Origin of the sequence: Pseudomonas sp. W2-17, assembly GCF_041060445.1 — a bacterium.
Taxonomy (GTDB): domain Bacteria; phylum Pseudomonadota; class Gammaproteobacteria; order Pseudomonadales; family Pseudomonadaceae; genus Aquipseudomonas.
In genome coordinates this window covers 173,015-230,685 of sequence record NZ_JAUFNS010000006.1, presented here as the reverse complement: position 1 = coordinate 230,685, position 57,671 = coordinate 173,015, and the positions used below count along the sequence as shown (strand labels likewise).

The following is a 57,671-nucleotide window of genomic DNA, read 5'->3' as shown; positions in this document are numbered from 1 at the left end:
ATTCACCGCCGTTCAAAACACCCTTTGAGATCCTCAATCAGCCCAGGGCCGGTCGGCACCCAGCCCAATCGCGCCCGGGTTTTGCTGCTGTTGCTCGACATATCCCGTCCCACAAAGCTCGACAGCCAGCCGAACCTCGCCATCGCCTCGTCGGCTGGCACTGAAACAACGGGCAGTCCCAACCCTTCACCCAAGGCTTCGGCGATGAGGTGGAAGGGAATGTGGCTTTCGGCGGTTGCATGATAGCGAGCGCCGGTTTGGTGTTTTTCCAGCGCGAGGCGATACAGCTGAGCAGTGTCTGAAATGTGCGCGGCGGACCAGTGATTCATGCCCGCGTCGACATACGCCGAGACGCCGGTCCCCCGCGCGTGCTTGATGAGTTCGGTGACCAGGCCCTGTTTGACCGTGTCGTGGATTTGCGACAGGCGCATCACCACAACGTTGAGGCCGCGTTGCAACAGCGCCTCTGCTGCCCGTTCCGAGGCGGCGCGGGGATTTGGATGCTCGGCATTGAAATGATCCTCATCGGCAGGCTCGCCCGGTGCCGGCGAACCCATCGGCGTGGCGGAGGTGATCAACAGCGGGCGCTGCGAGCCGTTCAGCGCTTCGCCCAGTGCGGCGATGGCCCGCGCATCTTTCTGGCAGTTGTCGACGAGGTGAGCGAAGTCGTGAGCGAACGCGGTGTGAATGACCGCGTCGCACTGCTCGGCACCGAGTCTGAGGCTGGCGAGGTCTTCGAGGATGCCGTGGTGAGGCTCGGCACCGATGGCGCGCAATGCTTCTGCTCCCGCTTGAGAACGGGTCATGCCCAGTACCTGATGACCTGCGGTGAGGAGTTCTTGAGTGACATGGGAACCGATAAAGCCCGTAGAGCCGGTCAGAAATACGCGCATGCTAAAAACTCCTTTTGCTGAAGCCGGCAGGATGCGCGTAACGTTTATCCGCTTAAAAGACGTGACGTTATCAGGGTATAAAAACCAACAGGATCACCATGGCCAACCCCTCTGTTCATTTGCTGGGCACGTATCTGAAGGATTGCCGGGCGCGCCTGGATCCGGCCAGTTTCGGCTTTTCCGGCCGACGACGGACACCGGGTCTGCGCCGGGAAGAAGTCGCGCAGCGCGCCAATATCAGCGCGACCTGGTACACGTGGCTGGAGCAGGGGCGGGGCGGGGCACCCTCGGCGCAGGTGCTGAATCGGATTGCGGAAAGTCTGCTGATGACCGAACCCGAGCGCGAGCACCTGTTCATGCTCGCTTTCGGCCATCCGCCGGAAGTGGTCTACAGCGCGCCCGACGGGGTGACGCCGCGGCTGCAACGGGTCCTCGACACCCTCGCGTACAGCCCCGCTTTTATCAAAACGGCGACGTGGGACGTGCTGGCCTGGAACACCGCAGCGGCGGCGGTCTTTACCGATTACAGCCTGCTGCCGGTGGGACAACGCAACATCTTGCGCCTGATGTTCTGCAACCCGCGCGCCCAGGCCCGGCAGGCTGACTGGAACGCGGTGGCGCGTTTCATCGTCGCGGCGTTTCGGGTGGATGCGACCCGCGCCGGTGCGGCGTCCGAGGTGAGCCAGCTGGCCGAAGAACTGTGCTCCCTGAGCCCGGAATTCGCGGTGCTGTGGGGAGACAACGACGTGCGGCTTCAGGGCGAAGGCACCAAACGCCTGCGCCACGATCCCCACGGCATCATCGAGCTGGAATACTCGAACTTTGCGGTGGACGGGCGACTGGACCTGTCGATGATCGTCTATAACCCGGTCACCGCCGCCGATGCCGATCGTGTGCGGGCGGTGATCGAAGACCATTCCCGGCTGAAACCGGAGCTCTTTGTGGGGCCGGTATCAGCCGGGAAGGCGTCGGTAATCACGCTGCAAAATTGATGGCGTACGCGCTGGCCTCTTCCCGGCTGAAGCCGGTCCTACTGACACTGTGCGGTGGATTCGGTCGTGGCTTCAGCATTGGCCTCAGCCGCCAGCTTCAACCGGTCGGCCTTGCTGACGTAGGTGTCTTTGTTCTTCGGCGCCAGTTTGGCACTCGCCTTTTTTGCGTTGGCTCTGAGTATCTGGTTAAGTTTCTTGCGACGGTTCATGCCTGGTTACCCGGTGTGCAGAGGCTGGACGGTGAAAAGGCAGGCAGTGAATCAGATCGCCGCTCAATCTGCCACACGCGTCTGCCACTATTGCCCCTGACGGGGATAAGGCGTCAGCGCATACCGAACCGTTCCATTCCAGAAGAAACCGCAGAGAACCACGATGGATCTTGAAGACAGCTCATACCTGACAACCAGTAGAGGCACTGGAAGCGGTGTATGGCCCGATCGCGCCGCCGTCTCTGGTCAAAGAAGTTGACCACATTCACCCGGTTTACCGGCCGTTCATCGAAGCGGCGTCCTTCGTGATCCTCGCCTCGTCGGGCGCAGGCGGCCTGGATGCGTCGCCGCGGGGCGATCAGCCAGGCTTCGTGCACATCGAAGACAGCCAGACGCTGTATCTGCCAGACCGACGGGGCAACAACCGCATCGACACCCTGCGCAACATCATCGAAGACCCGCGAGTGGCGCTGCTGTTTCTCGTCCCGGGCGTCGGCGAAACCCTGCGCGTTAACGGCACGGCGCAGATCTCCATCGCCCCCGACCTGCTAGCGCGTTTTGCCGTGGACGGGAAGCCGCCGAAATCGGTGCTGAAAATCACCGTCACCAGCGTCTATTTCCAGTGCAGCCGGGCGGTGATCAGGGCAGGGCTGTGGGATGCCTCAAAGCAGATACCGCGTAGCGCGTTGCCGACAGCGGGTCAGATTCTCAAGGAGGTTTCGAAGGCAGCCATCGACGGTGATGCGTACGACAAAGCGCTACCGGGTCGGATCGCCGATACGTTGTACTGACGACCGCGAGAACCTTTCAGCAGATCGGCAGCCACATGGCGTGACTGCCGAGGTAACCCATCAAGGGTTCTGCGGGCCTTTAAGCATCAGTTCCTGAACATCCGGCTGAACCTGATTCACCGCGCCCAGGTATTCAATCAGCTCGGCCGCCCGACTGCCGCGCAATCCTGCGGTGGTCAGGGACTTGTCGCGCACGTAGGTGTAGAGCCCGGAGACAGCGAACGTCTTGAGCTGGGCGATGTGCTTCGACTGTTCAGGCAAGGTGTTCTGGAACACGTCACTCTGGAAAAACCGCCGACGCGCCAGTGGCGACTTGAACGCGATTTCCAGCACGGCCAATTCCGCGCGGGCCGAGTTGGCGAAGTGCGCGACGTTCGGCGCGGGCGGGTGCTGGCCATCGTTCTCGAAAGGTTCGCACAGGTGCAGAACGACCTTGACCACGTCATCGGACGCTGCCAGCACTGGGCCCAGATTCGATTTCAAATACCCGTGCAGCTGCGCCAGGGTTTCCCGCGGGCTGAAGTGGATGTGAATGCGGTCGAAGGTGTCGGTGCCGTTGAACCGCTCATCCGCCAGCGAGTTGGTCAGGGTCAGCGAACCTTGGGGCAGGGCGTAGGCCAGGGTTTCGTCGAACATGTTCTGCTCGTCCGAAAACAGAATCGGGCTGGCCTCCTGAAACTGCTTCTGGTCCGCAGCGGACTCGAAGCCGATCTCCACCCCACCGTCCAGTTCGTAATCCTGAATCTCGCTGATGCCATCGGCGAGGGGCCAGAGGTGTGCATCCTGCTGCCGGGAAAAGTGGTGCTGGATGTACAAACCAAGGCCCGGAAGCCGGGAGCACAGCGGGCCGTGGACGTCGCGCCAGTAATGAGCGAATACTTCATGGGGCACGCGCTCCCGTCGTTTGACGGTCGTGTAGCTGTTGATCTCGATCATGCGGCACCTGTCAGTCGGGAAATGTTCAGTCGTAGTGATCGGATGCAGGTGCCGCTGCAGGGTTCAACGTTTTTACCGGACGGCGTCGGCAGGCTTACTCGGAAGCGACCTGTGTGACGTGAATGTCCGTCAGCCCGAGCTGGCCGGCCTGTTCGATGATTTCATCCGGTTCGGCATCGGCGTTGGGCATGATCAGGCTGTTTTCGCTGTCGCCGAAATGCAGCTCAAGCAGGTGCATCGCGGCCTCGGACGCCGGCAGCTCAGGTTGATTCAGCTCGAAGCGGTGGCTGCGGGGTTGGTCTTTGAAGCGATAGTCGACGGAGAAAACGGGCATGGAAGGCTCCAGAAATGAAAACGAGGATCGCGTTATTTACCGTTTTGTTTGTGCCTGACGTACATCACCGCCGTGCCACTGGACGCGGGTCTGGCCTGCAGCTCGAACGCCTGCGGGTAGCCCTTGATCAGGTCGCTGAGCTTTTTGTAGCCGTGGGTGCGCGGGTCGAATTCCGGTCGCAGCTTGGTGATGTTGGTGCCCAGCGCGCCGAGCTGCACCCAGCCATCTTCGTCGGCGATGTCGTCGAGGATTTTCGCGATGAAGCTGATGGGCGCTTTGGGCCGTTTTGCCGTCTCGGTCGCTGCGGGTTTGGCCAGTTCTGACTGCGCGGGAGCATCGAGCGTCTGCTCTGCGCTGGCGGCGGCAATCACTTCCTCGCGGAGCAATTCGATGTAGATGAATTTATCGCAGGCCGCCACGAATGGCCGGGGCGTTTTTTCTTCACCGAAGCCAATCACGGTCAGGCCCTCCTCGCGCAATCGCGAGGCCAGGCGAGTGAAATCGCTGTCGCTGGAGACCAGGCAAAAGCCGTCGAAGCGGCGCGTGTACAGCAGGTCCATGGCGTCGATGATCAGAGAGCTGTCGGTGGCGTTCTTGCCTTTGGTGTAGGCGAATTGCTGGATGGGCTGGATCGAGTGGTCGAGCAGGACTTTCTTCCAGCCGCCGAGCTGCGGCCCGGTCCAGTCGCCATAGATGCGCTTGACGCTGGCGACGCCATATTTGGCGATTTCTTCGAACAGGCCTTCGACGATGGCGGCGGGGGCGTTGTCCGCATCGATCAGAACGGCGAGGTGTTTTTGAGCGTGACTGGAGGGGTTCGTGGCCATGGATCTTCCTTGGCAGGGGAAAGCCACACCATACCTGCAAATCCTCATCGCAAACAGGCAACCCATTCTGTCTTCTGCGGCTCGGTTGTTCATTCATCGAGCCGCTGGCGACGTCGGATTAGTCCGGCACGGGCGTGGGCAAGTTTGTGCCGCTGTGCCAGGCGTGGAGGTTGGCCATGACCAGATCGGACATCGCCTGCCGGGTGTCCCATGTGGCGCTGGCCATGTGCGGGGTAAGCAGGACGTTGTCCAGATCGAGCAGCGCAGCGGCGGGGTGCGGCTCGTTTTCGTAGACGTCCAGCGCCGCGCCCGCCAGACGACCCTCGGCCAAGGCCTGGGCGAGGGCAGTTTCATCGACCACGCTGCCCCGGCCGACGTTGATCAGATAGCCCTTGGGGCCCAGCGCCTCCAGCACCTTGGCGTCCACCAGATGATGGGTGCCAGCGCCTCCGCCGACCGCAACCACGAGAAAATCCACCGCTGCGGCCAGTTCAAGCGCCGACGCGTAATAGGTGAACTCGACGTCCTGAGGCTGGCGCCCGGTATAAGCGATCGACATGTCAAAACCCTGAGCGCGACGGGCGATGGCAGCACCGATGCGGCCCAGACCAATGATGCCCAGCTTTGCCCGGCTGACCTTGCGGCTGAAGGCGATGGGGCCATCTGCCCAGGCGCCCGAGCGGGTGAAACGGTCGGCGACCCGCAAGTTGCGCGCGATACCCAGCATCAAGGCCATGGTGAAATCCGCCACGTCTTCAGTGAGCACATCGGGGGTGTGGGTGACGCGGATGCCACGTTCCCGCGCCGCCGCCACATCGACGCCGTCGTAGCCCACGCCGAACACGGCAATGACTTCCAGCGCAGGGAGGCTGTCGATCAACTGGCGGCTGACGGTGGATTCGCCATTGGCGACCATGGCGCGGATGTCGGTGGTCGATTCGTCGACGCCGGAGCCATTTTGATCGGCTTCCAACACTTCGTAGGTCGCGTTCAGCGCGTCATCGAGCATGGCCGGCAAACGGGCGATTTTAAGGAGCCTTGGCTTCATCTAAACCTCTTGGGACAGGCGCAGCAGCGGGAGCAGTGGCGCGGGCGGTGACAGGTGTGGCACGGGGCGCGCGGGCCAGGAACAGTCCCAACACACCGCCTGCCAGCAAGGCTGCGGAGACCAGCAGCAGCGCGTAGTCGTAGCTTTGCGTGGCGTCCTTGATCCAGCCCATGACAGGCGGCAGGCCAAGGCCGGCGACGTTGGCGATGGAGTTGATCAGCGCGATGGACGCCGCAGCGGCAGCACCCGACAGGTATTCGGTGGTGGTCGCCCAGAATACCGGGGTGGCGGCCCAGTTCAGACCGACCGCCACCACCAGCAAGCCGTACGCCAGCCACGGGTTGCTGGTCCACACCGCCAGCGCCAGCAGCACACCGGCGGCCATGAGTGGCAGCGCCAGGTGCCAGCCGCGTTCGCCCTTGCGGTCGGAATGGGTGCCGTTGAAATACATGAACACGCAGGCAAACAGGAAGGGCAGCGCCGACATGACGCTGACAGTAAACGACTCCTGGCCGGACACCGACTTGACGATCAGCGGCAGGAACAGCGTGATGCCGATGGTGCCGAACGCCTGCAACAGCCAGAACAGGCTCAACAGCCAGACCTGACGGCTGCGAAACGCGGTCTGCCAAGCGGCATGGTGGGAAATCGGGGAGTTCGCTTGTTCAGCCGCAATGGTCCGGCTGAGCCAGTCTTTCTGATCGGCGTGCAGCCATTGGGTGGTCTGCGGCGAATCCGGCAGGTAGCGCAACACAATGATCCCGAGGATCACCGCCGGCAGGCCTTCCAGCAGAAACAGCCAGCGCCAGCCGCTGACGCCGAAATACCCGTCCAGGTGCAGAAACGCGCCGGACAGCGGCAGGCCGATTACCGACGCCAGCGCGGCGCCGATGTAGAAGAACGACATGGCCCTGGCCCGATCAGTCTTCGGGTACCACTGCGACAGGTAGTAAATGATCCCCGGCGTAAAACCGGCTTCGGCGGCGCCCAGCAGCAGGCGCATGCCGTACAGCTGATTGGCGCTCTGCACGAAGGCCATGCCCGCCGCGACGATGCCCCAGGTGATCATGATCCGCGCAATCCAGCGCCGCGCGCCGACCCGCGTGAGGATGACGCTGCTCGGGACTTCGAGAAGGATATACGTCAGAAAGAACAGCCCCACGCCGATGCCATACATGCGAGCGGTCAGGCCCAGCTCGGCATTCATCTGCAACGCGGCGACGGAGATGTTCGACTTGTCGATGTACGCGACCATGTACAGCAGCATCAGGAAGGGGATCAACTTGAGGTTGAGGCGCTTCATGGTGCTGGCGTGCAGGCCCGAATCCATAAATGGCTGGGGCATGGGATTTCCTGTTGTTTTTATATAAGAAGCTGTAGGAAGCGAAGACGTCCCACCATAGACGACATACCCTGATACCTCAATATGTGATTGGCCGTCCCATATAGTGGGATTTTTCGGGGCGAGGCTAATCCGAGATCTCGAGCCACGCTCTATACGTGTGGGAGTGAGCTTGCTCACGAAGGGGCCGGGACATTTGGCCACTTTCTCTGCGGACTGAAGACAGCCTTCGCGAGCAAGCTCGCTCCCACGGGATAGGGGGACGACTTGAGATTTCGAGCCATGCTCCAGAGGTGTGGGGGGTGCTCCCACGGGATCGCGGAACGGCTTGAAATCTCGAGCCATGCGCAGGACGTGTGGGAGTGAGTTTGCTCACGAAGACGTCATTTCAGCCGCTGAAGATTTAGCGGTGGTTGAGGGCGTTCTTGCTCAGGAAGCGGCCCGGATGATCCGCAGGGGGCAAGCGACATGCATCGTAGCGGCCAAACAGCTGGTAGCGGTTCAGCGCGATTTTGTCGTACAGCCAGTCGCGCAACACCCTCGGGAAAATCCGCGCCATGAGCAGCCAGTGCCATCGGGCGGGCAGGTGGGCGAGGATCTTGAACATCGCGTCCGAGCGCACATAAAAGCGGTCATTCTCCACCAGCACGATGGTGTTGAACTGATCCTGGGGCAGTCCCGCCCATTTCAGCAGCGCCTGACCCTCGGGCGACTGCACGGCCGCCAGCGTCAGCCGGTGCTCGCGGTCCTGGCTGATGATGAAGGTCGCCCAGCCATTGCACAGCTTGCAGGTGCCGTCGAACAACACGACGGCCCGGCCCGTGGCAAGCCCGGAGTTACCGTTGGGCTTCACGCGAAGCCCGTGACAGCATGGGGAACGTAAGGCGCCTCAAGACGTTTCACTTCGTCGTCGCTGAGCACCAGTTCCAGCGCCGCGATCGCATCGTCCAGATGGTGCGGCTTGGAGGCACCGACAATCGGTGCCGACACGCCACGCTGGGCCAACACCCAGGCCAGCGCGACCTGCGCCATGGGCACGCCGCGCTCGCCAGCAATCTTTTCCACCACATCAATGACGCGACCGTCTTCAGCTTCTGTGGCCTCATAGAACGACTGGCCGGAGATGTCGGTCCTGGTGCGTTCGGTCTGCTGACCGTGGGGCCGGGTGAGCCTGCCACGGGCCATCGGGCTCCAGGGCATCAGGCCGACGCCCTGATCCAGGCACAGCGGAATCATCTCGCGCTGTTCTTCCCGGTACACCAGATTGAGGTAGTTCTGCATGGACACAAAGCGGCTCCAGCCATGGGCCGTCGCGACCTGTTGAGCCTTGGCGAACTGCCAGGCGAACATCGACGACGCGCCGATGTAGCGCGCCTTGCCGGCCCGCACCACGTCGTTCAACGCTTCCATGGTTTCTTCAATGGGGGTGTGATAATCCCAGCGATGAATCTGATACAGGTCGACGTAATCGGTGCCCAGCCGGGTCAGGCTGGCGTCGATGTTGGCCATGATGGCTTTGCGCGACAGGCCCTGTTCGTTGGGCCGCTTCGAGCCTTCCCACATATTGGCCGGAAAAAACACCTTGGTCGCGATGACGGTTTCTTCGCGACGGGTGAACTCCTTCAGCAGCTTGCCGACGATGATTTCCGAGGTGCCCGCCGAATAGCTGTTGGCCGTGTCGAAGAAGTTGATGCCTTGTTCGACCGCGTGCTTGATGATCGGTCGGCTGGCGTTTTCATCCAGCGTCCACGGGTGCGTGCCGGCATCCGGGTCGCCAAACGTCATGCACCCCAGGCACAGCCTCGACACGTCCAGCCCCGTGGAACCCAGCTTCACGAACTTCATGCTTTTACCTCCGAAATCGTCTGATGCCGCCAACAGGCGGCTCAGTGTTGCGATCCCGCGGGTGCCGTTAAGTTCTGAATTGCATGACCAGACCGTTCAGGCCCACCGCCAGTTGCGACAGTTCGTTGCTCGCCGCCGAAGTCTGATGGGCGCCGGCAGACGTCTGCAGCGACAGGTCGCGGATGCTGGTCAGGTTGCGATCGACTTCCCGCGCGACCTGGGCCTGTTCTTCCGTGGCCGTGGCGATGCTGACGTTACGCTCGTTGATCAACACGATGGCGGTTTTGATTTCGGCAAGTGCGCGACCGGCGGCACCGGCAACGTCCAGACTGACCCGGGCGCGTTCGCTGCTCTGGCCCATGGCCGTGACGGCCTTGTGGGTGCCGCCCTGAATTGACGCGATCATCTTTTCGATCTCGGCGGTGGACTGCTGGGTGCGGTGCGCCAGGGCGCGGACTTCGTCTGCCACCACCGCGAAGCCACGTCCGGCTTCGCCTGCTCGGGCGGCTTCGATGGCCGCGTTGAGGGCGAGCAGGTTGGTCTGGTCGGCGATGCCGCGAATCACGTCCAGCACGCCGCTGATGTTCTGCACTTGGCCGGCCAGGCCATTGATCTCATCCGCTGTGCTGCCGACCGAGTCGTGCAGCTCGTTGATCGCCGAAATCGTTTCGTTGACCCGCAGGCGGCCCTGTTCCGCCGAGTCGCTGGAATCCCGCGCCGCCGTTGAGGCCAGGGAGGCGTTGTGGGCGACTTCTTCGACGGCTGCGCTCATCTGATTGATGGCCGTGGCGGCCTGATTGATTTCGTCGTTCTGACGCTGAACCCCACGCAGGGATTCTTCGGTCACGGCGGTCATTTCTTCGGAGGTCGAGGCCAGCTGATTGGACGAGTGGCCCAGCTCCGAAAGAGTGTGGCGCAGGTTCTGCTGCATCACCGACAGCGCTTGCAGCAGGCGGCCCGGCTCATCGGAACCGTCCACTTGAATCGGCTTGCTCAGGTCGTTGGCAGCGATGTTTTCCGCGACGGCCAGGGCTTTTGCGATCGGCGCCACCAGGCTGCGGGTGAACAGCGCGGCCAGGGCGAGGGTGGCGGCCAGCGCGACCACGATGGCGGCAATGATGACCTCGCGGGCTTGAGCGTAACTTTCATTTGCCGCGACATTTGAGTCCTGCATTTTCTGGTTGCCGAGGTCGGCGATGGTCGCGATGTCCTTGGCGAGTGCGTCTGCCGCGCGGGTCTGTTCCCCGGACGGCTCGGTCAGCGAGGCGACGACGTCATCACGCTTCTGCGCCACGGCATCGAGAAAGCGCGCGTGCACGGCAAGGTAGGCCTGCATGTCGCGCTCCATCTCGCGGTAGGCGTTCAGGCCGCGCTCGGTGATCAGCAAGGACCTCAGGCGCTGCACGTCTTTCTCCAACTCGGCGCGGCCCTGACTGACGCGCTTCATGGCGGCGTCGGCGCTGGCGGGGCTTTGTGCGGCGCGCAGGCTGGTGTTGCCGAGGCGGATGGTCAGCAGGTCATTTTTGATGTCGGCGATGGCGAGGAGGGTGGGGAGCACGTTGTCCTGCAGCGCGTCCCGGGCGTCTTTGAGCTTGGACGACTGCATCAGCGAGAACAGTCCGACGGCGGCGATCAATACGGCAAAAAAGCCGAAGCAGATCAGGGAGCGGGGAGCGATGTTGAGGCGTCTGAGGTTCATGTCGGGGCGGTCCATAAAAAAGCGGGGTCACCGGGATATCGACCTGAATCGGTTCAGCTTGATGACGGATTCCCCTCTTTTTTGGCGGAAATGCACTGCTCAGCCTTTCTGACGTCATGTGTTGCGGTTGGCACCCCTGAACCGGGATGCCAGGTTCAAGGTTTCAGCCCTGTGGCGCGCCCGCTGCAACCATGGCCCGCCAAGTCTGGATACTCGGGCGTTCATTCATCCGGGCGTGCCAGGCCGACAGCGCCTGGTATTCCGCTGGCACTGCGAGATCCACCAGCGAGGCGAAGATCATTCCACCGAAGACCGCGATATCGGCCATCGAAAACGATTCTCCGGCCACGAAGGGCTGCGTCTTCAGCACGCTGTCGAAGTAGCCCATCCCGCGCACTGCCTTGTCGCGCATGCGGTTGCCCCATTCGGCGTTCTGGTACAGCTCGACTTCAGGCCCCAGGCCAGGTGTACCGTGATGGAAATACACGCTGACCGCGTCGAGAAACTCGATCTCCGCGCGCTTGGTCATCATGTGAATGCGGCCTTTCTCCACCGGCGTTGTGCCGGTGAGGTCGGGGCTGCCGACGAGAGCGTCCAGGTACTGGGTGATGGCGGTGCATTCGGCGATCAGCGTGCCATCTTGCAGTTCGAGCACGGGGAGGGTGCCGGAGTAATTGATGGCGAGGAACTCGGGTTTCTTGTGCTCGCCTTTCCACAGGTTCACCGACACGAATTCGATTCGCGGCAGCAGGTTTTTCTCTGCCAGAGCGATGCGGACCCGAGCCGGGTAAGGGCCATTGAACCAGTCGTGGATTGTCATCTTGGGAGTTGCGGAGGTATCGGACTGCGGTATGGAGGAGGTCATAATGTGTCTGCCTGTCAGTTGGTAGGCAAACTTTGGCCCTGTTCAAAGGTGCTGTCAATCCCTACCTGTCAATTGGCAGGTTGATGTGTTTGGGAGTAGCATGCAGCCCATCAATCGACCCTTTGAGGAATTCAGCGTGAGCGAAAATGCGCGCGAGGCCATTCTGGCCGCTGCGAAAACCGCAGCGCAGTTGCACGGGTACAGCGGCATCAATTTCCGCAGCATTGGCGAAACGGTGGGCATCAAGAACGCCAGCATCTACTACCACTTCCCGAGCAAAGCGGAGCTGGGCGCTGCCGTGGCGCAGCGGTACTGGCAGGACACTGCCAAGGCGCTTGAAGCGATCCGTGAGGCCAACCCTGATCCGCTGCACTGCCTGACGCTGTATCCGTCGATCTTTCGCACCTCGCTGGAAAACGGCAATCGGCTGTGTCTGTCCAGCTTCATGGCGGCCGAGCACGAAGACCTGCCGGAACAAATCCGCCGCGAGGTGAAAGCCTATGCGGACGCCAGCGTGGCCTGGCTGACCGACAGGCTCATGGAGGCGGGAATGGGCAGCGCCGAGCTGTGCGAACGACGCGCGCTGGCGATTTACACCGCCGTGGCCGGGGCGCAGTTGATTGCCCGGACACGATCCGACATCGAGCTGTTCGACGCGCTGATTGAGGACTACCGCGACGCCGGGCTGATCCCGACGGCCCTATGCCGATAGGGTACCCTGACACGCCCGGATCCCTGGTAGGACCGGCTTCAGCCGGGAAGGCGTCGGGCGTCGCGCCGCAAATTGATGGTGCCTGCGCTGGCCTCTTCCCGGCTGAAGCCAGTCCTACTGACACCGCTTGCAGTCAGTAGGTCTCGCACTGATGCCACTGACACAGCTCATGCCATTAGTAGGACTGGCTTTAGCCGGGAAGGCGTCGGGCGTCGCGCCGCAAATTGATGGTGCCTGCGCTGGCCTCTTCCCGGCTGAAGCCGGTCCCACTAAACACCGCGTGCAGTCAGTGGGCTTCGCAGTGATCCCACAAATACCGCATGCAGTCAGTGAGTTCAGCAGTGAGTCCACTGACACAACACATCCCTTCAGTGGGACTGGCTTTAGCCGGGAAGGCGTCACTGCAAAATTAATGGTGCCTGCGCTGGCCTCTTCCCGGCTGAAGCCAGTCCTACTAGCACCGCGGCCAGTCAGTCGGTTTTGCGGTGATCCCACTGACACCAAGCGTGATTTCAGCGTGGCGGGGGTTCGAAGGGTTTCCGTTGCGGAAAGGGTAGTGGAAATCATTGAAATTCTCACGACGGCGATTTAAGAGGATGATCCCGACATCCTCCAACAATAAGGAATCCCCCATGAGCCTGCCGCTGGATGGCATCAAGGTCATCGAAATGGGCCAACTGATCGCCGGGCCTTTTGCCGCGAAGATCCTCGCCGACTTTGGCGCCGAGGTGATCAAGATCGAGCCGCCGACCACCGGTGACCCCTTGCGCAAATGGCGGCTGCTGCACAACGGCACGTCGGTCTGGTGGGCCGCACAATCGCGCAACAAGCAGTCCGTGACCCTCGATCTGCGTCAGGCTGAAGCCCATGACGTGGTCAAGCAGCTAGTGAAAGACGCCGACATCCTCATCGAAAACTTCCGCCCCGGCACCCTGGAAAAATGGGGTCTGGGTTGGGAGACCCTGAGCGCCATCAACCCAGGGCTGATCATGTTGCGGGTCTCGGGATACGGCCAGTCCGGGCCTTACCGGGACCTGCCGGGCTTCGGCGTGATCGGCGAAGCCATGGGCGGCTTGCGGCATCTGTCCGGTGAACCCGGCCGCACGCCGGTGCGCGTGGGCGTGTCCATCGGCGATTCACTGTCGGCTCTGCACGGAGTGATCGGCGTGCTGCTGGCGCTGCGTCACCGCGAACAGCATCACGGCGCCGGTCAGCAGGTGGACGTCGCGCTGTACGAATCGGTGTTCAACATGATGGAGAGCCTGATCCCCGAGCATTCGGTGTTCGGCGCTGTGCGCGAACCCGCTGGCAGCAGCCTGCCGGGCATCGCGCCGAGCAATGCCTACCGTTGCCAGGACGGAAAGTACGCATTGATCGCCGGCAATGGCGACAGCATCTACAAGCGCCTTATGGAGAAAATCGACCGCCCGGACCTGGCCAATGACCCCGAGCTTGAGCACAACGACGGCCGCGTGCGGCATGTGGCGCGCATCGATGCGGCGATCTCCACATGGACCGCCGAGCGAGGGCTCGACGAGGTGCTGACTGCGCTGAAAGACGCGAACATTCCGGCCGGGAAAATCTACGACGCCGCCGACATCGCCGCCGACCCGCACTATCAGGCGCGGCAAATGCTGCTGCCCAGTCAGCTGGATGACGGCACGCCGGTCACCTTGCCCGGCATCGTGCCCAAGTTGCTGAGCACACCGGGGCAGGTGCGCACCCGTGCGCCGTCTCTCGGGCAGCACACCGACGCGGTGCTCGACGGTGTGGGCATCGACGCCGACACACGCGAGCAGTGGCGCGCGCGCGGCCTCATCTAACCGTCAGGAGCAGCGCGAATGAAACGCCTGTACATGCAGGAAGTCGCCACCCGTGACGGCTTCCAGAACGAAAAGACCTTCATCGAGACCGAGGACAAAATCGCCCTCATCGATGAGCTGAGCCGGTGCGGTTACGCCAAGATCGAAGTGACGTCGTTTACCTCGCCCAAGGCCATTCCGGCGTTGCGTGACGCCGAAGCGGTGATGGCCGGCATCCATCGTCATCCCGGCGTCGAGTACACCGTGCTGGTGCCCAACGTTCGTGGCGCGGAGCGTGCCTTGGGTTGCGGCATCGACGAGGCCAATCTGGTGATGTCGGTGAGTGAGCCGCATAACCGCTCAAACCTGCGCATGACCCGCGAGCAGTCCTTCGCCCAGTTGAAGGAGGTGATTGGCGTCATCGGACGCGGCCCGGTGGCGGTCAACGTGTCGCTGTCCACGGCATTCGGTTGCCCGATGCAGGGCGATGTTGCCCCGGAAGAGGTGTTGCGCTGGATCGAGGGTTTCGTTGCGCTGGACGTTCGGGGCGTGACGCTGTGCGACACCACCGGCATGGCCTATCCGTTGCAGGTTCAGGCGCTGTCCGAGGCGGTGCGCGAACGTTTTCCGCAGCTGCAGCTCACGCTGCATTTCCACAACACCCGGGGCATGGCGCTGGCCAATACCCTGGCGGCGTTGCAGGCTGGCGTCGATCGCCTCGATGCTTCCCTCGGCGGATTGGGCGGGTGCCCTTATGCGCCGGGCGCCAGCGGCAACGTGTGCACGGAAGACCTGGTGCACATGCTCGATCTCATGGGTTACGACACCGGCATTGACCTGGACCGGGTCATCGCCGCCTCGGCACGGCTGCCCGCCCTCATCGGCCACGACACGCCGAGCCAGATCCTCCGGGCGGGCAAGCGCCTGGACCTGCACCCGATTCCCGAGCACGCACACAGCCTCGGTCTGCAGATCGCCAATAACTTCACGGAGCACACCCAATGATTGATCACCTCGACCATCTGGTCCTGACCACCATCGATATTGAGGCCTGCAAGGATTTCTACGTCCGCGTCATGGGCATGCAGCTGGAAACCTTCGGCAGCGGCCGCCTTGCGTTTCGCTTTGGCCACCAGAAGATCAACGTCCACGAGCGCGGTCACGAGTTCGAACCCAAGGCCCACCGCCCGGTGCCCGGCGCGCTGGACCTGTGCTTTATCGCCAGCCAGAACCTCGACGCGGTGATTGCGCATTTGCAGGCCGAGGCGTGGCCGATCGTGGAAGGGCCGGTCCAGCGCACCGGCGCGACAGGGCCGATTCGTTCGGTTTATGTGCGTGATCCTGATCTCAACCTGATCGAGATTTCCGAACTGATGGGCTGACAGCGCTGGTCGCTCCCACAGATCTTCATCGACCTATAACGGCTGCGGTGGCGTCATTTTTGACGAGGGCGCGGTTGCCCGTCAGCGGTTCGTATCAGCCCTTCGGCTCTTTCGTCCCGAGCACATCACGAATGCTGTCGACCACGTTGCTGTCCTTGATGACGTCGTTGAGCCAGCCTTCCAGGGGCATGTTGCCCCATTTGATCGCGCGTTCGATCAGGTAGGGCACCGGGCTTTGCGGCTCGGTCTGTTTGAAGAACTGGGCGACGCCAGCGAGCATGGTGAAGGCTTCATCGCGGGTCAGCGGCGTGGTGCGCAGTGGCGCCGACGCGGTGTCTTTCACGGTGATGGTCATGGCAGGCCCCGCAGCAGGTTGATCGGCCGGTTCGGCGACAGGCTCGGCGGTCGGTTGGGCAGGCGCGGGATTGATTTCCACGCCACGGTCCTTGAGCAGTTTTTCAGCCAGTTGCGCGGCGCGGGAGAGGATCTCGCTCAAACCGGCAAAGCTTGGCGCTTCAACACCGAACAGGCGGTCGGCTGTCGCTTGCAACTGCCGGCAGGCCTGCAGGCTGTCGGTGATTTCCGACGCCTTGCGCAAAAAGTGCTCGGTGTCGGTCAGCACCACCGAACGCTGGAAGATTTCCGCGTTGATCTTGCCTTCGTCCAGCGCGATGCGCATGGCCTGGGGGTTCTGCAGCGCCAGGTTTTCGATGTGCCGGGATTCGTCGTAGCGCAGCAGGCCGAACTGATCGCCCTGGGTGATCGGCAGTCCGCCCACCACATCAGCCAGGGTAGTCTTCAGCCAGGCCAGGCGTGCCGCGCGCTCTTCCAGGCCTTCGTCCAGCGCCGGGTACAGGCCATCCCAGAAGCGCTCAAGAATCCGCTCGGCCAGGGTCAGGCCGAAGGTAATGCCGAGGAAGTGGTATTTGTGCGCCAGGGCTTCGCTGAGCCAGGCGACCAGCATCAGATCCTTGCTCTGTTGGGCAAGGCCTTGTGCAGCCAGGGTGATCGTCAGGTCCCAATCCGAGGATTTCAGATCGGTCTGCCAGTCACCCTGGGTCAAGTAATCAGGGTCCGCTCGACGAGCTTCCTTGACGTTGTCGAACAGCGTGGAAAAGCTCAGGTCTTCGCCGCTTCCTCCATTGATCGGCGCTGTCAGTTCGGTCAGTGAAAGGTCGTTGAGAAATTCAGACATGGTCAACTCGGGATAAGAAAAAAGAACACCGCGCCGATCCAGCCGACGCGGTGTTGAATACGGCCCGCTGCGCCAGGCAACGGACCGCTGTGACTACTCGATCAAGCGAAAACCTTGTTGGCCGTACGGTCCCAACCACCGGTGACGTTACCGCCACCCTGGCCATCGGCACGGCTCTGCTGGGTGTAGGTGGTCTTGATGCGAGCGAAGTTGAAGCTGATTTCTTCGATCGGCAGGTCGCTGACGGCTTTGTCTTCGCCGTCTTGACTGCCACCGGCTACGGCCTTGACCGAAGACACCACAACCTCTTCCAGGTTGATGGTCAGGTAGGTCAGCTTGTCGCCGCCGGCACGGTTGACGTTCAACTGGATCTTGGCGATGTGAGTGCCTTTGCAGCACGCTTCGAACAGCTTCGCAGACGCTTTGTCGACTGCTTTGCGGATGCTGAAATCGCTCAGTGCAACGCGCTCGGAGGACGCACCGCCCGAAGAGCTGGCAGTCGCCGACGTCGCTTGGGTGGCGCCGTACTCGTAGCCGAGTACTTCAATCCAGTCCTTGTGCTTGTCATCCAGAACTTCGCCTGGAATGCCGTCGATCTGAATATATGCGTCAAATGCCATTTCTTGATTCTCCTTACTTACAGGTTGGGGCTAGCCGCCCAGCGGCCAGGTCGCGCCCCTTGATTTGACCCCTCTGAAGCGTCAGAGGAATCGGTTGCCGCTGCCCGGGCCTTCATGCAACAGGGCCCTGGCGTCGGGTTCTTCAGATGCCTGCGCCCAATCAGTTGAGCGCACGCACCTCGATTTCTACGCGCCGGTTCGGCTCAAGGCACTGGATCAACTGCGCGCGCGGCTGCTGCATGTCGCACTTGACCAGCGGCTTCTCGCTGCCTTCGCCCACGGCTTCCACCAGCTCGGCGGGCACGCCCTTGCCGACCAGGTAGGTCTTGATGGTTTGCGCCCGCTGCCTGGACACCTGCAGATTGCCCTGACGGTCGCCGAGCTGGTCGGCGTGACCGGCGATGACGATCTTGCCGATGTTCGGCGTGCTCAGCAGCTTGCCGGCGATGGCGCTCAGCTGACTCTGACCCTCGGTTTTCAGGCTCTGGAAATCGGCACGGCCGAAGGCGAACAGGGTGTCCGATTCCAGGGTGATGGTCTCGATGGAGCGCAGCGATTGCGAGAGCAGGCTGTTGATGTAATTGCGCGAACTGGAGGTCAGGAACGCGTTGTCGAGAATCCTCGGCACGTCCGGTTCGTGGATCTGGTCGCTGTAGAAATTGACCTGGCGACTGGCGAGCTCGTAGTCCGTGCCCGAGTTGGTCGCAGCGCCCGTCGCGCCGATGGTTTTGCCGGTCTGCTTGGCGATGGCCGGGTACCAATAGTCAGGGATCTTCGCCTTGAGGAACGCCGGATCGGCTTTTTCCCGCTGGGAGCGCGAGAGCTGAACGTAAGTCTCCAGCGTCGCCTTGCCGAAATCGGCGATCGACTGCGCGCGGTTGTCGTTGGGCAGGGCGCGCGGCTCGACGCTGTCGACACCAGTGACCGGCATCAGGTCCTTGGCGTTGCGCTGGTAGACCTTGATCGTGGTCAGCAGGTACAGCGAGCGGGTGAGGTTGTCTGCAGTCGGCTTGAGCATGACCGTTTCCAGCCGGCTGAAATAACGCGCGCGCACAAGCGGCTCGACGTTGTAACCCTGATAAAGGCCAAGACGCAGGCGCAGCGGCACGCCCTGATCATGGTGGCGGACGTAGTAATCGGCGGTCCGGACGCGCAGACGGTCGAGGGTTTGCCAGTCGGTGTACTGCCCCGGCGTCGCGGTGTCCTGGGCTGCCGCAGCGGTCAGCTCGGAAGACAGCGTCTGGATCTCGGTCTTGTTGTTCCAGTACGACCAGCCCCACGCGCCGCACAGCAGGAGCGCGATCAGACTGGCGCCGCCGACCCACGCGGCCTTGCGACGGCGTTCGCGAACGTTGCTGGTGTACAGCGCCACCAGATGCTGGTCGGGGATGATCACCTTGCGGAACAGGCTGTTGATGAACAGCGGCTGCGGCTGGGCCTGGCCGTGGGCGGTTGCCTGCTCGGCTTCGAGGGAGAACCGCTCGCTGACCTGACGGGTGTGGCCCCCCAGTTCCGGCGCGTCGGCATCCAGTGCGCTGGTGAAGTAGAAACCGCGCAGCAGCTCGGCGTTCTGATACGGATTGGCGCGCAGCAGGGCGTCGACGAACAGTTGCAGGCGAGGCTTCAGCGCCGCGAGTTCCAGCGGGAAACGGTAGACCGCCGAGTCGCGACGGGTGATCTGGATGTCCTGCAACACCAATTGCTGGCTGGCCACTTCCTTCCAGTAGTTGACCAGTTCGTCCATGGCCACGCCGAAACGCTGGGCCCAGTCGGCTTTTTCATAGTCCTTGTGGGGGAAAGTCTTGCCCATCACTTCGCCACGGCCCACCTCGTCGAGCTGGCGATAAAACGGCGCGAAACCGGGGACCAGGTCGCACTTGGTGAAGACCAGATAAATCGGCAGGCGCACTTCCAGCAGCGAGTAGGTTTCCTGGATGCGTTCACGCAGGCGCTTGGCCAGACGTTCCTGGTCTTCTAGCGAGGCCTGCAGGATGTCGTGGATGCTCACTGTCACGATCAACCCGTTGAGCGGGCGACGCTGACGGTGCTGACGCAGCAGCTGCAGAAAACCGCGCCATTTACCGGCTTCTTCCTGATCGGTCATGTAGCGGCCGGCGGTGTCCAGCAGCACCGCTTCGGAGCTGAAGAACCAGTCGCAATTGCGCGTGCCGCCCAGGCCGGCGACGCGCACGCCTTCACGCTCGGCGTAGGGGAAATTCAGGCCGGACTGATAGAGCATGGTGCTCTTGCCGGCGGCTGGTTGACCGACCACCAGATACCACGGCAGGGCGTACAACGCGTCCTTGGCACGGCTGCCGCGCGGCGTGTTGCTGCGCAGGCGATCGATACTTTGCAGCAGGCGTTCGCGCAGCAGGCTGACCTCTTCGCGGTCCGCGGGGCTGGCGTTCAACACCGCCTGATCGGCGTCGTCGCGCAGTAGCCCCTCGAGGTTGTGCTGCCGCGAGGTGCTCCGGTAGAGATACAGCACGTAGCCGATGGATAGCAGTAAAAACACGCCGATGCCGGTCAGCAGGCTGCCCAGGGAACTGAAGTCCAGCGCGCGGCCCAGCCCCCAGACGATGAAGATCGTCAGGAAGAAGCACACCCCCAAAATGTAGGGTTGGTAACGCAGCAGGTAATACTTGAGCTTGTTCATACAGACTTCACATCCAGCGCGTCGACAAAACGGTCGATGACGTCATAAAGGGGGCGTTCGGTGTCGGGAAACTGAGGCGGGCGGTGGTGTTCGTCGAACGCCGCGAAATCCGCCAGTACGTCGTAATGCTCCGGCCGTTCGGCCGGGTCGGTCAGGGCCGTGTACAGGCCGGTGTTGCTGCGCGACGGGAAGCACAGCAACTTGGGTCGCATGAAGTCATCGGCCAGCACGCTGACCTGGGGCGACACACGGCCGGTTTTCATCCGCGTCAGCCAGTCGACCCACAGGTCCGCCGTCGGGTTCTTCAAGCCGCGTTCTGCGGGCAGCGGCAGGCTGATGCCCGGCGTCTGCGTCTGATTAAGCGGGCGGCGCAGCGCATGCAGGCGGGTCAGCACGGCATTGGTGACGAACTCCGGCCAGGAGTGACCCAGCGCCGTGGCGATGTCCCGCAGGTTGAAGTTGCGCAGGAATTTCTCGTGCACCTGGCGGAACAGGGCGAAGTCCTGCCCCTGCAACGGGCGCAGGGCCTTGATCCGCTCGAACAGCACTGCCGATCGCTCGCCCTGGGCACCGAGGTGCAGCAGCGGTTTGATCTGCGCGCAGAACAACTCGCTCAAGGTGAACGGATTGACCAGCGGCTCGCCATCGCCCGCCTTCACCGTCTGAAAGATGAACAACGGGTAGCGGCGCTGGCTGGAATCCATCGAGCTGACCAGCCCGCCCAGCAACCAGTTGCCCGAGCGCGCGCGGTAAGAGAAGAAACACACCGGCAGGCGATCGAATCGCGCCCGCCAGTCGTCACCCGCATGAATCGCCGCCAGCGACGCCTGCAGCCAGCCGTCGAACTCGCAGACGTCATCCGCCGCGCCGTGCAGGCTGACGAAGTCCGCGCTCGACGGCAGTTTGCCGAAGCAGCCGATCATTGACGGCGCTCCCGGCCGCTCACGCCGCAGCGTACCAAGAACAGCGCGCCGCTCATCACTTCGCCGATCCTTGCGCCACGTCCTTGGACGTCGTGTTCAGCGCGCTCAGGGATTTAACATTGGCCAGATCGGTCAGCTTGACCCCGCCGTAGTTGCGCACCGCGAGGCTGACCTGACCGTTGGCGGTGTTCCAGCTGAAACGCTGCTGGATGCCGTCGAGGTCATCAACCCGAGCGCTGTCGTTCATGCGCAACAGGCCCCAGCGACCGGGGTAGTCGAACACGGTGATGCGCTCGCCCGTCAGCGTCACGACGTCCAGTCGTGCGCCCGGTGCGGTGGTGGTGCCCGGCCAGGAGAAGCGGCTCCAGCTGGTCTTGCCATTGCGGTAATGCTGAACCTGGCCGTCGAGGGTGAAGATGATGTCGGTGAAGAACGCCGACGGTTCCAGCATGATCTCGAAGCCGTTTTCCTTGTCCGACAGGCTGGCGATGACCTGGCCCAGGGAGCTGGCCTTGTCGATGCTGGTGACCATGTTCGGGTTGACCAGCGGCGCGGTCTTGGCGCCGCTGCTCATGCCCAGGCCTTCGCCGCCGGACAGGTTGCCGATCTCGTTGCGCTTGAAGTTCGGCAGCAGGCCGGACTCGGGATCGACGAAACGCTGCAGGTCTTTGACCGACGCTTCGTTGCGACTGCCGGCGGCGATCGGGTAACGGTGCGCCATGACCTGTTCCCACGGCTTGGCAATCTGCTGCGCCCAGGCCTTGGCGATCTGCTGGCCGGCCGGGTCACGCAGGGTTTCCCAGGCGAACTGGATCGGCAGGCTGAACAGACCCTGCAACGATTCGGACAACCCGCCCTGGCTGGTATCGACCGTGGTCTCGACGTAGTTGCGCACGTTGGTGACTTCGCTCGGCTGACCTTCGAGGGTTTCGCTGATCAGCTGTTTGCTGCTCTTGCCGACGTCCTGGGAGCGCTGGATGTTGTTCATCCGCACTTTCAGTTTGCGCAGCGCCGCGAGGTAGCGATCCATGATCGTGCTGTCGGCGCCTTCGGCGTTCTGCGTCGCGAAGACCCGCGACACCGGTTCGAAGCGTTGGGCCAGGCTGCCGTCATCCACCGCTGGCAGTGGGGAAAGCATGGCTGCGGTCGGCACTTGCGGGCCGCTGACCAGTCCGGTGACCTTGCTCCAGAAATCATCAGCCTTCGGCGTGCCGGGCTGTTGATTGACCTGGGGCGCAGGCACGTCCCACTGGGTGTTGTCGTTAACCCCGGACAGCAGGATCTTCACCGGCGAATTCTGCACGTCACTCAGCAGCGACAACTGTTGGGTGGCATTGGCCATGTCGGTGAAGTGGCGCACGCCGACGCTGCTCAGCAAGGTGTACCAGGACTGGGCGTAGTCACGCTTGTAGCGCGCCATGAACTCGCGCATGAAGTTGGCTTTCTGGATGATGCTGTCGCCGCCGTCGCCGTCGAGGACCCAATCGGACTCGTTGCGCAGGTTGCTCGACATCAGCTTGATCAGCTCGGGTTTGACGAAACCGTCCCAGCCCTGGCGGGTGAAGATCGCCGGCACCGCTTCGCTGCCGTAGAGCAACTGGCGACCGGGGAGTGGCACCAGCTCGTTGAGGCCCACGGCCGGGAATTGCCGACTGGCTTCCAGTTGCAGGCGCAGGTATTCACGGTCCACCAGCGAGCTGGAAATCATGAACGACTTGAGGCTCTTGCGGGTTTCTTCGACCAGTTGATCGTTGCGGGGCAGGGCAGGGGCCTGACCGGTTTTGAGCAACTGCACGTACATCGGCACGTTGTCGGCGATCACCTCGTCGCTGACCGGGCTGTCCGCCGACGCCGTGTTGCTCCAGGCGACGGGCAAGGCAGCGCTGACGAATTCCGGGTCCGAATGAGCGTTGGGTTGCGTCAGCATCAGGTACAGCTTGAGCGAGTTGTAGGACTCGATGATCGAGGCGACTTGCTGCTCATCCAGGCGGCCGAGCATTTCTTCGGACAACGACAGCCCGCCGGTGGTGGCCGACAGTTCAGCGGCGTCACTGGCCGTGGCGGGGTTGCGCAGGTCGGCGAGGGCGGCTTCGCGGGTTTTGGTCACGTTGCTGCGCACGGCGCCTTTAACGCGGCTGCCGATATCGCCGACGCTACGCGGAATGCTGCTCAGGCTTGGCTTGCCGGTGTTGGCAGTCAAACTGCGCACGCCGCGATCCACCAGCTTTTGGCCTTTGCCGGGCTTGCTGCCGGGCTTGTCACTTGACTTACCAGCAGTGGCACCGAGTTCGTTCTGCGGGTCCACGGATTTAGTGAACTCGTTGAACGCGCGCATCTGCATTTGCAGCTTCAGGGCGACTGGCTCAAGGGCCTGGCTGCGCAGTTGCTGCAGATAGGCCGTTTGCGCGGCAGCAAAGATTTCGTCACCGCGATACAGGCCGGCACTCAGTTGCAGCGGTACGCCCTTGGCGCGGTGCTTCTCGATTTGCGCCAGTTCATGGCGCAGCAGTTCCAGGCCTTCGCCGGCGGCCATGCGCTGGGCGCGGTCAGGCGCGTCCTGCAGCTCGGTCAGCTTGTCCTGCAGGGCGGCGATCCACTCGCGGTTGTGCTGGAACGACAGCGCCTGCCAGCCAATGAAACCGAGACCTGCGAGCAGCGCGGTGGCAATGACCACCGGGGTCATCGACCTGTCGCGGCCGTCGCGGGACTGATACGAGATCAAGTCGCGATCGGGGAAGATCACCCGGCGGAACGTGTCAGTGATGAAGTAGCTGCGGTCACCGGTTTTCCGGCCATTGGCCTGCGCGGCATTCGCGCTGTCGCTGGCCGGCTGCAGAGCAAAGTCTTCGGCCAGATCGTCGTCGAACACCTGGCTCAGCTGCTCGGCGGTCTGCAGCGCGCTGGTGAAATACAGGCCGCGCAGCAGCAGCGGGCTGCCGTGGCTGGCCGGCTGAATGAAGTGCTCAAGGAACGGCACCAGCACGCCTGACAGATCGGCGAAGTAATTGGGGAAGTTGAGCAGCGCGCTGTTGGCGTCGGAACCGAGCCGGATCATCTGCGCGTCGACGTGACGCTGCACGCCGTTGTGCAGGTTCTTCAGTTTGCTGTCGAGCACCGTCTTCAAGCCCTGGGTGCGGATTTCCGACAGCGCGAAGGTCATGCCCAACGGCTGCTGACGCTCGTTCAGGTCCAGACCGTCGAAGGCCTGATTGAAGCCCGGCAACTGGTCGGTCTTGCTCAGCATCAGGTAGATCGGCGGATGGGCGTCGAGGCTGCGGCTGTACTCCTCGATGCGTGCGACCAGCTGGATCGCCATTTCCGCGCGTTCATGGGCGGTGGCTGCCAGCAGTTCCGGCAGGCTGACCACCAACACCAGACCATTGATGGCGGTTTTCTTCCGCTGCTTTTTCAGCAGTTGCAGGAAAGCGGTGAATTCGCTGGCGGCCGAGTCCTCGGCCAGGTAACGGCCGGCCGTGTCGATGAGCACAGCCTCAGGGCTGAAATACCAGTCGCAGTGGCGGGTGCCGCTTTCGCCGCTGCTCTGGCCACTGGCGGTGGTGGCCGAGAGCCCGGAGCGGGTGAGCAATGAAGTCTTGCCGGCCGCTGCCTGGCCTATCACCAGGTACCACGGCAACTCGTACAACGCCGACGAACCGCCGCCGCCTGCCGAACGATCGGCGCGCAGCATGGTGATCGCGTGCTTGAGGCGGTCGCGCAGCACTTGCTGGTCGCGGAAATCCCCGTCCGCTGGCAACGAACGGTCGACTTCGTGGTGCACCAGTTTTTCAAGATTGCGCTCTTTACTGAGGCGTCGTACCTGACGAATAAAGCCGACGAAGATGTAAAACCCGCACACGATCAGCAGGGTTTGCAGCAGGTATTCCCGCGACCATTGGCTGCGTGCCGCCATGACCACGCAGGCGACGAGGCTTATCAGCCACAGCGTGATGACGAGGAACCAGAAACTTTTTAGAGCGCGAAGTAGTGTTTTCATGTCTTCCTGACTCGCTTACCCGAGCAGTGCTCAGGCACTGAACAATTGGCTGATGTGTTCGGACAATAAGGCAACGTCCTTGCCCAGCAGCCAGTCCAGCGTCAGGTAAACCGCCAGACAGACCAGTGCGATCAGCGCCAGGTAAACCCACACCGGCACCTCGTGACGCAGCATCTGCGAGACCTGATCGGGCAGCGCCCAGTCCGGCGACAGCGCTTTGGGGGTCTTGCGATAGCGGGCGATGTCCTGACCGAGGGTGTTGGCCAGATAGCGCAATTGATCCTTGCCTTCACCGACGCTGAATTTGCCCTCGAACCCCAGGGCCAGGCACAGGTGATACACCTCAAGCACGTCGAGGTTGCGTTTGACGTCGGCGCGCAGCGCTTCGATCTTGTCGAAGAAACCTTCGCCCGCCAGGTGCACGCCGAAGTGGCGGAACTGCAGCGGGGACACTTCGATGTGCCGGCGCAGCTCGTTGACTTTCTCCGCCGGCGCCGCCAGTGCGGCGTTGGCTGAAGCGGGCGAATCCTCGGCTTTTGCCACGACCGGCGCCACCGGCATTTTGGCCCGCAGCACGCTTTCGTCGAGAAACGCGCACAACGCGTATTGCGTGTCCTTGACCTGCTCAACGCTGTAATTCGAGGCGCGGGCTTCTCGCTCCAGGTTGGCGAAGAAGGTGTCGACGCTCTCCTCGAATGCGCTGACCGAGGTCACTTGACGGCCACGACGCAGGATCAGCGCCATGCTGATGAAATCCTGCACCAGGTCTTTGAGGGTCGGTTTTGGCTGGTCGGCGGCCATGGCGCCTTGCATTACGGCTTCGCTCATTTGAGTACTGCCATCAGTTCAAGCTTGAGGTTGGTGAAAGCGCTGGGTGCGTAGAACGAGATCGCCTGGGCGCTCATCATGCGTTCGTAGACCCGGCCATGGGGTTCGATCGAGAAGTAGTGGTTGTCCAGACGCACCGGAATGGCGTTGGGCAGCCGCGTCGAATGGTTGAGCGTCGCGCCGGGCATGGCGCTGTTGACCACCACTTCAATGTCTTCCGGGGAGCCGACCTTGACCGCCCGCGGCACCAGTTCCAGCAGGCTGGAGCCGGGCATGTCGGCGTGCACAGAGATGTAGAAGTCGGCATCGACCAGTCGCGGATCGTGCAGTTGACCCTGCCAGTACGACGGCTTGGTCTGGGTCAGGTTGATGACGATGCACTGGTTCGGGATGACGTTGTCCAGCAGCGTGCGGATCATCTGGTCCAGCGTGACCAGCGACGCCGCCGGGTCGTGGTGGTTGTACTCGGGGATGTCGTTGAGCTCGACCTCCAGCGAGAAGGTCAGCAAACCGCCGGCCAGTTCCGCCAGGAACAGGTACAGACGCTCCGGGTGCAGACGCGGGTGGGCCAGCAGATGCGCCAGATTCGGGTACGCGCGGTTGACGGTGTTGAGCAGCCAGAACAGCGTGACGTCGCTGGAGCCGAATTCGGCGATCTGGTCGGCACGTTCGCGACGACGGCCCGACAGCGCCTTGCTTTTTGAGTGCAGCGCGCCGAGCAGACGCTTGCCCAGGCCGATCAGGGTTTCGTGGGTGCCCAGGTGCACGGTCGGGTGCACGAAGTGGGTGTCGAGGCTGAAGCCGCCGATGTTGTTGCGCGACAGCCGCGCGATCGGGCAGTAGCTGTAGCCGTCCAGCGTGTCGCCGTCGATCAGCATGACCACGTTCAGGCGCAGGCTGGTGATCTCGTTTTCCAGATCGCCTTCGTTAAGGTCGGGCAGGGTGTCGAACTGCTTTCGGAAACGCCGCGCGCTTTTCTGCTCCTGGCCGTCCTCGACGTAATTGAGGCCGAACGGCTCCGGCAGTTTCAGGGCGGCGTAGACCTTGAAGTCATTGCCCTTGAGCAACTCGCGCAGATCCCGCGCCGCCGGCAGCGGATCGTGTGACGGCGCGTCGAACAGGCTGCCGTCGGGAAATACCAGCTTCAGCCGCTTGAATTGCAGGGACCCGCCGGCCAGCGCTTCTTCGTCGATCTGCATGGCCTGCACGCCCCAATGGAAGGGCGTGCTGCGCAGCGTCGATTCGGCCAACTGGTGCTGATGGAATTCATCCTGGTACTGGAAGTGCTGCGGCAGAAGAAACATGCCCTCGGACCACATCACGCGGCTCTGCTTACTCATGAACGCCTTCCACTAATGAATCGAACTTTGACTGCACGCCTTTCTGTGCACTCTGCTGGGCAGAGTCCACGGCGGTGTCCTTGGCCTTCTGCACCATCGCGTCCTGCACCTGTTGGCTCAGGGGCGGATTGCCCGCACTGGCGGCGGGCTCGGCCGTGGGCATGACGTTGCTTTTGGCGAACTGCGCTTCGGTCTGCGGCTTGTTCAGCACGTCGTTGCCACGCACAGCCAGCACGTGGTTGTTGTCGACCAGCACGCGCAGGCCGTCGGAGGAAAACCAGATGCCGTCCTTGCGCAGGGAGTTGGCATCAAAGGCGACTTTCCAGTGGCTCTTCTCGTCGGAGCGGAAGAACGCAGCGATGCCGACGTAACCCGTGCCTTTGTTCAGCGGCCACTGGTCGATCTGGCCCATGCCCGGCAGCAACGTGATTTCCTGGCTGTCGATGAGCGTGTTACCGAGGGCCTGCTGCGGGTTGTCCCACAGCGAATCGGCGTCGATGGACGCAAACCGCTCCAGCGCCGTGAGCTGATAGACCCGCAGCACGACCGACAGCGGCCGGCCGCTTTCATCGGGGTTCAACTGGTTGCCGCCGTCGGCGGTGAGGATGACTTTCTCCTTGTCGCCGAACAGCATGTCACCGGCCCACGTGTCATCGACGCGCTTGCTGGCCCGGTCGGTGATGCCGCAGGCGGTGAGCGCCATCACGACTGTCAAAAGGGTCACACGGGTGGCCCAGCCGGCCCCGGCGCAAAGACGTTCCCTGTTTCGCATGTTCATGACTGCTACCTATGAATGCTCAATTAAATCAAGCCGGATCACGTGAGGCGGTAGGCGAAATCGCCGTCGCTGCTCAGTTCGATGTTCAGGCTCTGAATCGGTTTGTCCTGGGCCATGCGTTCCAGCACGTGCTGGGACAGTTCCGGCATGAGGGTCTTGGACAGAATGTTGTCGATGTTGCGTGCGCCGCTGTCGACCTCGGTGCAGCGCGCGGCGATGGCCTTGACCAGCGCCTCGTCGTAGCCGAGCACCGCCTGATGGTTGCGCTCGAAGCGCTTGCGAATGCGCTCCAGCTTCAGGGCAACGATGCGCTCCAGAATCTCGTCCTGAACCGGGTAGTACGGCACGATGGTCAGGCGCCCCAGGAAGGCGGGCTTGAACACCTGGTTCAACTCGTCGCGCAGGTCCTCGACGATCTCGTCCGGGGTCGGCTGCTCGGTGGTGTTCAGGCAGCGCTGCATGATGCGATCGGTGCCGGTGTTGGAAGTGAGGATGATCACCGTGTTGCGGAAGTTGATCTCGCGACCTTCGCCGTCATCCAGCACGCCCTTGTCGAACACCTGGAAGAACAGCTCAAGCACGTCCGGGTGGGCTTTTTCCACTTCGTCCAGCAGCACCACGCTGTAGGGTTTGCGCCGCACGGCTTCGGTGAGTACGCCGCCTTCGCCATAACCGACATAACCCGGCGGCGAGCCTTTGAGGCTGGAAACGGTGTGGGCTTCCTGGTACTCGGACATGTTGATGGTGATGACGTTACGTTCGCCGCCGTATAGCGTGTCGGCCAGCGCCAGAGCGGTTTCAGTCTTGCCGACGCCGCTCGGTCCCAGCAGCAGGAACACGCCGATGGGCTTGTTCGGGTCTTCCATGCGGGCGCGGGAAATCTTGATGCGTTTGCCGATCTCCGCCAGGGCGTGATCTTGCCCGAGTACGCGTTCGCCCAGCAGTGCCGGCAGGCGCTGCACGGTGTCGATTTCGTTGCGCAGCATTTTGCCCAGCGGGATGCCGGTCCAGCCGGAAATCACCTCACCGATGGTGCCGCCGTCGACCAGTGCGTGGACCAGCGGCTGCTCGCCCTGAACGGCTGACAGCTCGGCGCGTACGGCGGAAATCTCGCTGACATCGGGTGTCTCGACGCTGCCCAGTTCAGCCAGTTTCTTGACCAGATCCAGCTCGCGCTGCCATTGCTGCTCCAGGGTCTCGCGGGTGTTCTGGACGCTCTGCAATTCTTCATTCAGCGCGGCCAGACGGCGTGAGTGGTCGCTGCCTTTGGCGGCTTCCTGCTGCAGCACGGCGATCTCGGCCTGGACGTTGTCGATCTGGCGCTTGCAGTCTTCCAGCGGGCCGGGCTGTGCCGACTGCGCCAGGGCCACGCGGGCGCAGGCGGTGTCGAGGACGCTGACGGCTTTGTCCGGCAACTGACGCCCGGTGATGTAGCGGTTGGACAGGCGCACGGCCTGCACCAGCGCTTCGTCCATGACCGTGACTTTGTGGTGCTCCTGCATTTTGCCCAGCAGGCCACGGAGCATGTAGATGGCTTTGTCCTCGTCCGGCTCCTCGACCTTGACCACCTGGAAGCGGCGGGCGAGGGCGGCGTCTTTCTCGAAGTACTTTTTGTACTCCGCCCAGGTAGTCGCGGCGATGGTGCGCAACTCGCCCCGGGCCAGTGCCGGCTTCAGCAGGTTGGCGGCATCGTTCTGCCCGGCCTGACCCCCGGAGCCGATCAGTGTGTGGGCTTCGTCGATAAACAGAATGATCGGGTGCAGGCTGCGTTTGGTTTCTTCGATCACTGACTTCAGGCGGTTTTCGAACTCGCCCTTGACTCCGGCGCCGGCTTGCAGCAGGCCCAGATCGAGGGTGTGAATCGCCACGTCCTTGAGCACCGACGGCACGTCGCCCTGAACGATGCGCAACGCCAGGCCTTCGACGACGGCGGTTTTACCCACGCCGGCTTCACCGGTGAGGATCGGGTTGTTCTGCCGGCGACGGGTCAGAATGTCGACCATCTGCCGCACTTCGAACTCGCGGCCCAGCACTGGATCGATACGGCCGTCGCGGGCGCTCTGGGTCAGGTTGATGGTGTACTGATCCAGCCCCGGCGTTTTGCCGTTGCCTTGAACGGTACGGCCCTTGGCGGCTTTCGGGCTTTCCAGCGGACTGGCCAGACCCGACTCCGGGCTGCCTTCCACGAGTGCCGCAAGATTCACCCGCAGGTCGTCGGCGTTGATTTTTTCCAGCTCGGGCGCGGAGGCCACGACCACGCGGTGCAGCTCGTCATCGTCCAGCAACGCTTGAATCAGGTAGCCGGTGCGGATCTGGCTCCGGCCGAATTCGATGGAGGCCAAAACCCAGGCCTGCTCGATCATCCGGGTGATGTGCGGCGACAGGGCCGGCGTGCGCGTGTTGCCTTTCTTGAAGGTGCCGAGGGCGGTGACCAACTGCGCCTGCAAGCGCTCGGGGACCACGTCGTAATGACGGAGGATCGCCGGCAAATCGTTGTCGTTGTTTTCCAGCAATTGCAGCAGCAAGTGCTCGACTTCAACGTCGTAATGGTTTTCTGACAAGCACAGGGCGGCAGCGCCTTCTGTGGCTGTGCGACTGGTTTCGTTCAGTTTGGCGAACAGCGACTTCAGGTTCACAGTGAGACCCCATCAAAAGGAATATGGAAAAGAGCACAACGGGCCGGCTCGACATCGGCGCCCGGACGTTTCAACCAGCCCAGCCAGCCCAGCGCGACGTTGCCCTGCCGGCCGATCTTCGCCAGCGGCACCGCTTCGCGCTTGAGGGTCGGCGCGATCTGGAAATCCAAGTGCGCGCCGACGTAAAAACGCACCAGCTCGACCAGCTTCTGGTAGTCCTCGGTGCCGGGCTGAAAGCGCTGATAGTCGGCCAGCGTCAACGGGCCGATGTCGATGCGCACGCTCGACTGGTAATCCCAGACCCGGTTGCCGACCACGGCGCTTTGCCCGAGGGCGGCGTTCTTGCGGCCTAGCTGCGTGCATTGGCTGACGTCGAGCTTCAGCCAGCGCCCGGCGAACTGACGGACCTTGAACGGCAGCGAGAAGTAAAAGCTCAGCATCACTTGCAGGTTCAGCGCGTTGCGCGGCTTCTGCGCGAACATCCCCGAGAAATAGCTGAACAGCTCCCGACGCAGCGGTGAGCCTTCAGGGCCGAACTTCTGTTTCTGCGCCTGCGGCCCAAGGCCCACCAGGTGCAGGAGGTAGCGATCGAAGTCCGACGTGCCGTTGCGCTCGTACTCGATGTAAAACTTGTACTTCTGCCAGGCCTCGTAGAACAGCGTGGTCATGCGGTGGGAAAACACGTCGAGAAACGCGTGGGCAGCGTCGTCTCGGTACTGAATGTGGCGCTCCAGCAACAGCTCGGTGTACGGGCGTGGCAATACGCCGGACGGCCCGACCAGACCCATGAACGTCACCTGCACTTCGGTCAGCGGCAACCCGGCCGCAGACACCTTGCCCTCGCGCTCGAATTTCAGATCGCTGACTTCGCTCGCCGGGAAATTCAGCGACAGCTGCGAACGAAAGCGCAACGGGTCTTCATGGGGCCGCGTCTGCAGGTCCATTCGCCCGTTCCTGCTGTAATGCAGGCGGAGCAAACGCACCAACTGAAAGAATTCGAATCGGTGCGGCTCAGCCCGTGCCTGGTCGATCAGACCAGGGGTTGATCGCCGGTTCGCGGGGGCCATTGGACCACTCTCTTTTCGCGCTGCAAGGTGCGCAGGGTTAATTGGGTAAAGCTGTTGATCGAGCAGTACTGGCCGAAGAAGTGGTCGAGCACCATGCCGAACAGAAATACGCCGCTGCCGGTGTACTGGCTTTCATCGAACTTGAGGGTGATGCCCACGCCGCGCACGAAGTTCGGACGCGGGTGGCCGATCCGCGCGACCACCGGCTCGCTGCTCACCGAGACGATGCCGTTGATCTGCTTACGGATCGCCGAAGTGTTGCGGTAGTTGTAGAGCGACAGCAGCTCCAGCAGCACATCGCGGCCTTTGCTGACCAGCGACATATGGTTCAGCGACAGGTGCGAGACCAGGCGCCAGATCACGCCGTTGCCCAGTGGCACGCGCACCGACGCGGTGGGTTTGCGCAGGCAGCGGATGTCATCGATGACCGAGCCTGCCGGGACACTGAAATCCCCGCGCGCGCCGCCGAAGGGCAGCAGCGAAGGCAGGTCCCGATTGCTGCAGGTCAGGCGGATGCTCAAGGTATCGCTGGCCGAGTTGATCAGCTCCAGATCCCGGTCAACCACACGAATGAACATGTCGGTGCCGTCCCGTTGTCGGCTCTGGGAGGGGCGTCGGCGGGCGATCCAGAAGCTGTTGCCCGGACCCTGATCGGCGCGCGGCTCGAAGAACGGGTGACAGCTGCTGACCTGCTCCAGGCCGCCGACTTTCTTGACCCGGCGCACCCGGTCAATGGACACCACCTCGGCCGTGTTTTGCATGCGCACGTCCGGAATGATGGCGTATTCATGCTGAGCATGGGTCAGGGTGATCGGCTCGGCCTGCTGGCGGAACAGGTTGATGATCGGCGTGCAGTTGAGCTTGAAGTTGGCGCGGCCGATGTTCTGCGTCAGGCGCGCCAGCCGGTCGTGCAGGTCGTAGTCGGAGAAGTAGAAATTGATCTCGACCTTGCCCAGCGCCTTGCCCGCCAGAATGCGGCGGAAACCGGACAGGTCGAAGAACATGAACTTGTCCGGGAAGGTGAAATATTCGTGCAGCAGCCGGTAGCCGAGGAACGAGCGCTCCGAGTAATCCACCAGCCCTTCATCCAGACCGTAACCGACCGCTTTCAGCGCGTCAGCCGGCAGGGCCACTTCGCGCATGCGGCCTTCGTCTTCGAACGTCAGCGTGGCTTTGGCCAGGTTGTTGAACAGCAATTCGTACAGCTGCAGCATCAGCGTGCTTTCGCCGTCGAGGAAGAAGCGCAACGAGTCCAGCTCCATCTGGCCGAACAGCACGTCGGAGGTCGCCGTCAGGCCGATGCGTAAACGTGCCACCAGGTCCGCGCTGTGGCCGTTGAACGCCGAGCGCTCCATCTCCACGAACGAGGCCTGCTGCACGCTGATCGGCCACAGGTCGACCGGGTAGCACGTACGGAACTTGCACACCACGCTGTCGATGGGCGTGGCATGGATCTCGGTGTGACGCGCGACACGATAGGCGTCGGTGACTTTCTCATTCTTGCCCAGGGTGAACTCGACGATGGACATCGACGGGGTAGGGCGCAGGTAGTGCGGGTACAGCACCTCAAGGAACGACTCGACGATTTCCGGAAACTCGTCATCGAGCTTCTTGTGCACCCGTGCCGCGAGAAACGAAAACGCCTCGATCAACCGCTCGGTATGAGGGTCCTCGCAGTTATCGCCCTCGATGAGCAACCGCGAGGCGATTTTCGGGTACTGGCTCGCGAACTCCTGGCCCAGAAAGCGCAGGTGCGACAGTTCCTTTTCGTAATAGGGGAGCAGGTCGTCGAGCATCAGTTGAGGTTCTGTACTGTGTATTCCTGGGTATTGACCTGCAACACCGCGTCAAAGGAAACCTGACGGGAGATGTCTTGCAGGCGCAGTACGGCGTCAACGCGAAAGGTCAGCATGCGTTGGCCGGTTTGTTGTGCGAGCAGTTGTACCTTGACGCTGCGAAAGCGCCGGTCGCCGCCGGAAATCGCTTTCTCCAACTGTTGTTGAATCAGGTAGCGGTCCTGCGGGTCGAGCACGCTTTTGCTGGTGAAATCGGGCATGCCGTAGTCGAGGATCGTGCCAGGCAGTTGGGGAAACCCCGCGAGTTCGCCAGCCACCAGTGACTGGCGGGTGTTCACCAGGATTTCCAGGTCACGCACGATGCTGGCCTTGTAATCGGCCAGCGAACACAAGCGTTGCGCCGAGGCTTCAACGGACTGGTGCGGACGGTCGTCCAGCAACCGGTCCAGCAGTGACGGCAACAGCTTGTGTTGGCTACTCATGTTGCCTCCCTGGCAGACCCGATTCGGTTAACCGCGTGTGGATTGCGGCAGCTCGGCGACCAGTCGCAGCGACGCCGTCAGCTCATCCAGTTGGTAGTGCGGACGCAGGTACGTCACGGCCTTGTACACGCCCGGCTTGCCCGGCACTTCAAAGACTTCGGCGCGGGCTTCGCGCAGCGGGAACTTGGCCTTGGCTTCCTGGCTGGCGGTGTCGTCGAGCAGCACGTAGCTGGACAGCCACTTGTTGAGGAACATCTCGACGTCTTTGCGCGACGCGAAGCTGCCGACCTTGTCGCGCATGATCGCCTTCATGTAGTGAGCGATGCGCGAGGTGGCGAAGATGTACTGCAACTGCGCCGAGAGACGGGCGTTGGCGTTGGCGATGTCGGTGTTGTACTGCTTTTGCTTCTGGGTCGACTGGGTGCCGAAGAACGCCGCGTAGTCGGTGCCCTTGCAGTGCACGAGCGGGATGAAACCGAGGTCGGAGAGTTCTTTCTCGCGACGGTCGGTAATCGCGATTTCGGTCGGACACTTGAGGGCAATTTCGCCGTCGTCGGTCTTGAACGTGTGGGTCGGCAGACCTTCCACCAGACCGCCGCCTTCCACGCCACGAATCGCCACGCACCAGCCGTAGCGGGAGAACGCGTCGGTGACGCGAGTGCCCAGTGCGTAGGCAGCGTTCATCCACAGGTATTTGTTGTGGTCGCGGCCATCGACGCTTTCGACGAAGTTGAATTCTTCGACCGGCGTGGTATCCGGGCCATACGGCAGGCGACCCAGCACATGGGGCAGGGTCAGGCCGACATAACGGGAGTCTTCGGAGTTACGGAAGGACTTCCACTTCGCGTATTCGACGGTGTCGAAGATCTTCGCCAGGTCGCGCGGGCCGGACATGTCGGTGAACGAGTCCCAGCCGAACAGCTCGGGCGACGCCGCCGAAATGAACGGCGCGTGGGCAGCGGCCGCGACGTGGGAGATCTCTTCGAGCAGGTACATGTCTTCCGGGTTACGGTTGAACTCGTAATCACCTAGCAGCATGCCGAACGGAGCGCCACCGAAGGTGCCGTACTCTTCTTCGTAGATCTTCTTGAACAGAGCGCTCTGGTCGAATTCCGACGAGGCCTTGAGGTCACGGACCAGGTCTTTCTTCGACGCATTGAGCAGGTGAATCTTCAGCGTGGTGCTGGTCTCGGTCTGGTCGACCTGGTACTTCAGGCCACGCCAGGACGCTTCCAGCTGCTGGAATTCGCGGGCGTGCATGATCTCGTTCATTTGCTCGGAGAGCATCGAATCGATCTCGGCGATGCGCGCATCGAGCACGGCGATCAGGTCTTTGCTCGGCGTCATTTCGCCTTCCAGCACCTGACCCACCAGCTCGCCGATCAGATCACGGGTGCGGGTGCGTTCGGTCTCGGAGCGGGCGACACGGCTCTCGGAAATGATGCTGTCGAGCAGCGAAGACTGCGGGGCGAAGTTTTCCACTTCAACCAGATCAGTGTCCGGCTGGGCCACGGTTTGTTTGTCGTTCATGGTCGTGCTCCTGCTTACTCTTTGGCGTCGGTGGCGGGAACGGCGGCTTCACGACCGAATTCCTTGCCCAGCGTTTTCAGCTTTTCGGTGTTCTGCAACACGTCCATCAACAGCTCTTCGAGCTTGTCGTTGCCGCCCATCTTGTTGCGCAGGTCGGCAAGCTTGTTGCGCACTTCCAGCAGCTTGCGCAGCGGCTCGACTTGCTTGACCACGTTCTGCGGTTCGAAGTCTTCCAGCGCGTTGAAGTTGAGCTCAACCCCCAGCTGCGTGCCGTTCTTGGCCAGCGTGTTGTCGACGCGATAGGCCAGGCGCGGCTTGATGCCTTTGAGCACGCCATTGAAGTTGTCGCGGTCGATGAAGATGAATTTGCGATCCTTGAGCTTGGGCAGCGGCTCAAGGGGGTTGCCGGAAAAATCGCCCAGCACGCCGACGACAAAGGGCAGCTCTTTCTTTTCCTGAGCATCGCCGATGTCGACGTCGTAGGTGATGTGGACCCGAGGGGCGCGAACGCGGTCGAGTTTGTGCTGGGTACTTTCCTTCTTCGCCATCGTGTTCTCCTGTGCGAGCAACTCGCTGCAAGTCATTTTGCGTGTCGGCTCGACGTTGAGCCGAGTGCTTTACAGTCCTTCGATCGTCATCAGCAGGCGCTGACGAATCTCATCTTTCATGTCCATGATGCTGTCTTGGCCCACCAGCTCTTCAAAACTGGCGTTGCCGGCAATCTGCGTGCTGCTGCGAATGACCGAGTCGTCCGGCAGCGTCGAGCGCACCGGCGAGCTGATCACGCAAAACGGCAGGTCGCCAAAATCCTTCAGTCGCTCGAAGCTCACCGGAAACCGCAGGCCGTCGAACAAACGCCCCAGCCCCGGTGATTTGCTCACGCAGTAAAACAGCACCAGGTAGTGCACGACGAAGCGGTACAACTCGGCGCTGCTACGGTTGGGGTCTTTGATGACGCTGCGAAAGCGCGCCAGGTCAAAGGAATTGAAGCCGATCACCCAGCGGGTCGGGCTGGTGATGCGGACGGTCTGACCGCTGTCGGCCAGGACCTTGTCGTATTCCAGCGGGAACAGCTCTGGCGTGGTGCTGATCAGGTTCAGCGGCACTTCCATCTCATTGACCAACTGGAACGGAGACGCCGAACCAATCCTGTCATACAGCTCTTTGAGTTCCTTGAAGTGATGCTGGGTCTCCCGGCCACTGCTGCGCTGGGCACCCTGGAGGTACTCACCGAACAGATTCTGGGGACGAATCAACAGCGCCAGCGTGGCCAGGTAATCGGACGCCTGTGCTTTAAGCACGTCGGAAATAGCCCGGGTCTGGCTGCGCAGCTTTATGAGTGCTTCTACGTCAAACGTTTGAGTCATTGGTACATCGTCCCTGAACCCTTCTCAACAATGCGGCGAATGCGGCGAGACATAGTGAAGAGATCGCGTCGCCCGGCTGGCACACCTTCTCGAAAAGCTGATTCGGATCAACGTCATCCCGAAACTCGCCGCGAAGGTTAGGCGCATGAAACGTGGCCGAACACCGATAGCTAGTAGCCAGCAGTGTCAGCTCAGGCAGTTAATTGTGTGGGAAAGTTCCTACAGACGCGAAGTTTTTCTCACATTTGATACAGGCCGCAATGATGCTTTATGGCCACTATCATCATTGCGGTGGGCTCGAAAATGGCCCCAGGCCTTGTGATTCAAGGGCTGCAGGGTTTTATTGGATCCCTTTGGCAGGTTTAAAGAAAAGGGCGGAAAGGTGAACCGGTTCACCTCCTGATCTGAACTAAGCGGGCAACTAAGGAAAATCGCTGCAAAAGAGCCTTGCGGGAGGGGTGAGGATTCTGAGGTGTTTTTTGTGGGGTACGGATTTTCCTGGGGATGGGTGGTGTAGCTCGCCGGGGTGTGGCTTGAGTCGATGACTTGGGTTGAGAGCCGGTTTTGTGGACGGAATTTATTGAGGGAGCGGGCTATGGAAGTGCGAGGCTGGTTGACGGCGGTGCTGGGGCGCGAGGGACGAGTGAAGGAGGGTGTGCCGGGTTCGGATTTGGCGTCAGCTTCTGCCGACGGCAAGGAGCGGGGGCAGGAGCAGCCGTTGTCGCGGGTGCAGCAACTTCTGAGCGAGCTGCCGGTTTGTCCGGCGCCGGGTGCGTTCGCGACGCCGCCGCCCGTTTGTCCTTCGGTCTGGGAAAGAGATCAGGCATTACTCGCCAGGTATCACGCCTATGTGGACGACGCCGAGAAAATTGGCTGGCGAGCGCTGTCGGATCCTACTCGGGATGAGGGACGTGAGCTTGCAGCGCAATGGCGGTCCAGGGCGATCGACCTTTCCAGCGGTAAAGCCACCGAGCAATGTGACGGAATTTACTGGTACTTCCAAAGCGCAGCCATCGCTTCACTGTTCGCGGACGGACCGGAATCGGAAGCCTTTGTTCGCTACAGAAGGGATGCAGAATCGTATCGGGGCTGGCTCAGGGTCGATGGTCAGGTGCGGTTGTTTGATGAGTATGTGACCGTGATTGCGTCTGGCCCATAGCTCACGCCGGGCGCCGAGTGAAGGGCTGACTGGATCCTTTGGGCTACACCGCTTCGCGAGCAAGGCCGGACTGGTCTCATGTGGGCCACAGATCCGGGACACACTGCAGATTCTGTGGGGGTGAGCTTGCTCACGAAGAGGCCGGTGCATTCAGACACTTTTTCTGGCGGCTGAAAGTAAGTCTTCGCGAGCAAGCTCGGCTCCCACGGGATGGTGATTCGGCTCAGTATTTCAGGTGTTTTGCAAGACCTGTGGGAGTGAGCTTGCTCACGAAGTCTTCAGATTTCCGCACTGCTCATTGACGTACAAGGATTTGTAGCGCGCCATGGCATCGGTGAGTCGGCGCTTCAAATAGTCATTGGAATGCCCCAGCGCCGCCAGGATCTGCGCAGACTCCTCATGATAAGACGCGCGCTTTTCCAACGACCACGTCGTTGGCGCGGATTGGAGGTTGGTGATCCGGTCGCACAATTTGATCGCTGCCGCTTCCCGGGAATGCGCGGCGATCGCCTGGAAATAGCGCTTATCCGAGAAGGGCACGATCAGGTTCTTGCTCAGGCAGGCGACGGTCGATGCGACAACGGCGCCGAACACTTCAGCCAGTGCCTCTTCTGACGTTCCAGTGTCCTCGATCACGTCGTGCAGAAGCGCGGCAGGCATCGCGATGGACAGATCGCCGATGTCACTTTCCCGGTCCGCAAAAATCAGTTCGTTGGCCACCATCGCGACATGGGTGGTGTAGGGCAGATCCGATCCCTTCATCATCTGCCCGACGTGTGCGTGGGAGGCGAACAGCCAGGCTTTGTTGTAGAGGTGCTGCAGGTCGGTGGACGTCAATCAATTCACTCCTGAGATGGGGGAGATGGGCGGAGGCTTTCCAGGGGCTGGCCGTCGGGGAGCTTAATTTTTAAACCGCGACCGATCTGGCTGCCGATGTAGTAAGCGATGCCGAGTGCATGGGCAAGCTCCGGATCCGTCTCCTCGAACTCCTTCCCGGCCCACGCGCCAATGGTCAATTTGTGCAGACGGCTCTTGTCTTTTTCGGTGCCCAGCAAGATGTTTCTGATGAAGTCGAGTTGGATCAGCGCGCTTGCGTAAAGGGGGAACGCTGGACACGATGCCTCCCTCAGGCGCGTGATCGCAATGGCTTCGTCGATGTAGTCGATGGCTTTTTTCAACTGCTCGTTTCCCTGAGTTGCGGCGGCGTTTCCTAGATCGCGCTGCCTCGGTTCCAGCCTGGCTTTTGCATCAGCAATTCGTCCATCTCCCTCCGGCGGCAACGGTTGACGAATTTAAGCGCTGAGGCGAGATCGTGCTGGAAGCGTTCGAACATCTCTTGGTCTATTGCGTAGTATTCTTCGTAATCTGCTAAGCCGCTGCTTACCGGAAACGATACGTAGAACCGGCCTGAGGTTTCTTCAACTCCCAGGGAGAACATTTCTTCGCGGTTTACGTAAGTGTCGCTGAATGTCATCGTTCGGAGGGCTCCAGTTTGCTTGCTAAAGCAGCTTTAGCGCTGCCTCATTATGCAATATTTGGTAAAGCTCGCTGCGCAAAGCTTTACGCAGGTTGGTTGTCGTTGAGCAAGGCGGTGCGAATGAGGTCGAGTTTTTGTCTGGTCAACCGTCAGTGATCGACGATGAATGTATGTGCTTATGGGCTAGGGAACGGTAATGATTGATGCGCATAATCTCAAGAAGGTCAGTTGGACATTTCTAACATTCCTTTTATCCATGATGGCCCTAGGTCCATCAAATCTTGAATATTTCTGGCATCTGTACCTCGTGGTGGCGCTGCTGGCGATTCTGTGGACCCTCTACCTGGTTTATTTCTGTGAGAAATTTACCGTTTATATGATCTCGCTGGTGGTGGCGTTTTTAGGCGCGTTTTGTTTACCAGTCTGCTCGGTCGCGTATCTCACTGCAGGAAGCATCTGGGGCAAAGAGGGTCTTCTGCCCTTATTGCTAGGGTGCGCGCCGGTTGGTATCACGCTGCTGACCTACTATGCACTGGCCAGAGGCAGGTCATCCTTTCATCCGTTCGAATATAACGGGCTAAAAGTCCAGCCGAGGTATCAGGATAGGCAGCGATCACCTGCCTCGTATAATCCCGTGTTAGTTGCCGGAGCTACAACCTTGGCGGCAAGTATTACTATAAATTCACTTGGCCATTTAACTGCCGCAATGGTCGCTATGGTTGGACTGCAGGCGTTTTGCATCGCCGCGTTGTTTCACGCTCGCCACATCATCAGAGGGCTACGCGCGCTCCGCCTTCAAGAAAAATCAATGCCTACGCCCTACACGTTCATGCAAATTGACCAAATCCGCGAAGCGCGGAGGCGTTGGTATTTGGGCAGATGGTTCACGTCGATCGCGTCTTTGAGGGCGTCGCAGGATGACTGATTGCTCGATGATTCGTCTCGACTTGGTTTGGTGGGTATCTCGCGTCGCTGTGTTAGGCGTCTTTTTTTGCTGCGTTGCCCTCATGCTTTATGAACGTGATGCGATTAGCGGCCTGCGCACCCTCCGTTCTCGGGAGAAGTCCATGCCTGCTTCATTCACCTTCAAGCGAATCGACGAGATCCGTAAAGCCCGCAGCCGTTGGTGGATCAGTAGATTGTTCAAGTGGATTAGTTCCCGGCACCAGTGACCAGGTGCATGATTAATGGTGATTCTGCGCACGCTGAATTGTCTCTTCGCGTGTTCACCCAAGGGGTAAAGGAGATTTACATGATCATGGACCTCGCATCGTTTCTCGCGCCGCAGAACGTACAGCTGATCGCGTCCAGGCTCTGCCAATCCGAAACCGCCGAGGTGCGCGCTGTCGACCGACGCAGGATCTCTAGCAAATCAAAGTCTGTGCTTGAGGGTATGGGTTGGGTTGGAGTATTTATTGATCCATGGGTTGAGGCAAACCGATAAAGAATGCGTTGAAGCGCTGAAAGGGATACTGGCTGATGATTTTGGACTCCAATTATCTCAAGCACGGTGCTTGGGTCTCGTTTATCGCACTTGTCTTTTCCATGGCTATCGGGCTTTCTGCGGTTCCGCTCTTCTGGCCAGCCTATATTCTGGTTTTTTTCTTGAAACTCAGCTGGTTTCTCTACCTGATCTATTTTTGTGAGAGGTTTACATTTTATTTGTGGTCAGTCCTAGCCAGTGTGCTGAGCTTCTTGATCATACTAGCAGGCAGTGCCGCTTACGCTTCCGCTGCCGACGTGTGGGACCCGGCAAGTGCCGCGGTATTTATTGCGGGCTTGTTACCCATGGCTTTGGTACTTTTGACTTATTCTCTAATCGCGCATACAAAGCCGTCGTTTCACCCATTTGAATACAGCGGAAATAAGGTGAGGGTGGTGCCGAGGGTTAGTCAGGCTAAGTCAGCAAGATATCCTGGTGCGTTGTTGGCTGGTACGTCCACACTGGCTGCGAGTATCTTCGTCCATTTTTTTGGGATCCCTGCGGCGGGAGTTGTTGGTGCGGTCGTTCTAACTACCTGCGCTTTAGTGATTCTCTACCATCTGCGTCATTCAGTTAGAGCGTTGCGCACCTTAAGCATCAAAGAAAAATCCTCATCAGTGCCCTACACGTTTATGGAAATCGACGAAATTCGCCAAGCACGCAATCGCTGGTGGATCAGTAGATTGGCTAGACTGGTTCGGTCTTGGAGAAAATCACAGGATGATTGAAGACCAAGTCAGCTTGGTGTAATGGGTTGTTAGGCGTCACTGATTCATAAGCTGGTTAAGCGACGAAGCCAGCACGATGTTGATTGACGTCATTCACTAGGAATTTGGTTCGGCAGGACAGGGCGCGAGGCCAGTCGCGTAGCAGAAGGGGTCTATGTGGTTCGCCCCATCTATCGATGGGCATGCGTCAAAGGCGCTGTCTCGATTTACCGGAGCAACCTTTATCTGGAAGACGGCGACACATACACCACCTAACGTGTAAGCCTTGAACAAGCCGAAACCAGACCGCCCTTGCCGAGCGGTCGGTGAGCTTATTTCAGTAAGGCGACCACTGCGCAGGCAAGCATGATCAACAGCGCCGGCCACTGCATCGGTATGAAAAAGAAGTGGTGGCGAACACCAGCGGGGTGAAGCTCGCGATTCAACACAAAGCCCAGGACAACGTTGATGGCTGAACCAATACCCACTGCCAGCAAGAATTGCATGAGCGATAAATCACTGGATTTAGCGCTGGGGTCCATCAACAACCAGCTCAGTAACAGAACCATGGCCAGTGGTGTTAACAGAGTCATCCAGCCCGCGCCGCGATAGATCATCGTTGGCTGTTCAGTTCGAAGACATTGGACGCTGGCTCGCGTCCCCGCTCTTCAACCCCCAATACGATATTGAGTGTATTGAGGAACAGGTCATGGCTCAGGATACCGGTGGCGATGGTCGACAATACGGCTTTGCCGTTTTCGTCCTTGATCACCACGTTTTCGGTCCAAGTGCCTAGATCCACCGTTCGCAGCGACGACATCGGCACTTTGTTGCCTTGGTACTCGAGGAAGTCGCTGTGCACAACAATCGGCGCCGTAGTGACTTTGAGGAAGTTGCCGGTCACTCGCTTGCCCCAGACCTGCTTTGAACTGATGCAGTTGAAGGTGACCGAGCGGCCCGACTCCAGCGCTTCCGCCACGGCCGGCAGCCGCGCCCGTACGTGTAAGTCACGGACCAGCTCCTGAAATACCTGGAAGCCTTTCAATGTATCGACCACTCGATGAAAGGGTTCTGAGGCATTGCGGCGATAGGCCAGGTTTGTGATCAGGCCCGTCAATACAGTTTGCCCGGAGCTGAACAGGTACAAGTCCTCTATCTCGGCAAACGCCGTGTAGTCGCGCTGGTCTTTAGTGATGCGCACGATGCCATTCCCATAAACTTCGTAATGGGTATTACGCAGCTTCTTCTGCCAAGCGGTGGTAGCCAATAGGCATAGCCCGATAGTGGCCAATAAGCCTATGGTGAAACTAAACACTTTGTGTTCGCCTGAGAAATTGAGGGTCATGCCGCGGGACGTCTGGAGAGTCACCGGGCCGTGATCGCCCATCGGCACAATCGTGGACAGATAGAAGACGAACGCGGCGAGGCCCAAAAATACAACGGCCAATATCAGGCCGAAAATCAAAAAGGCCTTGCCCTGGTGGAACGTTGCGATCAGCTCACCGGTGTCGGAAGAAGTGTGGGAGTTATTTGATTCCATGAGTGTTTGCGTCCTTGTCTTTGAATGGGTGCGCGGCCTTAGGCGCGGGGCAGGGCAGGTGGTGCTTTTTCTAGAGAGTGGAGCGGTGTAGCTGGATTCATGGCATGCCCGGCGTGATTACTAGCAACGCTTCCTGTGCCCATGCTGTTTTGTTGAGCTGCTCCCCAACCTTGCTGGTCGGCGGCGGATGCGACAGCGATGGGGTACAGAGACAGCTAATGTTGCATGCAGAGCTCATATAACCGGGTGCGCAATTCGGCGAACTCATTGTTTTCGTCGATCAAGGGCTGTCCGTTACAGTACAAAACGATGTCGGTCAGGGACCCCATTCCTCCATACAGTCCGATTATTTGCGAGAGTGCGAAGTCGTAGCCGTGGGGTAGATCTGCTCGATACTGATCGAGACGCTCAGCCCATTCGTATTTATTCCCGGCGCGTAGCAACGCGGACATGCGGTTCATCGTCGCGCTTATCGAAATGCTATTTGTCATCCCAGAGGCCCTGATCCGATTACGCCAGCTCAACTCAACTACCAGAGATTACAGGCTACGTTTCCCGGCAAGTCCCTGGTCCGAAGGTGATTTCAGTAATAGGCTCGGCCTGGCTGCTGGAGTAGCTGTAAGTGATCTTGTTTCCCAGCGCTAGCATTAGCAAATAGGCAGTCTGGCTGCACAGCGCCTTCTGGATCTGTTGAGTCAGGTAACTTTCGTAGTACACCCGTTCACCTGGGCGATTTGCATAAGCAGAAAGCGTGATCTTGTAGAGCACGGTGTGATCGGCATAGCTGATATTGTCGATGCGGGTCATAGGGTCGAGCATGATGGGAAGCTGTTTCTGCTGCTCGGCAATCACGGCTTCAAGCGCTTGCTCACTGTCCTGAGCGTAGGTCGGTGTTATGCAGCAGAAGGCTATCGCTGAGGCAATCAAGCATCGGATTAAGCGGGTCAAAATAACGTTCCTTGTTGTCGTTTACACGATTGGTGATTCAGGCGTAAATCTTTCTGCATGGAGGTCTGTATTGTGAATCAGGCACAGGATGACTCGTGGCTCACAACGGCGATTACTGTGAACCATTCCGCGTGCCGTTGACTTACTTACCTCGATCGTACTCAGCTTTAGTCATCTCATCACCGTAGCGAAGAGCGTCATTGAAAAGACGGTTCTCGTGCGGAACGGGCTCGCGGCTTTCCTGCTCTCCATAGAACCGCACAAATGCCTGCTGGGAAGCGTGATCCCATCGATAAGTGACGTCCTCGAATGGGTAATCTACGTAAACATCTTCTTTTGCAAAGCGTTCCCCCTTAGTGATGTCCATTGAGGTTGATCGACGCCCCCTTGAGGGGGAGGTCGCTCTGCATGGTCGGGTAGGTGAGGGCCATTGCATGCCGAACGTGATCGATACGGGCTCCACCCATGTAGCCGTAAGCTTGGCTGCCGCTGCTGGCTCGGCAGCTCATACCGTCCCAACCGTCGTGCGCGCTCTGCAAGCCGCTGCTGACGCCTTGGTTGAGGAATTGAACTGTTCGTCGATGTTTCGCTCGATGTCATCCCAGCTTGGCACATTGGCTAATAGGTCCATTTTGCACATCACAGTCCTTGAGGGGGAAGCGCTGTACAGCGTCCCGATTAATGTGTCTGATGCGGCTGATCGTTATGGCTAGCACGTCGCCAGCAGTAGACGTCAAGTCCGCTATCGACCGCTAACGTACGATTTAATTTCCGGCGATGCGTATTTTTCTCAGTTTTTTCACACTCGGCAATGATGGCAGAGCACCGTCTCTCAACCAGCTGATGCCTATAGCCCCCGGCAAGCGCCTGTGATTACGGGCACTTCGAGACATTCACCCGACGGTTAAGAAATTTCAAACGGGATCCACCATGTTGCGCGACGCTCCGCAAAATCGATTCACCGGGTTGACAGCGGGAGGCGCATAAGTGTCTCCTTTGCCGCTGTGAAACATCTGTAACGATTCTGAGAATGTGATGTCGTTGGCGAATTCCAGTGCCTGGTGGCACTTTCGCATTGCAGCGCGGTCGCAGTGTCCAGCGATTGAATTTTTACCCGGAACCAGATAGCGGTGCTGCCGATTGCGCACATGCGCGCGGACCCGACCGTCGATTCCGAGACTGTTGTTTTAAAGAAGCGTCTGTAGCTCGGGTCCTACGTGATTGTAGGAATGCCCCCACGGCAGTTGGCGAACGCGCCCGGTGGCGCGTCATCGACCCGTTAGCGACGATGCAACAAGGGCTCTGGCCCTTTTGTTGGCTCGTAACCTGTTGTTGCTGAGCATGGCGGTAGCGTTCTACCCCGTGCCTAAAAGGAGATTTTGATAATGATGGATCTTGCCGGGGCGCTCCCCTCCAAGAGTACACTAAACTCTCCGATCTGGACGGGTTCGGCGCACCTGTCGCTACATCGGCCCGCTTCGCTCGCGGCCATCTGTGCATCCATCAATAATGGCGTGTTAGATAGCCAAGAATACTCGGGACTTCGCTTGCGACGGGTTCTTGGTGACGCCTCCCGCACCCTACGAACATTGGAAGTTCAACCATGACCAATCTCTTGATGCCTTCTACCTCAGCCACCTTGCGGTGTGATATTCGGCAACCTGGTCTCCTTGGCCGCGGTCAGCAGGGCTTTGCAGGTGAATCCGCGATGAATTTCTACATGCGGCCTTCGAATGTTGCGGGACGATACCCTGCCAACGACTACACAGCCGCGTTGTTTTTGGTTTATCAGCTTTCCTCCCCCGATCAGCAGATGAGTCCCGCCGAAGTTGAAAGCGCGGTAGTCATGCTTCGGCAGTTATTGGTAAAGCTGCAATCAGCTGCAACCATCTCCGTAGAGGCATTGCAAGCCTTGCAAGCGGCTGCGGAAAGTATCCCGGAAGTCGGGCCTCTGATGTTTTCGCCGGGCAACTTGCCTGGGAGTATTGCTAGTATCTCTGGTGCTGTTCTGGCGCTAAAAAAATCAAATAAAGTCTCCGATCTTCTTGATTTGACCGAGGACCAGAAATCAAAGCTTAAGTCGTGGGCGAAGAGCAGGGGTACGCCGGGTGCACAATCTGCAAGCAAGACATTTAAAGGCGCTATTAAAATAATAAGCCAGAACGGAGATCTGTTCTTTGAAATACCGGTCACTGCTGCCGCACAGGATTACAAGATCTTAGGTGAGGTTGGGAAGTCGGTCACACACATTCCGTTAGCCAATGCCAATGCGTCGTTGAATCAGACGGCGCATTTGCATGGCGATGCTGCACGAGGAACTCTCCGCTTTTTGTCCGGCAATACCCTTGGTATGGTTCTTGCTGTTGGCCCTCAAGGCTATCTTGATTGGGCGAGTGCAAAAACCAAAGCGGAATTCTGGAAGAAGACTGCCTACAACCAGCCTACCAATGTTTTATCTTTTCTGGCGGGATGGGGTACTGGGCTTTTGATAGGCTTTCTCGCAGGTACGGCTGCGCCGCTGTTTGTGGTTATCACGTTATCGACCGTTGCCGGTCTTTTGATCCAAAAAGCTATATCTCACTACAATATTGACAAGGCGATCGGGGATTATCTAATTAGTACAAAGATGGGGAGTTACCTGACTCAATGAATACGATGTATGATCCAGACCCGCGTACAATTAAACGAGGTCCCATATTGACCTTTCTGTTTGTCGTGGGCGCAGGTGCGTTTGGTCCTGCTAATTTTCCTGAATGTAGTTGGCTATATTTTGGCTTCGTTGTTTTATCATTTTTATATACACTCTATATGATTTACTGGTGTGAAAGTTTCACTTCTTTCACGCTCGGCATGTTTTCGTCATTTGTATTCTCGTTTGGGGTTGCGGCGGCGGGTCTTGCTCATGTCACGCTTGTCGTAGACTTGCACGCTTCGAAATCCCAAGCCACCATTGCAAATATAGGGCTCGTGGCGTTGATGGCATTGATTTACGCATTCGTCTATTTTTCTCGTCGTAAGGGCTTTCCTTTTCAAACCGATGGGAACAAGGTTTCACGTGTCGCTATGCGAAGTAGCGATTACAGTCCCGGCCTTATTGCAGGTGTCGGCACTGTGGCATCAGCTCTTTTAATTAATTCTGTATCATCACTGACCTCTAGCGCCGTCGCTGTGTTGGGTGTCTTTTTTGGCTGCGTGGCCCTTATGCTTTATGAACGTGATGCGATTAGCGGCCTGCGCACCCTCCGTTCTAGGGAGAAGTCCATGCCAGTTCCGTTCACCTTCAAGCGAATCGACGAAATACGTGAAGCACGCAGCCGCTGGTGGATAAGTAGGTTGTTCAAGTGGGTTGTTTCTCGAAGCAACTTGCCGGGTGCCTGATTGACGACGATTACAGTGCGCAGGTTCACGCCTGATCGCTTGTTCCCGATTTAAGGAGTAGTTGAAACGATGGACCTCTCGTCACTGTTTACTGCACAGAACAGACGCCTTTTCAAGCTGACCATGGCCCTGAAAGGCGGTCAGGAGTTGTTACTGGAGTCCTTTGCAGGCAGCGAAGGGCTGTCGACGGATTTCGGCTTCAAGCTCGAGCTCATTTCCGACGACGCCAGTGTAAAACTCAAGTCGGCGATTGGTCAGGCTGCAACCATTGAGATTGAGCTCGCGACCGGTGGCAGCCGATATATCAATGGTCACGTGTTGAGCTTCGGCAACAACGGCAGTGATGGTGGTATGTCGCGATATTCCGCGTACGTGGGATCGTGGCTGAGCCTGATTGCGCAACGTTACGATTCGCAGGTCTATCAGGACCAGACAGTAGAGCAGGTAATCCGAAAGGTCTTCAGTCGCTACGAGGGACTGGCCAAGTACGAGTTCCGCGTGAGGCGCACGCTTAAGCCTCATAGCTACATTACGCAATACCGCGAGAGCGACAGTCATTTTGTTATGCGACTGCTAGAGCAAGAAGGGCTGTTCTTTTACTTTGAACATACCGCTGATAGCCACACGCTTATAATTATGGATGACTCCAGTTCGCTAACGCCGCTCCCCGAACAGCCGCAGGTACGCTTCCATACCGCCTCGGTCACCGAGACCTCCGACTCCATTACCCAGTGGAGTTCAGCCCGTGAGTTCCAGGCTGCGAAGATTTCAGTGCAAACCTTTGACTACCGTCAGCCCGCAAACCGTATCCCGGTTACGATGAACAGCCTCAACCAACAAGGCGATGTACCTTCCTATGAGATCTTCGATTACATGGGGCAGTACACACATGGCACTCATGAGGATGGGGAGCTATTGGTGCGAAATAGGATTGAGGCGTTGGAGCTCAAAGGCAAAACGTTTTTAGGAATCAGTAATTGTCGAGCGATGCGGCCTGGTTACACGTTCGAGATGACTCAGCATTATGAGCACGACGCGGGCTCCCCCGAGGACAGACAGTTTCTACTGATGAGCATTGAACATCATGGCAGTAATAACTACACCACAGGCGGTCAGGCTGGGTATGCCAACAAGTTTTATTGTGTGCGGAAAAAGATCAAGTTCCGACCGCAGATGGAGCTACTCAAACCTGCGATTTCCGGCCCTCAGACCGCCATCATCGTCGGCCCGCCCGGCGAAGAGATCTACACCGACGAGCTTGGCCGAGTGAAGGTGCAATTCCACTGGGACCGCTACGGTCAATTCGACGACAAAAGCTCCTGCTGGGTCCGCGTTGCCCAGTCCGGCGCCAGTGGTGGTTTCGGCAGCATCCAGATCCCGCGTGTGGGTGACGAAGTGGTTGTGGTTTTTCTAGATGGCAATCCGGACCGCCCGTTGATCATGGGCAGCGTCTATAACAGCAAGAACACCCCGCCGTGGTCGTTGCCGGCGAACAAGACCCAGAGTGGTTTCCTGACTCGCTCGACCAAGGGCCATGGCGGTACGGCGAACTTCTTCCGTTTCGAGGACAAGTCCGGCGCCGAGCAGATCATCATGCACGCCGAGCGCAACATGGACACCGAGATCGAGCTGGATGAAACCCATAAGGTGGGCGGCAATCGCGAGATAGCCGTCAACGGCACTCACACAGAAGTAATCAAGAAAGACACGGTGATGAATGTTCAGGACGGCTCGTTGACGATTCAGGTCGACAAGCAGTTCGTCCAGATCAGTGCGCAGACACACATCATCCTTCAGGTGGGATCCAGCAGCATCAAGATCACAGATGGCCGTATCGAGATCACCAGCGATTCGGTCGATATCTTCGGAAAGAACGACACCTTCGTTCACGGCAAACGGGTCGATATCAACAAATGAGAAACTCGTCGATTCCAGGCACCCGCACCAGCATGTACGACCGCATCTCGGAGAAGCGCTTGGCAGCAGAGGCGCTTGCTCGCGAGGAAGCCGAGCAGGCTGCCGCTGTGGCGGCGATTGCGATCACACATGAGCCCGCGCCCGTGTTGCCGCTGCAACCCTCGCGCAATGAGCTGAAGATTGCCGGGCTGGCCTTGGTGATGCCCCACCTCCTGGCATTTCGGGATCTCGACATGACGCTAGAGCGAGAAGGCCACCCGGTCACGTTCAGCGCGAAACGTCGACCTGCGCCGGAGGGTTTGACGCTGCTGCGATCCACCGAGCTTTACGTTGACAATCTGCGTAAGCACCACAGCGACGTCACTGTCGTCCGCCAGAATGATTGCCTGCTGGCAGGCAGCCCAGCAGTGTCACTGGATTACGCTTTCAAGGTGGGGCAAGAGCGTCGACACGGTCGAGCAATCAGCGCAATTATTGCGCCTGCCGATGGTAACGAGCGTCAGTGGTTCAGCGTGTCGACGGTGATCAATCCCGACCAACCCGCATTTGCCAACTGGCTGATCGAGTTCGACGAAATGCTGTGCCGCATCGCCGCCTGCTGAAATCTTTTTCTTATTACTTATGGAACACGCCTCCAATGGACTATCAGCTTCAGGAAGGATCGATCGTACTGCCGGAAGGCTTTCAGGACCGCACGGTCAACATGTTCGTGCTCGGCACCACGATTCCCGCGCCGCTGAACGTCACCGTCTCCCGTGACAACATGCTCCCTGCGGAAGACCTGAATACTTACATCGATCGTCAGATCAAACTGATTGCTTCAAAACTGCGCGGCTACACCTCTCTGGGAAAGAAGCCCGCCACGTTGTCTGCGCAACAGCCGTTGGCCGGTATCCAGATCGATGGCTACTACATGGATGGCGGTCGACCTTATTACCAGCGTCAGGCCGGATTTGAAATTCAGCCAGGTCGCATTCTGGTGTTTTCCACCACCAGCCAGACAGACTTCAGCGCCGCACAAACTGAAAGCTGGCTGCAACTGCTCGCCAGCTTCCAACCCCGGCAAACCCAGGATTTCCCTGCCGAAACTCCCGAGCAGGAATAACCATGTTCGAAGCCGCTCGATGGAACGACGAAATTGAACACACCGGCGCCCTGGCCGGGTTTCTGGCAGGCGCAGTCGTCGGTTTGGCGATTGCCGCTTATGCCGCCACCATGGTGTGCTCGGGAGGCACCGCTGCTTTCCTGATGCCCATCGCTCTGGGGCTTCTCGCCAGCGCGCTGCCGGCTTTGGGGGAGTATTTCGGCAAGATGTTCAGCTCGCCAGCCGGGGAGATCCAGCTCCCCGGCTGCTCTACCGATGTGTACATCAACAACCGCAATGCCGCGCATGTCGAGCTCAGCCTCGGCCGGTGCGAAAAGCATCCTGCGCCTGTACAGGTCGCCGAGGGTTCATCCAACGTCTTCATCAACAGCGTGGCTGCAGCGCGCAAGGATGACAGGCTGACCTGTGGTGCACGGATTTCAGGCGGCTCGGACGATGTGTTCATCGGGGGCGGCACGGTTCAATACCTCCACATCGACGACGAAATTCCGGGTTGGCTTCGCGTTGTTGTGGACGTGCTGATGATCGTGGCGTCGATGGGCAAAGCGCTGGTATCAGTCGCCAAGCTGGGGTTGACGCAAGGGTTGAAGGCTGCAGGGCCGTGCGCGCTGCGCTTTGGTGCTACCGTTGCCGCCAGCTACCTCACGGGCACCTACATCATTGGCCCGGCAGTCGGGAAAGTCCTGGGCGGTTTTATCGGCAACCCCGTCGACCTCACCACCGGCCGCAAATTGTTGCTGGATTCAGGCGAAACCGATTTCGTGCTGCCCGGCCTTATGCCGATTGAATGGTCCCGCTTTTACGCCAGCGACCTGACCGTCGACAGCGTGCTGGGTCAGGGTTGGGTCTTGCCGTGGGAGCAGAGCCTGCGCCGCAGCGGCAGCTTCGTTTACCTCACCGACAACCAGGGCCGCAGCGTGCCCTTTGTCGACATCGAGCCCGGCGAGCGCATCTACAACCCCTACGAGCAGATTCATCTCGTCCGCACCCAAGGCGGCCACTACCTGCTGCAAACTCTGGACAACGTGTTTTTCTACTTCGGCGAAGTGCCGGACGACAACACCTCGGTGCCGCTGCAGCGTCTGGAAAATGCGCTGGGTCACTACCTGCATTTCACCCGCACGGTCGAAGGCACGCTCACCGACATCAGCGCGCCGGGCGGCGTGCGGATTCACCTGCATTACGACAACCCGCTGGGCCGCCTGAGCGACGTCAAACGCATCGTCGACAACCTGGCCGTTGAAACCCTCGTCCAGTACCGCTACGACGACAACGGCCAGCTCATCGAAGTGATCAATCGCAATGGCGATTGCATGCGCCGGTTCAGGTACGCCGAAGGCGTGATGGTCAGTCACAGCAACGCATTGGGTCTGAGCTGCAACTATCGTTGGGAAACCATTGATGGCCAGCCGCGGGTGGTTGAGCACTGGACCAGCGATGGCGAACACTTTCATTTTCGTTATGACTTCAAGAACAGAATTTCGTGGGCGGTCGACGTCCTCGGGCGCGAACTCGAAGTGCGTTACAACGAGGACAAACGGGTCATTGCCAGCCGCGACTTCGGCGGTGAGCGTTACGGCATCGATCTGGATGAAGCGGGAAACACGACCGGCATCAGCCTGCCGGACGGGAATCGTCTGACGTTCAAGTACGATGATTTTTCGCGGCTGATCGAAGAGACCGACCCGCTTGGTCGAAGCATCACTTACAGCTACCACCTCAGTACCACCTTGATCACCGAAACCGCCTTCCAGGACGGCAGTGTCTGGAAAGCCCGTTACGATGACAAAGGCAACCTGATCGCCGAAACCGATCCGATGGGCCACAAGACCGAGTACCTCAACAGCGAGGATGGCCTGCCGCACACGATTATTGATGCGACCTACAAGTCGAAATATCTCTGGTGGAATGGTTTGGCGCAGGTTGAGCGGTTTCAGGATTGCTCGGGCAAAAGCACCTTCTACACCTATGACGATCGCTCCCATCTGATTGCTGTCACTGATGCGCTGAATCAGACGACACGGCTTGAGCGCAAACCCGACGGCGAAGTGGTGCGCATCGAGCACCCGGATGGAACGTCCGAATCGTTTACCTACAACGCCCTCGGCCAAGTCCTTACGCACACTGATGGCAAAGGCCAGACCACAAGGCTGTTGCGTACGGCACGCGGGCTCCCTTCTAGCCGACAGGATGCGAAGGGGCAGCGCATTCGTTACGAGTACGACAAAGCGATTCGGCTGAGTGCACTGGTCAACGAAAACAATGCGGCTTATGAGTTTGCCTACGATGCGTCTGATCGACTGATCAAAGAGAAACGGATCGACAACCTGACCCGCAGATTCAACTACAACCTGGGCGGGCATCTGACGCGGTTGGATGAAATCGGCTACGGCGAACGGGCAGAGCGGCCGCAACGCAGCACCGAGTTTGAACGGGATGTGATTGGGCGGTTGCTAGCCAAGGTCAATCAGGATGCGCGGCAGGATTACAGTTACGACGAAGCGGATCGGTTGCTCAGCATTCACCGCCAGCCTTCAAGCATTGGCAAGAAGCTGGGCGTTGACCAAGAGACCCTCGACTTCAGTTATGACATGTTGGGTCGCTTGGTCAAAGAGACCACACCGCAAGGTGCGCTTGCCTACGAATACGATCCGCTAAGCAACCTGACCACGCTGACGTTGCCGACTGGCCAACATCTAAATCATCTGTATTACGGCAGCGGCCACCTGCACCAACTGAACCTTGACGGTCTGCTCGTCAGCGACATGGAGCGCGATGACTTGCATCGCGAGGTCTATCGGTCCCAAGGCAAACTCACCAGTTGCTTTGGCTATGACCCGATGGGTCGCAAGAGTTGGCAGTTTGCCTCGACGTTGCCTGCGGACAAGTTGTCGCAGATCCAGAACCCAGGCATCAACACTTCGCTGCTGGTGGATCATGCGTACAACCCGATTCACCGGCGCTATGAATACGACCCAGCAGGTGAACTGACCCGCACGCTCGACAAACTGCGCGGTGAGATCAAATACGAATACGAAGCCAACGGCCAATTGCACAGCCGTGACACCGGCAAACTAGTCGACAGCGAAGAGTTCCGCTACGACGCTGCGGCCAACCGGCTGAACTTCAATACCAGCCAGTTTGATCAAGTGAAAGACAACCGCATCAAGCAATGGCGCGATCAGGAATACACCTACGACGCTTGGGGTAACCTGATTGAAAAGCGGTCTGGGTTAACCAAGCTGCAGACGTTTACCTACGACTGCGAAAACCGACTTGTGCGTGCGGAGACAATGTTCAACAGCCAGACGCATAGCGTTGGCACGTACCGGTATGACAGCTTGGGTCGTCGGGTCGGCAAGACGTCTGAGATTCAAGGGCGAATCGAGCACAAGCAGTTCCTCTGGCAAGGCTTGCGGATGCTGCGCGAGGAGTCGCCGGGACAGAGCAGCCTTTACATTTACGAGCCGGGCAGCTACGCCCCACTTGCCCGAGTCGACCAGGGTGAAGGTGAGGAACAGCAGAAGCTTTACTACTTCCACACCGATCAGATCGGCACGCCGCTTGAAATGACGGATGTGGATGGCCAGATCGTGTGGCAGTCGACGTACAAGGCGTGGGGCGAAGTCGAAGCTCTGGCCGTGAGTGAGGTTGAGCAGAACCTGCGGTTTCAGGGTCAATACTTCGACGACGAGACCGGGCTGCATTACAACACTTTCAGGTACTACGATCCGGAGGTGGGTCGGTTCATAACGCAGGATCCGATTGGGCTGGCGGGGGGGCGCAATCTATATAGTTATAGCGTTAATCCAGTCGTATGGGGGGACCCGCTGGGCTTAAGCTGTGAAGGTTTGAATGGTAAGTACACTCCTACCGAAAAAGCAAACTTACCGAGCTGGGTGGCTGAGTCTTTTACGGACGGTAAGTATCAAACGGTAGTTACTACTAAAGATATTTATGTGTACCGCGTGTATGGTGGTAACGCTAAGTCGGGAGGGGCATTCGTTTCTACTTCCCCCGCATCTTCTAGGATTCAAGCAAAAATCGACAATGCGTTATTGCCCGAGTGGAAAAACACTCGTGAATTTGAAGCAATGATACTGATACCAAAGGGTACCACTCTTAATATTGGCTCGGTTGCTCCTCAAATGACTAAATCTGGCACGATTTTCAAAGGTGGTGCAGATCAGATTCTGATGCCGCAAAATTGGCCCAGCTCTTGGATCGTGGGTGTTAGAGATGTTGGCTCTTTGTGAGGCCTTTCATGAGTAAAGATGAACTAGCTGCGCTGATTGTGGAAATAATTGAGGAACTAAAAAATATCGAATCCTTTCGTTGTGAGACTTCGTTGGGGTCGATAATTGTAAGTTACGAAAAAAATCTCGATTCTTTAAGGCATGGAAAAAGTCTAACCGATTTGATGGGGGGTTCTCCGCGTGCGTATCTTGAGATTTACAGCGACTATGAAAATCCAGTGCTGGGAAAAATGGATCTGGCGCAAAAGGAATTGCAGAAAATTATTGGTAAGAAGCCCTAAGCTCGGTTCGCTAGGTGGAGTGGAAGCGTGAACGGGGTCGAGTGTCACATAAAGCGAAACTCTCGCACGTTAGGTTGACGCTCGATAATTGTAGTAAATCCTCCTCTTCGCTAACGGTTGTTTTTGCAGGTACCCGCTCATCGCCACTCCCAATGCGAGCGTTTGCACGCACCGGTATAACGGCCTGGAGTCCAGAGTTGTAAAGACGTCTGAGTTTTAAGGGCAAGCTGAGCGCAAGCATTTCTTTTACAAGGCCTGCACATGCCGCGTAGGATATGCCAGCGACCTGACGGTCGAAAGCGTGCTTGGCCAGGGTTGGGTCTTGCCGTGGGAACAGAGCCTGCGCCGCAGGGGCAGCTTTGTTTACCTCACCGACAATCAGGGCCGCAGCGTGCCCTTTGTCGACATTGAGTCCGGCGAGCGCATCTACAACCCCTACGAGCAGATTCATCTGGTCCGTACCCTGGGTGGGCATTACCTGCTGCAAACGCTCGACAACGTGTTTTTCTACTTCGGCGAAGTGCCGGACGACAACACCTCGGTGCCGTTGCAGCGTCTGGAAAATGCGCTGGGTCATTACCTTCATTTCACCCGCACGGTCGAAGGAACGCTCACCGACATCAGCGCGCCGGGCGGCGTGCGGATCCACCTGCATCACGACAACCCGCTTGGCCGCCTGACCGACGTCAAACGCATCGTCGACAACCTGGCTGTGGAAACCCTTGTCCAGTATCGCTACGACGACAACGGTCAGCTCATCGAAGTCATCAATCGCAATGGCGATTCCATGCGCCGGTTCAGCTACGCCGAAGGCGTGATGGTCAGTCACAGCAACGCATTGGGTCTGAGCTGCAACTACCGTTGGGAAACCATTAATGGCCAGCCGCGGGTGGTTGAGCACTGGACCAGTGATGGCGAACACTTTCATTTCCGTTACGACTTTAAGAGCAGAACGTCCTGGGCCGTCGACGTCCTCGGCCGCGAGCTCGAAGTGCAGTACAACGAGGACAAACGGGTCATTGCCAGCCGCGACTTCGGCGGCGAACGTTACGGCATCGATCTGGATGAAGCGGGAAACACGACCGGTATCAGCCTGCCGGACGGGAATCGTCTGACATTCAAGTACGACGATTTTTCGCGCCTGATCGAAGAGACCGACCCGCTCGGTCGAAGCATCACCTACAGCTATCACCTCAGTACCACCTTGATCACCTAAACCGCCTTCCCGGACGGCAGCGTCTGGAAAGCCCGTTACGACGAAAAGGGCAACCTGATCGCTGAAACCGATCCGATGGGCCACAAGACCGAGTACCTCAACAGCGAAGATGGTCTGCCGCACACGATTATCGATGCGACCTACAAATCGAAATACCTGTGGTGGAATGGCTTGGCGCAGGTTGAGCGGTTTCAGGACTGTTCAGGGAAAAGCACCTTTTATAGCTATGACGATCGGTCCCATCTGATCGCTGTCACCGACGCGTTGAATCAGACGACACTGCTTGAGCGCAAACCCGACGGCGAAGTGGTGCGCATCGAGCATCCGGATGGGACTGCCGAATCGTTTATCTACAACGCCCTGGGCCAGGTGCTCACGCACACCGATGGCAAGGGTCAGACCACGCGGCTGCTACGTACTGCACGCGGTCTGCCTTCTAGCCGACAAGATGCCAATGGCCAGCGTATTCGTTATGAGTACGACAAAGCGATTCGGCTGACGGCACTGGTCAACGAAAACAATGCGGCTTATGAGTTTGCCTACGATGTATCGGATCGACTGATCGAAGAGAAACGCATCGACAATTTGACGCGTCGATTCATCTACAACGTGGGTGGGCATCTGACGCGGTTGGATGAAATCGGCTACGGCGATAGGGCCGAGCGGCCGCAACGCAGTACGGAGTTTGAGCGTGATGTGATTGGCCGATTGCTGGCCAAGGTCAATCAGGATGCGCGGCAGGATTACAGTTACGACGAGGCAGACCGGTTGCTCAGCATTCACCGGCTGCCTTCAAGCATTGGCAAGAAGCTGGGCGTTGAGGAAGAGACCCTCGACTTCAGTTATGACCTGCTGGGTCGCTTGGTAAAAGAAACGACGCCGCAAGGGGCGTTGGCCTACGAATACGATCCGCTCAGCAACTTGACCACGCTGACATTGCCGACTGGCCAGCACCTCAACCACCTGTACTACGGCAGCGGCCACCTGCACCAACTCAACCTCGATGGTCTGCTCATCAGTGACATGGAGCGCGATGATCTGCATCGTGAGGTCTATCGATCGCAGGGCAAGCTGACCAGTTGCTTTGGCTATGACGCCATGGGACGCAAGAGCTGGCAGTTTGCGTCCACTATTCCGGCTGAAAAGCTGTCGCAGATCCAGAACCCAGGCATCAACACTTCGCTGCTGGTCGATCATGCGTACAACCCGATTCATCGGCGATATGAGTACGATCCAGCGGGTGAACTAGTCCGGACGCTGGACAAGCTGCCTGGTGAGATCAAGTACGAATATGAAGCGAACGGCCAGTTGCATA

49 protein-coding genes and 2 pseudogenes (1 of these 51 cut by a window edge) are annotated in these 57,671 nt (G+C 59.5%); 17 read left to right on the top strand and 34 right to left on the bottom strand.

Translation table 11 applies throughout. The features are described 5' to 3' along the window. Positions 1–2: 2 nt before the first annotated feature. On the bottom strand, positions 3–893 hold the full coding sequence (locus QWI20_RS09990; protein ID WP_369305320.1) for an SDR family oxidoreductase: 891 nt from the start codon (positions 891–893) through the stop codon (positions 3–5). 98 nt (positions 894–991) lie between these two features. Here QWI20_RS09990 and QWI20_RS09985 point away from each other — a divergent pair, with 98 nt between their 5' ends. Next, positions 992–1,885, top strand: coding sequence for a helix-turn-helix transcriptional regulator (locus QWI20_RS09985; protein WP_369305319.1), 894 nt, complete (start codon positions 992–994; stop codon positions 1,883–1,885). Between the two features lie 38 nt (positions 1,886–1,923). Here QWI20_RS09985 and QWI20_RS09980 read toward each other — a convergent pair whose 3' ends face one another. Then, positions 1,924–2,094, bottom strand: a complete 171-nt coding sequence (locus tag QWI20_RS09980; protein WP_369305318.1) for a DUF2986 domain-containing protein — start codon at positions 2,092–2,094, stop codon at positions 1,924–1,926. Between the two features lie 215 nt (positions 2,095–2,309). On the opposite strand from QWI20_RS09980, the gene QWI20_RS09975 reads away from it, so the two are divergent. Continuing rightward, complete coding sequence (locus QWI20_RS09975) at positions 2,310–2,885, top strand: pyridoxamine 5'-phosphate oxidase family protein (protein WP_369305317.1); 576 nt, start codon at positions 2,310–2,312, stop codon at positions 2,883–2,885. A 60-nt stretch (positions 2,886–2,945) separates the two neighbouring features. Here QWI20_RS09975 and QWI20_RS09970 read toward each other — a convergent pair whose 3' ends face one another. The 9 genes from QWI20_RS09970 to QWI20_RS09930 form a co-directional block, all read right to left on the bottom strand. Next, positions 2,946–3,821, bottom strand: coding sequence for an EthD domain-containing protein (locus QWI20_RS09970; RefSeq protein WP_369305316.1), 876 nt, complete (start codon positions 3,819–3,821; stop codon positions 2,946–2,948). A 94-nt stretch (positions 3,822–3,915) separates the two neighbouring features. Beyond that, on the bottom strand, positions 3,916–4,155 hold the full coding sequence (locus tag QWI20_RS09965; RefSeq protein ID WP_369305315.1) for a hypothetical protein: 240 nt from the start codon (positions 4,153–4,155) through the stop codon (positions 3,916–3,918). 32 nt (positions 4,156–4,187) lie between these two features. Further along, positions 4,188–4,982: an NYN domain-containing protein gene (locus QWI20_RS09960; RefSeq protein ID WP_346629065.1), complete on the bottom strand. Its 795-nt coding sequence runs from the start codon at positions 4,980–4,982 to the stop codon at positions 4,188–4,190. 118 nt (positions 4,983–5,100) lie between these two features. Next, positions 5,101–6,030, bottom strand: coding sequence for a 2-hydroxyacid dehydrogenase (locus QWI20_RS09955; protein WP_369305314.1), 930 nt, complete (start codon positions 6,028–6,030; stop codon positions 5,101–5,103). Further along, positions 6,011–7,375: an MFS transporter gene (locus QWI20_RS09950; RefSeq protein WP_369305313.1), complete on the bottom strand. Its 1,365-nt coding sequence runs from the start codon at positions 7,373–7,375 to the stop codon at positions 6,011–6,013. Before QWI20_RS09950 ends, QWI20_RS09955 begins: the two co-directional genes overlap by 20 nt. A 400-nt stretch (positions 7,376–7,775) precedes the next feature. After that, positions 7,776–8,225 carry a thiol-disulfide oxidoreductase DCC family protein gene (locus QWI20_RS09945; RefSeq protein WP_369305312.1) on the bottom strand — a complete coding sequence of 150 codons (450 nt, stop codon included), beginning with the start codon at positions 8,223–8,225 and terminating at the stop codon, positions 7,776–7,778. Further along, entirely contained in the window at positions 8,222–9,217 is a 996-nt protein-coding gene (locus QWI20_RS09940; protein WP_369305311.1) for an aldo/keto reductase, read from the bottom strand. The genes QWI20_RS09945 and QWI20_RS09940 overlap by 4 nt, the downstream gene beginning before the upstream one ends. 67 nt (positions 9,218–9,284) lie before the next feature. Continuing rightward, complete coding sequence (locus QWI20_RS09935; RefSeq protein ID WP_369305310.1) at positions 9,285–10,916, bottom strand: methyl-accepting chemotaxis protein; 1,632 nt, start codon at positions 10,914–10,916, stop codon at positions 9,285–9,287. A gap of 163 nt (positions 10,917–11,079) precedes the next feature. After that, positions 11,080–11,736, bottom strand: coding sequence for a glutathione S-transferase family protein (locus QWI20_RS09930; protein ID WP_369305415.1), 657 nt, complete (start codon positions 11,734–11,736; stop codon positions 11,080–11,082). A gap of 181 nt (positions 11,737–11,917) precedes the next feature. On the opposite strand from QWI20_RS09930, the gene QWI20_RS09925 reads away from it, so the two are divergent. The 4 genes from QWI20_RS09925 (at position 11,918) to QWI20_RS09910 (ending at position 15,677) form a co-directional block, all read left to right on the top strand. After that, positions 11,918–12,493 carry a TetR/AcrR family transcriptional regulator gene (locus QWI20_RS09925; protein ID WP_369305309.1) on the top strand — a complete coding sequence of 192 codons (576 nt, stop codon included), beginning with the start codon at positions 11,918–11,920 and terminating at the stop codon, positions 12,491–12,493. Between the two features lie 632 nt (positions 12,494–13,125). Then, positions 13,126–14,316, top strand: coding sequence for a CaiB/BaiF CoA transferase family protein (locus tag QWI20_RS09920; RefSeq protein ID WP_369305308.1), 1,191 nt, complete (start codon positions 13,126–13,128; stop codon positions 14,314–14,316). A gap of 18 nt (positions 14,317–14,334) precedes the next feature. Further along, on the top strand, positions 14,335–15,300 hold the full coding sequence (locus QWI20_RS09915) for a hydroxymethylglutaryl-CoA lyase (protein WP_369305307.1): 966 nt from the start codon (positions 14,335–14,337) through the stop codon (positions 15,298–15,300). After that, on the top strand, positions 15,297–15,677 hold the full coding sequence (locus tag QWI20_RS09910; RefSeq protein ID WP_369305306.1) for a VOC family protein: 381 nt from the start codon (positions 15,297–15,299) through the stop codon (positions 15,675–15,677). The genes QWI20_RS09915 and QWI20_RS09910 overlap by 4 nt, the downstream gene beginning before the upstream one ends. Before the next feature lie 94 nt (positions 15,678–15,771). Here QWI20_RS09910 and tssA read toward each other — a convergent pair whose 3' ends face one another. The 15 genes from tssA to QWI20_RS09835 form a co-directional block, all read right to left on the bottom strand. Beyond that, entirely contained in the window at positions 15,772–16,872 is a 1,101-nt protein-coding gene (gene tssA, locus QWI20_RS09905) for a type VI secretion system protein TssA (protein ID WP_369305305.1), read from the bottom strand. A 101-nt stretch (positions 16,873–16,973) separates the two neighbouring features. Further along, positions 16,974–17,492: a type VI secretion system tube protein Hcp gene (locus QWI20_RS09900; protein ID WP_065988935.1), complete on the bottom strand. Its 519-nt coding sequence runs from the start codon at positions 17,490–17,492 to the stop codon at positions 16,974–16,976. 160 nt (positions 17,493–17,652) lie between these two features. After that, positions 17,653–20,148 carry a type VI secretion system membrane subunit TssM gene (tssM, locus tag QWI20_RS09895; RefSeq protein WP_369305304.1) on the bottom strand — a complete coding sequence of 832 codons (2,496 nt, stop codon included), beginning with the start codon at positions 20,146–20,148 and terminating at the stop codon, positions 17,653–17,655. After that, positions 20,145–21,071, bottom strand: a complete 927-nt coding sequence (tagF, locus tag QWI20_RS09890) for a type VI secretion system-associated protein TagF (RefSeq protein ID WP_369305303.1) — start codon at positions 21,069–21,071, stop codon at positions 20,145–20,147. Before tagF ends, tssM begins: the two co-directional genes overlap by 4 nt. Positions 21,072–21,126: 55 nt before the next feature. Further along, the gene (locus QWI20_RS09885; protein WP_369305302.1) at positions 21,127–25,065 is read right to left on the bottom strand and encodes a type VI secretion protein IcmF/TssM N-terminal domain-containing protein; all 3,939 of its coding nucleotides are present in this window, start codon (positions 25,063–25,065) and stop codon (positions 21,127–21,129) included. A 30-nt stretch (positions 25,066–25,095) separates the two neighbouring features. Further along, positions 25,096–25,893: a type IVB secretion system protein IcmH/DotU gene (icmH, locus tag QWI20_RS09880; RefSeq protein ID WP_369305301.1), complete on the bottom strand. Its 798-nt coding sequence runs from the start codon at positions 25,891–25,893 to the stop codon at positions 25,096–25,098. Next, entirely contained in the window at positions 25,890–27,233 is a 1,344-nt protein-coding gene (gene tssK, locus QWI20_RS09875; RefSeq protein ID WP_369305300.1) for a type VI secretion system baseplate subunit TssK, read from the bottom strand. Before tssK ends, icmH begins: the two co-directional genes overlap by 4 nt. Then, the gene (tssJ, locus tag QWI20_RS09870) at positions 27,226–28,005 is read right to left on the bottom strand and encodes a type VI secretion system lipoprotein TssJ (RefSeq protein WP_369305414.1); all 780 of its coding nucleotides are present in this window, start codon (positions 28,003–28,005) and stop codon (positions 27,226–27,228) included. Before tssJ ends, tssK begins: the two co-directional genes overlap by 8 nt. Positions 28,006–28,049: 44 nt before the next feature. Next, a complete protein-coding gene (gene tssH, locus QWI20_RS09865) occupies positions 28,050–30,647 on the bottom strand; it encodes a type VI secretion system ATPase TssH (protein WP_369305299.1) in 2,598 nt (865 codons plus the stop codon). Further along, positions 30,644–31,714 (bottom strand): type VI secretion system baseplate subunit TssG, encoded by a 1,071-nt coding sequence (tssG, locus tag QWI20_RS09860; RefSeq protein ID WP_369305298.1) that lies wholly within the window; start codon positions 31,712–31,714, stop codon positions 30,644–30,646. The genes tssH and tssG overlap by 4 nt, the downstream gene beginning before the upstream one ends. Next, positions 31,678–33,510, bottom strand: a complete 1,833-nt coding sequence (tssF, locus tag QWI20_RS09855; RefSeq protein ID WP_369305297.1) for a type VI secretion system baseplate subunit TssF — start codon at positions 33,508–33,510, stop codon at positions 31,678–31,680. Before tssF ends, tssG begins: the two co-directional genes overlap by 37 nt. Further along, a complete protein-coding gene (gene tssE, locus QWI20_RS09850; protein ID WP_331103054.1) occupies positions 33,510–33,992 on the bottom strand; it encodes a type VI secretion system baseplate subunit TssE in 483 nt (160 codons plus the stop codon). The genes tssF and tssE overlap by 1 nt, the downstream gene beginning before the upstream one ends. A gap of 27 nt (positions 33,993–34,019) precedes the next feature. Beyond that, on the bottom strand, positions 34,020–35,522 hold the full coding sequence (gene tssC, locus QWI20_RS09845; RefSeq protein ID WP_074887836.1) for a type VI secretion system contractile sheath large subunit: 1,503 nt from the start codon (positions 35,520–35,522) through the stop codon (positions 34,020–34,022). Positions 35,523–35,536: 14 nt separating this feature from the next. After that, entirely contained in the window at positions 35,537–36,070 is a 534-nt protein-coding gene (gene tssB / locus QWI20_RS09840; RefSeq protein ID WP_062387737.1) for a type VI secretion system contractile sheath small subunit, read from the bottom strand. Between the two features lie 69 nt (positions 36,071–36,139). Next, the gene (locus QWI20_RS09835) at positions 36,140–36,889 is read right to left on the bottom strand and encodes a hypothetical protein (RefSeq protein WP_369305296.1); all 750 of its coding nucleotides are present in this window, start codon (positions 36,887–36,889) and stop codon (positions 36,140–36,142) included. Between the two features lie 595 nt (positions 36,890–37,484). On the opposite strand from QWI20_RS09835, the gene QWI20_RS09830 reads away from it, so the two are divergent. Continuing rightward, positions 37,485–38,048, top strand: coding sequence for a hypothetical protein (locus tag QWI20_RS09830; protein WP_369305295.1), 564 nt, complete (start codon positions 37,485–37,487; stop codon positions 38,046–38,048). Positions 38,049–38,315: 267 nt separating this feature from the next. On the opposite strand, the gene QWI20_RS09825 is transcribed toward QWI20_RS09830, so the two are convergent. From QWI20_RS09825 to QWI20_RS09815, 3 genes are read right to left on the bottom strand one after another with little or no spacing between them, the layout of a single operon-like run. After that, positions 38,316–38,885 carry an HD domain-containing protein gene (locus QWI20_RS09825; RefSeq protein WP_369305294.1) on the bottom strand — a complete coding sequence of 190 codons (570 nt, stop codon included), beginning with the start codon at positions 38,883–38,885 and terminating at the stop codon, positions 38,316–38,318. A gap of 5 nt (positions 38,886–38,890) precedes the next feature. Then, positions 38,891–39,226, bottom strand: a complete 336-nt coding sequence (locus QWI20_RS09820) for an immunity protein Tsi6 family protein (RefSeq protein WP_369305293.1) — start codon at positions 39,224–39,226, stop codon at positions 38,891–38,893. A gap of 32 nt (positions 39,227–39,258) precedes the next feature. After that, entirely contained in the window at positions 39,259–39,522 is a 264-nt protein-coding gene (locus QWI20_RS09815) for a hypothetical protein (protein ID WP_369305292.1), read from the bottom strand. A 199-nt stretch (positions 39,523–39,721) separates the two neighbouring features. Here QWI20_RS09815 and QWI20_RS09810 point away from each other — a divergent pair, with 199 nt between their 5' ends. Together QWI20_RS09810 and QWI20_RS09805 are read left to right on the top strand one after the other, a co-directional pair. Continuing rightward, complete coding sequence (locus QWI20_RS09810) at positions 39,722–40,450, top strand: hypothetical protein (protein WP_369305291.1); 729 nt, start codon at positions 39,722–39,724, stop codon at positions 40,448–40,450. 554 nt (positions 40,451–41,004) lie between these two features. After that, the gene (locus QWI20_RS09805; RefSeq protein WP_369305290.1) at positions 41,005–41,736 is read left to right on the top strand and encodes a hypothetical protein; all 732 of its coding nucleotides are present in this window, start codon (positions 41,005–41,007) and stop codon (positions 41,734–41,736) included. Between the two features lie 311 nt (positions 41,737–42,047). Here the strand turns inward: QWI20_RS09805 and QWI20_RS09800 are convergent, their stop codons facing one another. The 5 genes and pseudogenes from QWI20_RS09800 to QWI20_RS09780 form a co-directional block, all read right to left on the bottom strand. Beyond that, complete coding sequence (locus tag QWI20_RS09800) at positions 42,048–42,332, bottom strand: hypothetical protein (protein WP_369305289.1); 285 nt, start codon at positions 42,330–42,332, stop codon at positions 42,048–42,050. Continuing rightward, a complete protein-coding gene (locus QWI20_RS09795) occupies positions 42,329–43,255 on the bottom strand; it encodes a hypothetical protein (protein WP_369305288.1) in 927 nt (308 codons plus the stop codon). The genes QWI20_RS09800 and QWI20_RS09795 overlap by 4 nt, the downstream gene beginning before the upstream one ends. 546 nt (positions 43,256–43,801) lie before the next feature. Continuing rightward, positions 43,802–44,203 carry a hypothetical protein gene (locus QWI20_RS09790; protein WP_369305287.1) on the bottom strand — a complete coding sequence of 134 codons (402 nt, stop codon included), beginning with the start codon at positions 44,201–44,203 and terminating at the stop codon, positions 43,802–43,804. Between the two features lie 142 nt (positions 44,204–44,345). Then, positions 44,346–44,570, bottom strand: a complete 225-nt coding sequence (locus tag QWI20_RS09785; protein ID WP_369305286.1) for a hypothetical protein — start codon at positions 44,568–44,570, stop codon at positions 44,346–44,348. A 1-nt stretch (position 44,571) separates the two neighbouring features. Then, positions 44,572–44,834 (bottom strand): annotated as a pseudogene (locus QWI20_RS09780) (hypothetical protein); the annotation flags it as partial. Between the two features lie 972 nt (positions 44,835–45,806). Between QWI20_RS09780 and QWI20_RS09775 the strand changes: the two are divergent. The 8 genes and pseudogenes from QWI20_RS09775 to QWI20_RS09740 all read left to right on the top strand — a co-directional run. Further along, complete coding sequence (locus QWI20_RS09775; protein ID WP_369305285.1) at positions 45,807–46,853, top strand: hypothetical protein; 1,047 nt, start codon at positions 45,807–45,809, stop codon at positions 46,851–46,853. 47 nt (positions 46,854–46,900) lie between these two features. Continuing rightward, positions 46,901–47,581, top strand: coding sequence for a hypothetical protein (locus QWI20_RS09770; protein WP_369305284.1), 681 nt, complete (start codon positions 46,901–46,903; stop codon positions 47,579–47,581). 69 nt (positions 47,582–47,650) lie between these two features. Beyond that, positions 47,651–49,498 carry a type VI secretion system tip protein TssI/VgrG gene (gene tssI, locus QWI20_RS09765; protein ID WP_369305283.1) on the top strand — a complete coding sequence of 616 codons (1,848 nt, stop codon included), beginning with the start codon at positions 47,651–47,653 and terminating at the stop codon, positions 49,496–49,498. After that, positions 49,495–50,100: a hypothetical protein gene (locus QWI20_RS09760; RefSeq protein WP_369305282.1), complete on the top strand. Its 606-nt coding sequence runs from the start codon at positions 49,495–49,497 to the stop codon at positions 50,098–50,100. Before tssI ends, QWI20_RS09760 begins: the two co-directional genes overlap by 4 nt. Before the next feature lie 35 nt (positions 50,101–50,135). Then, complete coding sequence (locus QWI20_RS09755; RefSeq protein ID WP_369305281.1) at positions 50,136–50,603, top strand: DcrB-related protein; 468 nt, start codon at positions 50,136–50,138, stop codon at positions 50,601–50,603. Between the two features lie 2 nt (positions 50,604–50,605). After that, on the top strand, positions 50,606–54,859 hold the full coding sequence (locus QWI20_RS09750; protein ID WP_369305280.1) for an RHS repeat-associated core domain-containing protein: 4,254 nt from the start codon (positions 50,606–50,608) through the stop codon (positions 54,857–54,859). An 8-nt stretch (positions 54,860–54,867) separates the two neighbouring features. Continuing rightward, positions 54,868–55,140 carry a hypothetical protein gene (locus tag QWI20_RS09745; RefSeq protein WP_369305279.1) on the top strand — a complete coding sequence of 91 codons (273 nt, stop codon included), beginning with the start codon at positions 54,868–54,870 and terminating at the stop codon, positions 55,138–55,140. Positions 55,141–55,414: 274 nt separating this feature from the next. Then, positions 55,415–57,671 (top strand): annotated as a pseudogene (locus QWI20_RS09740) (RHS repeat-associated core domain-containing protein); its annotated part runs 794 nt beyond the window's last position; the annotation flags it as partial.

Coding starts and splice junctions, on each gene's coding strand:
- QWI20_RS09755 (WP_369305281.1), top strand. CDS start 50,136: ATGGACTATCAGCTTCAGGAAGGATCGATCGTACTGCCGGAAGGCTTT.
- QWI20_RS09815 (WP_369305292.1), bottom strand. CDS start 39,522: ATGACATTCAGCGACACTTACGTAAACCGCGAAGAAATGTTCTCCCTG.
- QWI20_RS09990 (WP_369305320.1), bottom strand. CDS start 893: ATGCGCGTATTTCTGACCGGCTCTACGGGCTTTATCGGTTCCCATGTC.
- tssF (WP_369305297.1), bottom strand. CDS start 33,510: ATGCTCGACGACCTGCTCCCCTATTACGAAAAGGAACTGTCGCACCTG.
- tssI (WP_369305283.1), top strand. CDS start 47,651: ATGGACCTCTCGTCACTGTTTACTGCACAGAACAGACGCCTTTTCAAG.
- QWI20_RS09985 (WP_369305319.1), top strand. CDS start 992: ATGGCCAACCCCTCTGTTCATTTGCTGGGCACGTATCTGAAGGATTGC.
- QWI20_RS09930 (WP_369305415.1), bottom strand. CDS start 11,736: ATGACAATCCACGACTGGTTCAATGGCCCTTACCCGGCTCGGGTCCGC.
- QWI20_RS09805 (WP_369305290.1), top strand. CDS start 41,005: ATGATTTTGGACTCCAATTATCTCAAGCACGGTGCTTGGGTCTCGTTT.
- tssB (WP_062387737.1), bottom strand. CDS start 36,070: ATGGCGAAGAAGGAAAGTACCCAGCACAAACTCGACCGCGTTCGCGCC.
- QWI20_RS09830 (WP_369305295.1), top strand. CDS start 37,485: ATGGAAGTGCGAGGCTGGTTGACGGCGGTGCTGGGGCGCGAGGGACGA.
- QWI20_RS09915 (WP_369305307.1), top strand. CDS start 14,335: ATGAAACGCCTGTACATGCAGGAAGTCGCCACCCGTGACGGCTTCCAG.
- QWI20_RS09940 (WP_369305311.1), bottom strand. CDS start 9,217: ATGAAGTTCGTGAAGCTGGGTTCCACGGGGCTGGACGTGTCGAGGCTG.
- tagF (WP_369305303.1), bottom strand. CDS start 21,071: ATGATCGGCTGCTTCGGCAAACTGCCGTCGAGCGCGGACTTCGTCAGC.
- QWI20_RS09745 (WP_369305279.1), top strand. CDS start 54,868: ATGAGTAAAGATGAACTAGCTGCGCTGATTGTGGAAATAATTGAGGAA.
- QWI20_RS09970 (WP_369305316.1), bottom strand. CDS start 3,821: ATGATCGAGATCAACAGCTACACGACCGTCAAACGACGGGAGCGCGTG.
- QWI20_RS09950 (WP_369305313.1), bottom strand. CDS start 7,375: ATGCCCCAGCCATTTATGGATTCGGGCCTGCACGCCAGCACCATGAAG.
- tssG (WP_369305298.1), bottom strand. CDS start 31,714: ATGGCCCCCGCGAACCGGCGATCAACCCCTGGTCTGATCGACCAGGCA.
- QWI20_RS09800 (WP_369305289.1), bottom strand. CDS start 42,332: ATGATCTATCGCGGCGCGGGCTGGATGACTCTGTTAACACCACTGGCC.
- tssE (WP_331103054.1), bottom strand. CDS start 33,992: ATGAGTAGCCAACACAAGCTGTTGCCGTCACTGCTGGACCGGTTGCTG.
- QWI20_RS09910 (WP_369305306.1), top strand. CDS start 15,297: ATGATTGATCACCTCGACCATCTGGTCCTGACCACCATCGATATTGAG.
- QWI20_RS09980 (WP_369305318.1), bottom strand. CDS start 2,094: ATGAACCGTCGCAAGAAACTTAACCAGATACTCAGAGCCAACGCAAAA.
- QWI20_RS09775 (WP_369305285.1), top strand. CDS start 45,807: ATGACCAATCTCTTGATGCCTTCTACCTCAGCCACCTTGCGGTGTGAT.
- icmH (WP_369305301.1), bottom strand. CDS start 25,893: ATGAGCGAAGCCGTAATGCAAGGCGCCATGGCCGCCGACCAGCCAAAA.
- QWI20_RS09760 (WP_369305282.1), top strand. CDS start 49,495: ATGAGAAACTCGTCGATTCCAGGCACCCGCACCAGCATGTACGACCGC.
- QWI20_RS09750 (WP_369305280.1), top strand. CDS start 50,606: ATGTTCGAAGCCGCTCGATGGAACGACGAAATTGAACACACCGGCGCC.
- QWI20_RS09935 (WP_369305310.1), bottom strand. CDS start 10,916: ATGAACCTCAGACGCCTCAACATCGCTCCCCGCTCCCTGATCTGCTTC.
- QWI20_RS09965 (WP_369305315.1), bottom strand. CDS start 4,155: ATGCCCGTTTTCTCCGTCGACTATCGCTTCAAAGACCAACCCCGCAGC.
- QWI20_RS09920 (WP_369305308.1), top strand. CDS start 13,126: ATGAGCCTGCCGCTGGATGGCATCAAGGTCATCGAAATGGGCCAACTG.
- tssJ (WP_369305414.1), bottom strand. CDS start 28,005: ATGCGAAACAGGGAACGTCTTTGCGCCGGGGCCGGCTGGGCCACCCGT.
- QWI20_RS09795 (WP_369305288.1), bottom strand. CDS start 43,255: ATGGAATCAAATAACTCCCACACTTCTTCCGACACCGGTGAGCTGATC.
- QWI20_RS09900 (WP_065988935.1), bottom strand. CDS start 17,492: ATGGCATTTGACGCATATATTCAGATCGACGGCATTCCAGGCGAAGTT.
- QWI20_RS09810 (WP_369305291.1), top strand. CDS start 39,722: ATGATTGATGCGCATAATCTCAAGAAGGTCAGTTGGACATTTCTAACA.
- QWI20_RS09835 (WP_369305296.1), bottom strand. CDS start 36,889: ATGACTCAAACGTTTGACGTAGAAGCACTCATAAAGCTGCGCAGCCAG.
- tssC (WP_074887836.1), bottom strand. CDS start 35,522: ATGAACGACAAACAAACCGTGGCCCAGCCGGACACTGATCTGGTTGAA.
- tssA (WP_369305305.1), bottom strand. CDS start 16,872: ATGTCTGAATTTCTCAACGACCTTTCACTGACCGAACTGACAGCGCCG.
- QWI20_RS09785 (WP_369305286.1), bottom strand. CDS start 44,570: ATGGACATCACTAAGGGGGAACGCTTTGCAAAAGAAGATGTTTACGTA.
- tssK (WP_369305300.1), bottom strand. CDS start 27,233: ATGAGTAAGCAGAGCCGCGTGATGTGGTCCGAGGGCATGTTTCTTCTG.
- QWI20_RS09960 (WP_346629065.1), bottom strand. CDS start 4,982: ATGGCCACGAACCCCTCCAGTCACGCTCAAAAACACCTCGCCGTTCTG.
- QWI20_RS09955 (WP_369305314.1), bottom strand. CDS start 6,030: ATGAAGCCAAGGCTCCTTAAAATCGCCCGTTTGCCGGCCATGCTCGAT.
- tssM (WP_369305304.1), bottom strand. CDS start 20,148: ATGAACAAGCTCAAGTATTACCTGCTGCGTTACCAACCCTACATTTTG.
- QWI20_RS09885 (WP_369305302.1), bottom strand. CDS start 25,065: ATGAAAACACTACTTCGCGCTCTAAAAAGTTTCTGGTTCCTCGTCATC.